Origin of the sequence: Nocardiopsis coralli, assembly GCF_014892575.1 — a bacterium.
GTDB classification, from domain to species: Bacteria; Actinomycetota; Actinomycetes; order Streptosporangiales; family Streptosporangiaceae; genus Nocardiopsis; species Nocardiopsis coralli.
This window is the reverse complement of the sequence record NZ_JADBGI010000007.1, coordinates 1-57671: the sequence shown is the minus strand read 5'-3', so window position 1 is coordinate 57671 and position 57671 is coordinate 1. Positions and strand designations below refer to the sequence as shown.

45 protein-coding genes and 2 riboswitches (1 of these 47 running past the window's edge) are annotated in these 57671 nt (G+C 71.8%); of the genes, 19 read left to right on the top strand and 26 right to left on the bottom strand.

Translation table 11 applies throughout. The features are described 5' to 3' along the window. A protein-coding gene (locus tag IDM40_RS09515; RefSeq protein ID WP_235997479.1) for an AMP-binding protein crosses the window boundary here: on the top strand, nucleotides 1–1060 show its 3' portion. 716 nt of this gene lie to the left of the window's left edge; the window shows 1060 of its 1776 coding nt (coding positions 717–1776); the start codon falls outside the window, past its left edge; it ends in the stop codon at nucleotides 1058–1060. Between the two features lie 1188 nt (nucleotides 1061–2248). Here IDM40_RS09515 and IDM40_RS09510 read toward each other — a convergent pair. Genes IDM40_RS09510 through IDM40_RS09490 form a run of 5 tightly spaced genes read right to left on the bottom strand, consistent with a single transcriptional unit; the run spans nucleotide 2249 to nucleotide 6581 of the window. Then, nucleotides 2249–3058, bottom strand: coding sequence for an ABC transporter permease (locus tag IDM40_RS09510; RefSeq protein WP_193121579.1), 810 nt, complete (start codon nucleotides 3056–3058; stop codon nucleotides 2249–2251). Continuing rightward, nucleotides 3055–4218: an ABC transporter substrate-binding protein gene (locus tag IDM40_RS09505; protein ID WP_328806980.1), complete on the bottom strand. Its 1164-nt coding sequence runs from the start codon at nucleotides 4216–4218 to the stop codon at nucleotides 3055–3057. Before IDM40_RS09505 ends, IDM40_RS09510 begins: the two co-directional genes overlap by 4 nt. A 2-nt stretch (nucleotides 4219–4220) precedes the next feature. Beyond that, nucleotides 4221–4964 (bottom strand): ABC transporter ATP-binding protein, encoded by a 744-nt coding sequence (locus IDM40_RS09500; RefSeq protein ID WP_193121577.1) that lies wholly within the window; start codon nucleotides 4962–4964, stop codon nucleotides 4221–4223. After that, the gene (locus IDM40_RS09495) at nucleotides 4946–6022 is read right to left on the bottom strand and encodes an acyl-CoA dehydrogenase family protein (RefSeq protein ID WP_193121576.1); all 1077 of its coding nucleotides are present in this window, start codon (nucleotides 6020–6022) and stop codon (nucleotides 4946–4948) included. The genes IDM40_RS09500 and IDM40_RS09495 overlap by 19 nt, the downstream gene beginning before the upstream one ends. A 31-nt stretch (nucleotides 6023–6053) precedes the next feature. Continuing rightward, nucleotides 6054–6581 carry a DUF4242 domain-containing protein gene (locus IDM40_RS09490; protein ID WP_193121575.1) on the bottom strand — a complete coding sequence of 176 codons (528 nt, stop codon included), beginning with the start codon at nucleotides 6579–6581 and terminating at the stop codon, nucleotides 6054–6056. 110 nt (nucleotides 6582–6691) lie between these two features. On the opposite strand from IDM40_RS09490, the gene IDM40_RS09485 reads away from it, so the two are divergent. Next, nucleotides 6692–7057, top strand: a complete 366-nt coding sequence (locus tag IDM40_RS09485; protein WP_193121574.1) for an ArsR/SmtB family transcription factor — start codon at nucleotides 6692–6694, stop codon at nucleotides 7055–7057. Nucleotides 7058–7230: 173 nt separating this feature from the next. Next, the gene (locus IDM40_RS09480) at nucleotides 7231–7419 is read left to right on the top strand and encodes a hypothetical protein (protein WP_193121573.1); all 189 of its coding nucleotides are present in this window, start codon (nucleotides 7231–7233) and stop codon (nucleotides 7417–7419) included. A gap of 144 nt (nucleotides 7420–7563) precedes the next feature. Here the strand turns inward: IDM40_RS09480 and IDM40_RS28615 are convergent, their stop codons facing one another. From IDM40_RS28615 to IDM40_RS09460, 4 genes are read right to left on the bottom strand one after another with little or no spacing between them, the layout of a single operon-like run. Then, nucleotides 7564–8376, bottom strand: coding sequence for a (2Fe-2S)-binding protein (locus IDM40_RS28615; RefSeq protein ID WP_193121572.1), 813 nt, complete (start codon nucleotides 8374–8376; stop codon nucleotides 7564–7566). 33 nt (nucleotides 8377–8409) lie between these two features. Further along, nucleotides 8410–9312 carry an ABC transporter ATP-binding protein gene (locus IDM40_RS09470; protein ID WP_328806979.1) on the bottom strand — a complete coding sequence of 301 codons (903 nt, stop codon included), beginning with the start codon at nucleotides 9310–9312 and terminating at the stop codon, nucleotides 8410–8412. After that, nucleotides 9309–10598 (bottom strand): iron ABC transporter permease, encoded by a 1290-nt coding sequence (locus IDM40_RS09465; protein WP_328806978.1) that lies wholly within the window; start codon nucleotides 10596–10598, stop codon nucleotides 9309–9311. Before IDM40_RS09465 ends, IDM40_RS09470 begins: the two co-directional genes overlap by 4 nt. Continuing rightward, nucleotides 10595–11842 (bottom strand): ABC transporter substrate-binding protein, encoded by a 1248-nt coding sequence (locus IDM40_RS09460; RefSeq protein ID WP_235997464.1) that lies wholly within the window; start codon nucleotides 11840–11842, stop codon nucleotides 10595–10597. The genes IDM40_RS09465 and IDM40_RS09460 overlap by 4 nt, the downstream gene beginning before the upstream one ends. 223 nt (nucleotides 11843–12065) lie before the next feature. Next, nucleotides 12066–12242: riboswitch (cobalamin riboswitch) on the bottom strand. 2015 nt (nucleotides 12243–14257) lie between these two features. Between IDM40_RS09460 and IDM40_RS09455 the strand changes: the two genes are divergently transcribed. Then, nucleotides 14258–14815: a dihydrofolate reductase family protein gene (locus IDM40_RS09455; protein ID WP_193121571.1), complete on the top strand. Its 558-nt coding sequence runs from the start codon at nucleotides 14258–14260 to the stop codon at nucleotides 14813–14815. Here IDM40_RS09455 and IDM40_RS09450 read toward each other — a convergent pair. The 6 genes from IDM40_RS09450 to IDM40_RS28065 form a co-directional block, all read right to left on the bottom strand. Beyond that, nucleotides 14812–17133 (bottom strand): NHL domain-containing protein, encoded by a 2322-nt coding sequence (locus IDM40_RS09450; RefSeq protein ID WP_193121570.1) that lies wholly within the window; start codon nucleotides 17131–17133, stop codon nucleotides 14812–14814. The two genes, IDM40_RS09455 and IDM40_RS09450, sit on opposite strands and share 4 nt — an antisense overlap. 236 nt (nucleotides 17134–17369) lie before the next feature. Continuing rightward, nucleotides 17370–21863, bottom strand: a complete 4494-nt coding sequence (locus IDM40_RS09445; protein ID WP_193121569.1) for a molybdopterin cofactor-binding domain-containing protein — start codon at nucleotides 21861–21863, stop codon at nucleotides 17370–17372. A gap of 59 nt (nucleotides 21864–21922) precedes the next feature. Next, nucleotides 21923–23311 (bottom strand): guanine deaminase, encoded by a 1389-nt coding sequence (gene guaD / locus IDM40_RS09440; RefSeq protein WP_193121568.1) that lies wholly within the window; start codon nucleotides 23309–23311, stop codon nucleotides 21923–21925. A 266-nt stretch (nucleotides 23312–23577) separates the two neighbouring features. Beyond that, entirely contained in the window at nucleotides 23578–25113 is a 1536-nt protein-coding gene (locus IDM40_RS09435) for a fatty acyl-CoA synthetase (protein ID WP_216630555.1), read from the bottom strand. Between the two features lie 583 nt (nucleotides 25114–25696). Continuing rightward, nucleotides 25697–26191 carry an Hsp20/alpha crystallin family protein gene (locus IDM40_RS09430; RefSeq protein WP_193121566.1) on the bottom strand — a complete coding sequence of 165 codons (495 nt, stop codon included), beginning with the start codon at nucleotides 26189–26191 and terminating at the stop codon, nucleotides 25697–25699. A gap of 282 nt (nucleotides 26192–26473) precedes the next feature. Next, nucleotides 26474–27112 carry an SLC13 family permease gene (locus tag IDM40_RS28065; RefSeq protein WP_328806977.1) on the bottom strand — a complete coding sequence of 213 codons (639 nt, stop codon included), beginning with the start codon at nucleotides 27110–27112 and terminating at the stop codon, nucleotides 26474–26476. 92 nt (nucleotides 27113–27204) lie between these two features. On the opposite strand from IDM40_RS28065, the gene IDM40_RS09420 reads away from it, so the two are divergent. Together IDM40_RS09420 and tenA are read left to right on the top strand one after the other, a co-directional pair. Beyond that, nucleotides 27205–27702, top strand: a complete 498-nt coding sequence (locus IDM40_RS09420) for an isocitrate/isopropylmalate family dehydrogenase (RefSeq protein ID WP_407939950.1) — start codon at nucleotides 27205–27207, stop codon at nucleotides 27700–27702. Nucleotides 27703–27772: 70 nt separating this feature from the next. Next, nucleotides 27773–27872: riboswitch (TPP riboswitch) on the top strand. Continuing rightward, nucleotides 27862–28515 (top strand): thiaminase II, encoded by a 654-nt coding sequence (gene tenA / locus IDM40_RS09415; RefSeq protein ID WP_216630554.1) that lies wholly within the window; start codon nucleotides 27862–27864, stop codon nucleotides 28513–28515. It overlaps the preceding riboswitch by 11 nt. A gap of 43 nt (nucleotides 28516–28558) precedes the next feature. Here tenA and IDM40_RS09410 read toward each other — a convergent pair whose 3' ends face one another. The 3 genes from IDM40_RS09410 to IDM40_RS09400 are packed head-to-tail and all read right to left on the bottom strand — an operon-like array spanning nucleotide 28559 to nucleotide 31636. After that, nucleotides 28559–29383: a carbohydrate ABC transporter permease gene (locus tag IDM40_RS09410; RefSeq protein ID WP_193121565.1), complete on the bottom strand. Its 825-nt coding sequence runs from the start codon at nucleotides 29381–29383 to the stop codon at nucleotides 28559–28561. Continuing rightward, complete coding sequence (locus IDM40_RS09405) at nucleotides 29380–30312, bottom strand: carbohydrate ABC transporter permease (protein ID WP_193121564.1); 933 nt, start codon at nucleotides 30310–30312, stop codon at nucleotides 29380–29382. Before IDM40_RS09405 ends, IDM40_RS09410 begins: the two co-directional genes overlap by 4 nt. Beyond that, the gene (locus IDM40_RS09400; protein ID WP_193121563.1) at nucleotides 30305–31636 is read right to left on the bottom strand and encodes an ABC transporter substrate-binding protein; all 1332 of its coding nucleotides are present in this window, start codon (nucleotides 31634–31636) and stop codon (nucleotides 30305–30307) included. The genes IDM40_RS09405 and IDM40_RS09400 overlap by 8 nt, the downstream gene beginning before the upstream one ends. Before the next feature lie 194 nt (nucleotides 31637–31830). Here IDM40_RS09400 and IDM40_RS09395 point away from each other — a divergent pair, with 194 nt between their 5' ends. From IDM40_RS09395 to IDM40_RS09380, 4 genes are all read left to right on the top strand, one after another. Beyond that, complete coding sequence (locus IDM40_RS09395) at nucleotides 31831–33972, top strand: alpha-N-acetylglucosaminidase (RefSeq protein ID WP_193121562.1); 2142 nt, start codon at nucleotides 31831–31833, stop codon at nucleotides 33970–33972. After that, the gene (locus IDM40_RS09390; RefSeq protein ID WP_193121561.1) at nucleotides 33969–34931 is read left to right on the top strand and encodes an N-acetylglucosamine kinase; all 963 of its coding nucleotides are present in this window, start codon (nucleotides 33969–33971) and stop codon (nucleotides 34929–34931) included. Before IDM40_RS09395 ends, IDM40_RS09390 begins: the two co-directional genes overlap by 4 nt. An 84-nt stretch (nucleotides 34932–35015) precedes the next feature. After that, nucleotides 35016–36167 carry an epoxide hydrolase family protein gene (locus IDM40_RS09385; RefSeq protein ID WP_193121560.1) on the top strand — a complete coding sequence of 384 codons (1152 nt, stop codon included), beginning with the start codon at nucleotides 35016–35018 and terminating at the stop codon, nucleotides 36165–36167. A gap of 447 nt (nucleotides 36168–36614) precedes the next feature. After that, the gene (locus tag IDM40_RS09380) at nucleotides 36615–37556 is read left to right on the top strand and encodes an SGNH/GDSL hydrolase family protein (protein WP_193121559.1); all 942 of its coding nucleotides are present in this window, start codon (nucleotides 36615–36617) and stop codon (nucleotides 37554–37556) included. A gap of 21 nt (nucleotides 37557–37577) precedes the next feature. Here the strand turns inward: IDM40_RS09380 and IDM40_RS09375 are convergent, their stop codons facing one another. Beyond that, on the bottom strand, nucleotides 37578–38279 hold the full coding sequence (locus IDM40_RS09375) for a GNAT family N-acetyltransferase (protein WP_193121558.1): 702 nt from the start codon (nucleotides 38277–38279) through the stop codon (nucleotides 37578–37580). A gap of 122 nt (nucleotides 38280–38401) precedes the next feature. After that, on the bottom strand, nucleotides 38402–38998 hold the full coding sequence (locus IDM40_RS09370) for a TetR/AcrR family transcriptional regulator (RefSeq protein ID WP_193121754.1): 597 nt from the start codon (nucleotides 38996–38998) through the stop codon (nucleotides 38402–38404). A 137-nt stretch (nucleotides 38999–39135) separates the two neighbouring features. Here IDM40_RS09370 and IDM40_RS09365 point away from each other — a divergent pair, with 137 nt between their 5' ends. Further along, the gene (locus IDM40_RS09365) at nucleotides 39136–40119 is read left to right on the top strand and encodes a DMT family transporter (protein ID WP_193121557.1); all 984 of its coding nucleotides are present in this window, start codon (nucleotides 39136–39138) and stop codon (nucleotides 40117–40119) included. Here the strand turns inward: IDM40_RS09365 and IDM40_RS09360 are convergent. After that, nucleotides 40022–40516: a nucleoside deaminase gene (locus IDM40_RS09360; RefSeq protein ID WP_193121556.1), complete on the bottom strand. Its 495-nt coding sequence runs from the start codon at nucleotides 40514–40516 to the stop codon at nucleotides 40022–40024. The two genes, IDM40_RS09365 and IDM40_RS09360, sit on opposite strands and share 98 nt — an antisense overlap. Before the next feature lie 1589 nt (nucleotides 40517–42105). Between IDM40_RS09360 and IDM40_RS09355 the strand changes: the two genes are divergently transcribed. From IDM40_RS09355 to IDM40_RS09340, 4 genes are all read left to right on the top strand, one after another. Then, a complete protein-coding gene (locus IDM40_RS09355) occupies nucleotides 42106–42747 on the top strand; it encodes a cytochrome P450 (RefSeq protein ID WP_407939956.1) in 642 nt (213 codons plus the stop codon). Between the two features lie 96 nt (nucleotides 42748–42843). Beyond that, complete coding sequence (locus IDM40_RS09350; protein ID WP_235997462.1) at nucleotides 42844–43887, top strand: hypothetical protein; 1044 nt, start codon at nucleotides 42844–42846, stop codon at nucleotides 43885–43887. 70 nt (nucleotides 43888–43957) lie between these two features. Then, a complete protein-coding gene (locus IDM40_RS09345) occupies nucleotides 43958–44614 on the top strand; it encodes a TetR/AcrR family transcriptional regulator (RefSeq protein ID WP_193121555.1) in 657 nt (218 codons plus the stop codon). A gap of 46 nt (nucleotides 44615–44660) precedes the next feature. Further along, nucleotides 44661–47174, top strand: a complete 2514-nt coding sequence (locus tag IDM40_RS09340) for an MMPL family transporter (protein WP_235997461.1) — start codon at nucleotides 44661–44663, stop codon at nucleotides 47172–47174. 116 nt (nucleotides 47175–47290) lie between these two features. Here the strand turns inward: IDM40_RS09340 and IDM40_RS09335 are convergent, their stop codons facing one another. Then, nucleotides 47291–48511: a flavin monoamine oxidase family protein gene (locus IDM40_RS09335; RefSeq protein WP_193121554.1), complete on the bottom strand. Its 1221-nt coding sequence runs from the start codon at nucleotides 48509–48511 to the stop codon at nucleotides 47291–47293. Nucleotides 48512–48787: 276 nt separating this feature from the next. On the opposite strand from IDM40_RS09335, the gene IDM40_RS09330 reads away from it, so the two are divergent. Genes IDM40_RS09330 through IDM40_RS09320 form a run of 3 tightly spaced genes read left to right on the top strand, consistent with a single transcriptional unit; the run spans nucleotide 48788 to nucleotide 53288 of the window. Then, on the top strand, nucleotides 48788–49816 hold the full coding sequence (locus tag IDM40_RS09330; protein ID WP_193121553.1) for a LacI family DNA-binding transcriptional regulator: 1029 nt from the start codon (nucleotides 48788–48790) through the stop codon (nucleotides 49814–49816). Continuing rightward, nucleotides 49809–51338 carry a sugar ABC transporter ATP-binding protein gene (locus IDM40_RS09325; protein ID WP_193121552.1) on the top strand — a complete coding sequence of 510 codons (1530 nt, stop codon included), beginning with the start codon at nucleotides 49809–49811 and terminating at the stop codon, nucleotides 51336–51338. Before IDM40_RS09330 ends, IDM40_RS09325 begins: the two co-directional genes overlap by 8 nt. Continuing rightward, a complete protein-coding gene (locus IDM40_RS09320) occupies nucleotides 51339–53288 on the top strand; it encodes an ABC transporter permease/substrate-binding protein (protein WP_193121551.1) in 1950 nt (649 codons plus the stop codon). A 60-nt stretch (nucleotides 53289–53348) separates the two neighbouring features. On the opposite strand, the gene IDM40_RS09315 is transcribed toward IDM40_RS09320, so the two are convergent. Further along, nucleotides 53349–54206, bottom strand: coding sequence for a GTP-binding protein LepA (locus IDM40_RS09315; protein ID WP_193121550.1), 858 nt, complete (start codon nucleotides 54204–54206; stop codon nucleotides 53349–53351). A gap of 71 nt (nucleotides 54207–54277) precedes the next feature. Beyond that, entirely contained in the window at nucleotides 54278–54805 is a 528-nt protein-coding gene (locus IDM40_RS09310) for an ArsR/SmtB family transcription factor (protein ID WP_193121549.1), read from the bottom strand. 229 nt (nucleotides 54806–55034) lie between these two features. On the opposite strand from IDM40_RS09310, the gene IDM40_RS09305 reads away from it, so the two are divergent. After that, on the top strand, nucleotides 55035–55538 hold the full coding sequence (locus tag IDM40_RS09305) for a DUF7144 family membrane protein (protein WP_193121548.1): 504 nt from the start codon (nucleotides 55035–55037) through the stop codon (nucleotides 55536–55538). Here the strand turns inward: IDM40_RS09305 and IDM40_RS09300 are convergent. Then, nucleotides 55509–56399, bottom strand: a complete 891-nt coding sequence (locus IDM40_RS09300) for an oxygenase MpaB family protein (protein WP_193121547.1) — start codon at nucleotides 56397–56399, stop codon at nucleotides 55509–55511. The two genes, IDM40_RS09305 and IDM40_RS09300, sit on opposite strands and share 30 nt — an antisense overlap. A gap of 80 nt (nucleotides 56400–56479) precedes the next feature. Beyond that, nucleotides 56480–57671 (bottom strand): AMP-dependent synthetase/ligase (locus IDM40_RS09295; RefSeq protein WP_193121546.1); only part of this gene is annotated, 1192 nt, incomplete at its 5' end.

The window sequence follows — 57671 nt, the reverse complement described above, 5'->3', positions numbered from 1 at the left end:
CGGGCGCACCGGCGGCGCGGTGGTGCTCTGTTACGTGCCGATCTTCTGGATCGCCGGCGAGGACCTGGGGATCCTCCTGCCCCTGGTGACCGGAGGAACCGTCGTGCTGCTCCCCCGGTGGGACGCGGGCCGGGCACTGGCGGCGATCGACCGGCACCGGGTCAGCGTCATGGTCGGCACCGTCGAGAACTACCTCGAGCTGCTCGACCACCCGGATCTGGGCTCCCACGACCTGTCGTCGCTGACGGATCCCTCCGCGATGTCGTTCGTGCGCAAGCTCGACCCGCAGATCCGGGCCCGGTGGAGCGCCGAGGTCGGTTCCGGGTCGGTGCTGCGGGAGGCGGCCTACGGGCTCACCGAGTCGCACACCTTCGACGCCACCCCCTACGGCCTGGCCGACGGCGACCGCGACCTGCGCTCGGAGCCGGTCTTCTGCGGTCTGCCCGTGCCCGGGACCGACGTCGCGGTGGTCTCCTTCGAGACCGGCGAGCCCCTCCCCATCGGGACGGAGGGCGAGATCGTGCTGCGCAGCCCCTCCGTCATGACCGGGTACTGGAACCGGCCCGACGCGACCGCGCGGCAACTGCGCGACGGGTGGCTGCACACCGGCGACAACGGGCGCATGGACGAGGACGGCTGCCTGCACTACCTGGGCCGCGACAAGGACCTCATCAAGGTCAAGGGCATGAGTGTGTTCCCCGCCGAGGTGGAGGTCCTGCTGGGGCGCCACCCCGGCGTGGACTCGGTGGCGGTGGTCGCGGCACAGGACCCGGATTCCGGGCAGCGGCCCGTCGCCTTCGTGACCCCGGCGGTGAACCCGGCAGGGCCCCCGATTGGGACCCCGGCTGGGACCCCGGAGGCCGGAGCCGCACCCACCGCCGAAGAACTGACGGCGTGGGCGCGGGAGAACATGGCGCTGTACAAGGTCCCGATCGTGGAGGTCGTGGACGCGTTCCCGGTCACTGCGACGGGCAAGGTCCGCAAGGTCGACCTGACGGAGCGGGCCGAGGAGGCCGCCGCGCGGGATCGGGACCGGCGTCGGGGACGGGCCGGGTGGTAGGGCCGGGCTTGGGTGGGGCTGGATCCTGGGGTGGAGGTAGTGGCACCGCTCTACGGCGCTTGTGGGGACTCTCCTCTTGTGGTTGAGCGACCTGCGGGACAGGGGGGTGAGGGGAGCGTCTGCCAGGAACTCAGCTGCTCGAGGGGCGGAGCCCCTTGAGTGGCTGAGCAGGTCCGACCTGGCCCCAGGGGTTGCTCTGTTTTGCCCCGCTCTTCGTTGTCTGTGGGGAGGGGCCTTCCCCCGGTGCGGGTGTGCGTTCACGCCTACGGTGCTCGGATGGTTGAGGGGCTCCGTGCGTCCAGATAAGGCGTAAGGATGGTTGCGGGCCCAGCGCGCGGAACGCGCGGGAGGGGGCCTTCGGCGGGGACACGCGCACCGCGCGTGGACGGTGGCTGGGCGGCCTGGCCCCTGTGGGTGAGGGGAGCGTCTGCCAGGAACTCAAGGTGCTTGAGGGGCGGAGCCCCTCGTGTGGTTGAGCAGGCCTGACCCCAGGGGTTGCTCTGACGACCCCGCTCTACCCCGCCTGCGGGGGCTCTCCTCTTGTGGTTGAGCGGCCTGGCCCCTGTGGATGAGGGGAGCGCCTGCCAGGAACTCAAGGTGCTCAAGGGGTGAAGCCCCTCGTGGGGTTGAGCGGACATGACCTGGCCCCAATGGTTGAGCCCCTGGCCCCGCTCTTCGTTGTCTGTGGGGAGGGGCCTTCCCCCGGTGCGGGTGTGCGTTCACGCCTCTGCGGCTCGGATGGTTGAGGGGCTCCGGGCGTCCAAATAACGCGTAAGGGCGGTTACGGAGCCCACCGCGCGGAACGCGCGAGAGGGGGCCTTCGGCAGGGGGCGCGCACCGCGCGTGGACGGTGGCTGAGCGACCTGACCCCTGTGGATGAGGGGAGCGCCTGCCAGGAACTCAGGTGCTCAAGGGGCGAAGCCCATTGAGTAGCTGAGCAGACCTCACCCCAGGGGTTGCTCCCATGGCCCCGCTCTACCCCGCCTGCGGGGGCTCTCCTCTTGTGGTTGAGCGGCCTGGCCCCTGTGGATGGGGGAAGACCTGCCACGAACTCAAGGTGCTCAAGGGGTGAAGCCCCTCGTGGGGTTGAGCAGACCTCACCCCAGGGGTTGCTCCCATGGCCCCGCTCTTCGTGGTCTGTGGACGAAGCCCCTCGCGGGATTGGGCCGACCTTGGTCCTGGGGCGTCCTACTCAGCCCGCTCTACCGCACCTGTGGGACGCCGGGCCGTTACCGAGGCTCCGGCGAGGAGCCTGCGCAGCGCGGCGTCCATGAGGTAACCGAGGATGCCGATCCACAGGATCACCGCCATGAGCTGGTCGAAGGCCAGCTGGTCGCGGGCGTTGAGGATCGCGTACCCCAGGCCGGAGTCCACACCCAGCATCTCCGCCGGAACAATGACGATCCACGCGGTCCCGAGAGCCAGCCGGAGCCCGGTCAGCGTGGGCAGCCGCACCCCCGGCAGCACCACCGTGCGCAGGCGCTCCCAACGGGTCGCGCCCAGCGAACGCGCGACCTTCAGGTACCCGGGTTCGATCGCGAGCACCCCGGAGGACGTGCTCAGGATGACCGGCCACACCGCGGCGATCGCGACGAGGAAGTACACCGGCTGGTGGCCGATCCCGAACAGGGCGATGGCCACCGGCGCCCACGACAGCGGGGAGATCATCCGCAGGAAGTGGAACAGGGGCCGGGTTGCGCGTTCGACCACGGGCACCAGGCCCACGACCAACCCGATCGGGACGCCGACCGCGGCGGCGAGCGCGAGACCCGCGGTCAGCCGCCAGAGCGTGGCCGCGGTGTCGGCCGCCAGCGGGCCCTGCCACGCCATGTCCACGAGCGCGGGCACCGCGTTCTGGGGTGCGAACCCGGACAGCACCACGTGGTCGGAGGCCAGCACGCTCGTGAGGAACCACCACAGGGCCACGAGCGCGAGGATCGGGACAAGCACCACCGCGGCCCCGGCGGCCCCGGCGGTCCCGGTCGTCGTACGGCTCATGCGGTGTCCACTTCCTCTCGGCGGGTGAGCCCGGCGTCGAGACCGAACACGGAGGGTCCTCCCGCGTTCTCGATCGCGCGGCGGGCGAAGCTCTCGTCGAACAGCTCTCCGTGCACGCCGGCGGGGTCGATCCCGTCCAGGAACCGGGTGTCGACGTCCACGAGCGTGGTGTCCATGAACTCGACGAGCGTGCGCGTGTAATCGGCGAAGGGGTAGGGCGCGAAACCGATGCTCTGCCCCTGCCACTGCGGGCGCAGCACCGCGCCGCGGTCCTGGTAGGGGTCCTGTTCGTAGCCGAGCGCCCGCTCCACGGCGGGGAGTGGCTGGGGCAGGTACCCCGAGGTCAGGTCCTGGGCCGCCGATGCGCGGTCGGCCTCGATCTCCAGCTGCGCGGTGGTCAGGGCCTCGGTCAGGCGCTGGATGCGGTCCGGGGTCTCGTCGATGGTCGGCTGCAGGACGCTCACCACGCAGCAGGCGTGGTCGCGCCACAGGTCGCCCAGGAAGCGGTGGATCCTCCCGACGCCCTGGATCTCGGCCATGGCGTTGAACGGGTCGGCCACCACGTATCCGCCGATGACGCCGTTGGCCATCGCGGGCAGCATGTCGCTCGGGCTCATCACGACCAGGCGCACCTCGCCGTCGGCCGCCGAGGGCGAACGCCGCAGCACCGGGGTGAGCCCTGACTGCCGCATCAGGCGCTGGGCGAGGATGTTGTGGATCGACCACCAGTACGGGACGGCGAAGGTCCGGCCGGCCAGCCCGGTCAGGTCGTCCAGGCCGTCGGCGAGTGTCAGGGCCGAACCGTTGGTGTGGTTCCAGGCGATGGACCGCACCGGGGTGCCCTGCCCGTAGCGCAGCTGCACTGCGAACGGCGCCAGCAGGTGCACCACGTCGACCCGCCCGGTGACGAAGGCCTGCGCCAGCTCGGCCCAGCTGCGGAACCGGACCGGGGCCTCGACCTCGACGCCGAAGCGTTCGTAGAGGCCCTTGTGGTGGGCGACCAGCAGCGGGGAGGCGTCGGTGATGGGCAGGTATCCCACGCGCAGGGCACGGTCCGAGCCCTGCCCTGCGAGTCCGCGCACCCCGGCGGTGGCGGCACCACCGAGCCCGGCGGTCACGGCCGTGCCCAGCCCGGCGCCGATGAGTGTTCTGCGGTCCACCCTCACCCTCCGCCCCGTGTCGGCAGGATGCCCGAGTAGCGCTCGAGGAGCTGGGAACGCAGGGGGCCGGACTCGGCGGCACCGCGGTCCCCGGGCTGTCCCTCCCAGCGCTCGTGCAGGCGCCCGGAGTTGTCCAACAGCGTGATCTCGTCGCCCAGGTAGACGGCCTCGGACACGTCGTGCGTGACCAGGACCGCGCTCACCCCGGTGTCCCGGACCAGCGCGCGGGTGCGTTCCTGCAGCGACTCCCTGGTCACCGGGTCCAGGGCACTGAAGGGTTCGTCGAGCAGCAGCACGTCGGGGGCCGGGGCGAGGGCGCGGGCGATGGCGACCCGTTGGGCCTGCCCGCCCGAGAGGCGGTCGGCGGGCCCGTCGGCCAGCTCGGCCAGGCCCAACCAGCGCAGCAGGTCGTCCACCTGTGCCGCGGTGTCCTCGACCCGGCCCCGGTTGGCCCGGTACCGGAGCCCGAGCTCGGCGTTGGCCCGCACGGTGAACCACGGCATGAGCAGGGGGTCCTGGAAGACCACACCCGTGGTGGGCCACTGCCGGGGCCGCGGGTCGAGCCCGCCGGTGTCGAACTCCTCCAGCCCGGCCAGCAGCCGCAGGAGGGTGGACTTGCCGCTCCCGCTCGAGCCCAGGACCACCAGGACACGGCCGGGGCGAAGGTCCAGGTCGACGCCGTCGAGCACGGTCCGGTCGCCGTAGGACTTGGACCCGGCGCGCACGCTCAGCGTCGTAGGTCCCATCGCAGGTGTCCTTCCGTGGGTGACTGGATCGGCAGGAACAGGGACTCCCGCAGGCGGCGGGAGCTGTGGCCGGCCGCGGCGAAACTCGCGCCTCCGCGGACGGCCGACTCGAGCCGGGCCGCGGTGCCCGCGGTGAGGGCCGCGTCGAGCCGCAGCTGCGTGACCTGCGCGGGTTCCGGGGGCTCTTGGGCGAACTCGGCGAGCCGCGCGCGGACCGAGGCGACGTCGTCCCGCAACACCTGGAGGTCGTCGTCGAACACCGCGGTGGTCCCGTGGATCCTCGCGGCGGCCTGCTCGGTCGACTCCACGGCCAGCCCGGAGCAGAAGGCGCTCTGCACGAGCAGGAACGTGGTGCGGATCCCGGCGCAGAAGGCAGGGAGGTCGTCGCTGACCAGGGCTTCCTCGTTCGCCCAGGCGCCGTCGAGCTCCAGGGAGGAGGACGCGGTGCCGTTGAGGGCCATCAGGCGGGGCAGGTCGCGGACCCGGACCCCGTCGTCGCCGACACGGACCGCGACGAGGATACGGCGGTCCTCCCCCGCAGGCTCCTCCACCCGGGCGGGGAGGGCGACCACCGCGCCCGGGAAGAGGTTGGACACCCACGGCAGGGTGCCGGTGAGCCGGTGGCCTCCCCGTTCGGGGCGGGCCACGACAGGCACGGTGCCGAGGCCGGAGAGCTCCTTCATGGCCGGGGCCAGGGCACCGGCGCCGGCGCGTTCCCCCGTGGCCAGGAGGGCGAGCTGTTCGTCGACCCACGGGCTCCGGGGCGCGCGGGCCAGGTACTCCAGGCCCATGCGCTGGGCCCACAGGGAGAACGCCGAGCTCAGGCAACCGCGGGCCACGCTCTCGACCGTTCCCAGGAAGGGCAGGAGTCCTCCGCGGCCGTCGTCGGGCAGCCCGGTGTCGAGCAGGCCGAGCTCACCGAGCCTGCGGAGCCCGGGGCGCACGTCCTGCTCACCCGTGTCGACGCCCGGGGCCGACGCCAGGAAGTCCTCGGTGACCTCGGGCCGCTCGGGCAGGTGGGCCACCGTCGGGGTGGCGCTGTCGTTCAGTGTGTCCACGGTCGGTCCTCCTCGTCGCGCCCGGCGGTGCTCAGGTGCGCCGGTCCAGTTCGTGGAGGCGGTCGACGGGGGTGTCGACGGCCTCTCGCGCCCGCTCCACGGCGGCGGCGTCGGGGGCGTCGTAGAAGCAGAGGCACTTGCCCATGTCCTCGCGCACGTAGGTGCGCAGGAAGCGGGACTCGGGGACCTGGGCGTAGAGCGGGGCCTTCTCCGCCTTGCGGGCGAGGTAGCTGTCCATGCTCAGCCCCTCGGGCAGGTCCCACTCGACGAGGTAGCCGGTCTCGGCGGCCTGTCCGCGCACGGTGTCGAGGTCGGCGCCCACGAGGCGGACCTCGGCCAGGTCGTCGTGTTCGAGGTCGGATGCGGCCAGGGCGTCGGCGACCGCCCCGGGGTTCTCCTCGTGTGCGATGAGGAAGACCTGTCCGTGGCCGACCGGGACCTGGGCCTCGATCAGTTCGGCGCCGCCCGCACGGAGCGCCCCGGCCGCGCTGTCGATGATCTTGTCGGCGGAGGCGCGGTCGCGCCCGTCGACGGTGAACTCGACCAGTTGCAGAGCCATCGCAATACCCACTAATCAGATCGGCTTTTGAAGGTATGGTCGCCACCATACCCCAGACACCGAACCCAAAGGTATGATGAGCTTCATACCTTGAGAAGAACGGAACGACGATGCCCTCATCGCCCTCCGAACAGGAGGCCGCACCGGAGCTACTGCACCCCGCACGCGAGGACCTCGACCTCACCGAGGTGCTCTGCGCCATCGCCGAACCCAACCGGCTGCGTGTGGTGGCCCTGCTCCTGTCGCTCCCGCCGGGGAGCGCCAAGACCTACCCCTGGTTCGACCTGCCGGTGCGCAAGGCCGGCCGGACCCACCACTTCCGCGTACTGAGGGAGGCCGGGCTCATCGCGGTCGAGCAGCACGGCAACCGGGCGACCGCCCGCTTGCGCTCCGACGACATCGAGGAACGTTTCCCGGGCCTGCTCTCCGCGGTGCGCGCGGGGGCGCCGCCCCATCTCCGGCCGAACGAGCCGTGAGGGGCGCGGACGCGCGAACGCGCGGCGGAGCTGAGGGGTTCACCACCCCCAATTCCCCACCACTATAGTAGGAATCTTTGTACACTGGTGGACCGGGGCGCAGACCCCCGGCCACCGGACCGGAACGCCACACGGCTCGCACCGTGGGCGATGCACACGTGGGGAGAACGACGATGGCCACCGTCAAGCTCCGACTGCAAGGGCAGGAGGACGCAGTGGAACACCTGCTGGACACACTGCGTGCCGACGACGCCGTACACGTGGAGGACCGCGGCCCCCTCCCACAGGCCGGCGGTTACGTGGTGGTGCACGCCAACGCCACCGTCACCGAGACCCCCTTGCCCGGGAACGCCGAGGCCTGAGCGCCCGGACCGGAGACGGGGCGGCGGAGACCGGGTGCCCGAGCCGTGCGGACGCGGACCGGAGACAGGGTGCCGGAGCCGTGTGGACGCGGACCGGAGACGGGGAGCCGGAGCCGTGCGGACGCGGCCCCGGTCGGCCCGGTCCTAGGCGTCGACCCCGCGCAGCAGGACACAGTCGGCGCACATCCCTCCGCCCGGCAGCCGGTAGTAGAGACAGCAACTGTTGCGCACGAACTGGATCTCCCGGTGGCTTCCGCCCCGGGCGCCGGTGACGGTCCGGGGCGGACCGAACGTTCCCGAACCCTCCAGCGAGGGCGCGGCGACCAGCGCACCGGCGAGCGCATGTGCGTCGGCCCCGTGTTCGGGGCGCACCTCCGCGATACGGCGGGCCGCACCGGCGACCGACGACGCGAGGTTGCCGGTCAGGACCTTCGGGGAGACCTTCACCCGCGCACGGAAGGCCGCGGCGGCCGGTTCCAGCAGACCCTGCACGACCACCCGTTCGACCACCTCGGCGGCCGCGGCGGGGCCGTGCTCACGCGGACGGGGCGCGGGCACCGCGCGGTCCTCGGCCAGCAACAGGGGCAGGGGCCCGGTGGAGATCGTGCGCCAGCGCAGGGCACCGGGTTCGGGCACGACCCCGTGCACGACCGCAGCGGCCATGGCGGGCGAGACCAGGCGTGCGGCCATGCCCTGGTAGAGCACCGAGGCGGCCACACGCGGTTCGACCTCCTCCGGCGTGATGTCCATGCGTTCGGCGAACAGGCGGCGGGTGCGCTCGATGCGCGAACCCAGGACGTCCGGCCCCCACACCTCGGCCAGCGGACGCCAGGGCCCCTCCCCCGGCGCCGAGTCCGCGAGGTCGGGGTGGGAGGTCACGTCGAAGAAACCGCCGATGCGGGCGATGTCGGCGACGGCCTCCCGGGCCGTGGGGGTGGTTCCTCGGGAACGCGGCATCGTCGTCCTCTCCTCGTCGGTTGGTACGGGTTCTCACACGGGTCCGGCATCGCGCAGGCGGAACACACCCTCGTCCGGCACGAACTCCAGGTCCGCACCGTCGAAGGCCCGACCGATCGCCCCGTTCCGGGCGAGCTCGGCGGGGGAACCCTCGTGCAGGGCGCCCCCGTCCAGCAGCCACACGGCATCGGCGGTGCGCAACGCCAGCTCCAGGTCGTGCACGCACATGACCACCGCCAACCCGCGATCTCGCGCCAACCGCCGCAGCAGCCCGGTCAGCGCGACCTTCCCGGGCACGTCCAGGAAGGCGGTCGGTTCGTCCAGCAACAGCACCGCGGGTTCCTGCGCCAACGCGCGGGCGGTCAGCACCCGTTGGCGTTCCCCGTCCGAGAGCTCGGCGACCCGGCGGCCGGCCAGTTCGGCGACGCCGACCGCGTCCAGGGCCCACTCCACGACGGCGTGGTCGCCGCGGCCCAGGCGTCCGGAGATCCCGGTGTGCGGGTGCCGCCCCAGGGACACCAGGTCTCGGGCGCTCAGCAGCGGGGGCACGTCGCGCTCGGTGAGCACGGTGGCCAGGACCCGGGCGCGCCGCACCGGGTCGAGGCCCGTCACCGAGGCACCGTCGACCCGGCACTCCCCCGCCAGCGGACGCGCCGTTCCGCACAGGGCCCGCAGGAGCGTCGACTTCCCGGAGCCGTTCGCGCCGAGCAGGACGGTCAGCTCCCCGCGGCGCGCCCGTGCGTGCACGCCGCGAAGCACGGTCCGGCGCCTGCGGCGGGAACCCCCGTAGCCCACGGTGAGGTCGTCGACGACCAGCCCGGGTTCGGCGGGTTCCGGATCCGGACCTGGCTCGGCAGCTTCCCGATCCGGCCAGGGTTCGGCAAGTCCCGGGTCCGGTCCGAGTTCGGCGGGTTCCGGCGGTTCGGAGGCGGTCACGGGTTCACCCCTTTCGCGGCGCGGCCGTTGAGCAGCACCCCGATGACGATGGGTGCGCCGACCAGCGCGGTCACGGCGTTCAGCGGGAGCACGCCCCCGGTTCCGGGCAGGACCGCGACCGTTCCGCAAGCGACGGCGACACCACCGCCCATGAGCACCACGCCGGGGACCAGCACCCGGTGGTCGGCGGTGCGCAGGGCGATACGGGCGAGGTGGGGCACGGCCAGCCCGAGGAACGCGACCGGCCCGCAGAAGGCGGTGACGGTTCCGGCGAGCAGCGCGCCGACCGCGATCACGGTCCACCGCACGGCCGAGGTGCGCACGCCCATGGTGCGGGCGTAGGCCTCGCCGAGCAGCAGCGCGTTCAACGGTTTGACCAGGAACGCCGACAGCAGCATCGCCGCAACCAGGACCGGCGCGAACCAGGCGAGGTCGCTCCAGCCCGTCGCGGAGAAACTGCCCAGGCCCCAGAGCACGAAGCGCTGCACGTCCTCGGCGCGGGCGTAGCTGATCAGGATGCTGACCACGGACGAGACGACCGACCCCACCATGACCCCGATGACGAGCAGGGTCACCACCGACGACGTCCACCGCGCCAGGAGCAGGATCAGCGCCATGACCGCGCCCGCCCCGAACGCGGCGGCCAGTACGAGCCCGGGGCGTCCGAGGCCGACGAGCCCGGCGGTGAAGGTGCCGCCGCCGGCCCCCGCTGCCAGTACCACCAGGGCCACACCCAGGCTCGCGCCGGAGCTCACGCCCAGTACGTAGGGCTCGGCGAGGGGGTTGCGCAGGAGTGTCTGCATCTGGAGCCCGGCCAGGCCCAGCGCGGCGCCTGCGAGCAGCCCGGTGAGCGCCCTCGGCAGGCGCACCTCCCAGACGATGGCGGCTGCCCTGGGGTCGGGGTCACCGGTCCCGAAGAGGACCGCGGCCACCTCGGCCGGCGGGAGCGGCGTCGAGCCCAGGCTGAGCGCGCAGGTCAGGGCAGCGACCACACCCGCGCCCAGCAGAGGCAGCACGGCGCGCGTGCGGCGGTCGGGGACGGGGGTGTTCGCGTGGTCGGAGGCGGTGTCGCTCAGCCGGTTCGGGGCGGGGGTGCTCGCGTGGCCACGGACGGGTGTGCTCGCGTGGCTGGGAAAGGGGTCACGCGCACGGTCGGTGGCGCCTACGTGGTCGGGGGCCTCGTCCCGCACCCGGTCGGGAGCGGGGGCGCGCCCACGGTCGGTGGCGGCGTTGCTCACCCGGTCGGTGGCGGCGTTGCTCACCCGGTCGGGAACGGTGCCGCTCACGCCTCGTCCAACTGTCGGTAGTACCGGGTCTCGTGGTCGGGGAGCAGGTCGGGGTGGACCACGTGCACGAGATCGCCGAGCACCAGGTCGGGGCGGAGCACGCCCTCGTCCCAGTACTGGTTGCCGCCGGTGGGACCGGTGGCCTTGTTGTTGGTCCACACCCGGCCGTCGTCGAAGGCGTCGAACTCGGCGTGGCGTTCGTCGTCGGCCTCGGCGTCGGCGAGGGTGTCCCAGTCGGCGGAGGCGATCCAGACCTCGGCCCCGCGCGCTTCGGCGAGCACCTCCTCGAGGTCGAGTTCGACGCTCTCGGTGCCTTCGGAGTCGTCCCAGGGGTGGGTGGCACCGGCATCTGCGAGCAGGCGTCCGACGTAGGAGCCGCCGGCCGGCACGAACCAGGATCCGTCGCCGAACTGGCCGGGCAGGACCTCGACCGGGTCGGCCCCCTCCGCGACCTCGGCGACCTCCTCGTAGTCGGCCTCGATCTGCGCGAACAGTTCCTCCGCCTGCGCCTCCTGACCGGTGAGCACCCCGGCCAGGAGCAGCCATTCGGCGCGGCCGAGCGGGGTGGCCTCCAACCATTCGGCGTTGGCGACCACCGGGACCCCGGCCTCGCGCAGGCTCTCGTGGTCGGGGTCCTCGGTCCCGCCGGTCATGAGCAGGTCGGGGTCCTCGGCGATGACGAGTTCCTGGTCGATGGCGCCGCCGCCCGCGTATTCGAGCGTGTCGCCGTCCTCGACCTGGTCGGCGATCTCCTCGGTGGACACGAACGAGGCGTCGGAGACACCGGTGACGGTCTCGCCCCGGTCGAGCTCGGTGAACAGCGGCAGGTGGGTGGTGGATCCGGAGAAGACGCTCTGGGCCGGAACCTCGATCGCAGGCACCCGGTCGAGGTCGACGCCGGCGAGTTCGGTCCCCTGCAGGTCGTCGGCGTTCGGTTCGGGGGTGCCGCACCGGTGCAGGAGGTAGCTCTCGGGGTCGGCGCCGGGGGCGGGCTGGTCGACGGTGACGACGACGTAGTGGTCGCCGTACTCGAAGGAGATGTTCTCGGCGTGCCCGGGTTCGGCCTTGTCGGGGAAGTGGTCGGTTCCGGGTTCGAAGTCCTCGACGCAGCCGTCCGCGGCGGTGTCGGTGTCGGACCCGCCGTCATCACCGATGGGCGCTCCGCAGGCGGCGAGGAGTGCGACGAGCGGCAGTGCGGCCGCGGACCTGGTCATGGGCGACCTGGTCATGGCGGACCTGGTCATGGGGGATGTGTGCACGGGGGCCGTCCTTCCGTGGTCGACACCGGCCGGACTCGGGGTTCGGGGCCGGTGGCACGGGACGGTTCGGTCGTGCGGAGGCGAGGGCTGCCGGCGGGCGAGTGGGTGTCGCGGGCCGGAGGAGGGCAGGGGAAGGGCACGCACGGCGGGTGCGCGCACAGGGGTGCCTCATGTGCGTCTCGTTCCTCTCGCGGGGAGATCCGCCCCGGTGGTGAGGACGACGGCGGTGAGTCTCCTGGCTCGCGGGTCACTGCCTCGTGGTCCCGGCCTTCCCGTCCCCGGTGGGGACAGTGGCCGTGCGGGACCGGCTACCCGTGCTCACAGTGGCGGGACCGCGCCGGATTCGCACCGGCTTCCTCGTTCCGCCGTCGTTGGTCGCACACATGATCGCACAAGGGGTTCCAACACACAGCGGTCGCACAAGGGCTACCCCGGTAGGCCTCGGCCCCTTGGGGCCTCGTCCAGGTTCTGGGTTTCGGGCCCTGGGCTCCGGAACGGGGCACCTCTTGGTTCCGTTGGGTGGGGGTCGTGGCGCCGCTCTTCGCGGTCTGCGGGGGTTCTCCTCTTGTGGTTGAGCGACCTGTCCCCTGTGGGTGAGGGGAGAACCTGCCAGGAACTCGGGGGCTCGAGGGGTGAAACCCTTCGTGGGGTTGAGCGGACATGACCTGGCCCCAATGGTTGAGCCCCTGGCCCCGCTCTTCGCTGTCTGTGGGGAGGGGCCTTCCCCTGGTGCGGGTGTGCGTTCACGCCTCTGCGGCTCGGATGGTTGAGGGGCTCCGGGCGTCCATATAACGCGTAAGGGCGGTTACGGAGACCACCGCGCGGAACGCGCGAGAGGGGGCCTCCGGCCGGGGGCGCGCGCACCGCGCGTGGACGGTCGCAGAGCGACCTGTCCCCTGTGGGTGAGGGGAGAACCTGCCAGGAACTCGGGGGCTCGAGGGGTGACACCCTTCGTGGGGTTGAGCGGACATGACCTGGCCCCAATGGTCGAGCCCCTGGCCCCGCTCTTCGCTGTCTGTGGGGAGGGGCCTTCCCCTGGTGCGGGGGTGCGTTCACGCCTCTGCGGCTCGGATGGTTGAGGGGCTCCGGGCGTCCATATAACGCGTAAGGGCGGTTACGGAGACCACCGCGCGGAACGCGCGAGAGGGGGCCTCCGGCAGGGGGCGCGCGCACCGCGCGTGGACGGTCGCTGAGCGACCTGTCCCCTGTGGGTGAGGGGAGAGCCTGCCAGGACCTCAGGGGCTCGAGGGGTGAAACCCTTCGTGGGGTTGAGCGGACATGACCTGACCCCAGGGGTTGAGCCCCTGGCCCCGCTCTTCGCTGTCTGTGGGGAGGGGCCTTCCCCTGGTGCGGGTGTGCGTTCACGCCTCTGCGGCTCGGATGGTGGAGGGGCTCCGGGCGTCCATATAACGCGTAAGGGCGGTTACGGAGACCTCCGCGCGGAACGCGCGAGAGGGGGCCTCCGGCAGGGGGCGCGCGCACCGCGCGTGGACGGTCGCTGAGCGACCTGTCCCCTGTGGGTGAGGGGAGAGCCTGCCAGGAACTCAGGGGCTCGAGGGGTGAAACCCTTCGTGGGGTTGAGCGGACATGACCTGACCCCAGGGGTTGAGCCCCTGGCCCCGCTCTTCGCTGTCTCTGGGGAGGGGCCCTCCCCCGGTGCGGGTGTGCGTTCACGCCTCTGCGGCTCGGATGGTTGAGGGGCTCCGGGCGTCCATATAACGCGTAAGGGCGGTTACGGAGACCACCGCGCGGAACGCGCGAGAGGGGGCCTCCGGCAGGGGGCGCGCGCACCGCGCGTGGACGGTGGCTGAGCAACCTGGCCCCTGTGGGTGAGGGGAGAGCCTGCCAGGACCTCAGGGGCTCGAGGGGTGAAACCCTTCGTGGGGTTGAGCGGACATGACCTGACCCCAGGGGTTGAGCCCCTGGCCCCGCTCTTCGCTGTCTCTGGGGAGGGGCCCTCCCCCGGTGCGGGTGTGCGTTCACGCCTCTGCGGCTCGGATGGTTGAGGGGCTCCGTGCGTCCAGATAACGCGTAAGGATGGTTGCGGGGCCCACCGCGCGGAACGCGCGAGAGGGGGCCTCCGGCAGGGGGCGCGCACCGCGCGTGGACGGTGGCTGAGCAACCTGGCCCCTGTGGGTAAGGGGAGAACCTGCCAGGAACTCGGGTATTTGGGGGCGGAGCCCTTTGAGCGGCTGAGTGGCCTGGCTCCTGGGGCTTGGGGTGGTGGCACCGCTCTTCGCTGTTGATGGGCGAAGCCCTCGTGGATGGCACGAGTTCCGGCTCGGCGCATGCGGGCGACCGGTCCGCGTCACGAGCTCGTGTCGGACCACCCCCTCCAGGGTTCCTCTCCCCCACGACCGGGCATGGAGCACCACATCCGCCACACAGCCGGAGGTCCCGATGGGCACGCTGGTCTACTCCATGTTCGTCTCACTCGACGGTTACATCGAGGGAAGGGACGGTTCGCTCGACCACCTGGTCCCCGACGACCAGCTCCACGGCTTCGTCAACGAGCAGTCCCGTGCGGTCGCCGCCTCCATGTACGGGCGGCGGCTGTACGAGGCCATGGCCGGATCCTGGCCCGACGTGAAGGAGTCCCCCGACACACCGCAGGTCGACTCAGACTTCGCGGAGGCCTGGAGGGCCACACCCAAGTACGTCTTCTCCACGACGCTCGAACGCGCCGAGTGGGCCGACCGGCTCATCAGCGAGGACGCGGCTGCCGAGGCCGCCCGCATCAAGGAGCAGGTGGACGGGGAGATCGAGGTGGGCGGCGCCGACCTGGCGTCCTTCCTCATCGGGGAGGGCCTGATCGACGAGTACCGGCTGTTCGTGTTCCCCATCATCCTGGGCGGACGGAAGCCGTTCTTTCCGGATTCGGCCGCGCCGGTCGGCCTGCGCCTGGCCGAGACCCGCACCTTCGACTCCGGCGTGGTGTACCTGCGGTACCTGGTCTAGCCCGTGGCCGGTTTCGCACGGTTCAGGCGCCCGAATGCGTCCAGCACACCCGCCACGAGCAGCACCACCACCGTGACGGCGGCGACGGGCCAGCGCCGGGGGTTGCGCACCAGGGTTCCGAGCTCGTCCCGCAGCAGGAAAGCACCGGCCGCGACGAACAGCGCCAGCGCACCGAGCGCGCCCCACCCGGCGACGGCCGCCCACGGGACGTGCACGACCTCCCCCGGGCGCACCACGACCTTGATCTGGTTCGTGGACAGGTCGGTGAAGTACAGGTTCCCGTGCGGGTCCGTCTCGATGGTCGTGAAGATGTAGTAGCTCGTCTCGTCCTCACCCTGTGCGCTGTTCAGGACGGTCCGCATGGTGCCGTCCTCCTCCACGACCCGGATCCCGTGTGCGCTCGAGACGTACACACGCCCGTCGGGGTCGACGGCGATGCTGGTCGGCTGCTGGACGACGGTCTCGGTCGCGGGGCGCCCGTCCTCGAGCTCCTTGTCCGTGTAGCCGTCGGCGTCGAGGCCGGCCACGTGGACCTCGGTCCCGTCCGGTTCGACGGCGCTGATGCGGTCGTCCATCGTCTCGGTGTAGTACACGGTCCCGTCGGGCGCCACAGCCATCTCCTCGGCCGCGGAGACCGGGCCGGCGTCGCCCACGGACGTGAGTGAACCGTCCGCCTCCAGGCGCGCGAGACCGGTCATGTCGGACAGCAAGAGTTCCCCGTCGGGGCCGGCGGCAAAGGTCCTCACCTGCAGGTCGGCGATACCCTCCTCCCGTTCACCGCCGACGTCCTCCTCGCTGAGCATCGGTTCGGCGGCCTCTCCTGACGGGGCGCGGTGGGGGCCGTTCGCCCCGAGCACGTACAGGGTGCCGTCGGGCGCCGCCTCGACCTCCTGCGGTTGCTGCGGACCGCCCAGGCCCCTGTCGTTCGAGCTCGCGTGCAGGGTGGTCAATGCGCCGCTGCGCACATCCACGGCGCGCACCGGCCACCCGCCGGCTTCCTGCACGTAGACGGTCCCGTCCGAGGTCGGGGCCAGGTCGTAGGGCAGTTCCAGTTCGGTCTCGGAGGCATCTCCTTCCAGTTCCCAGTGCTCGACCCCTGCGATGTCGGCGATGGAGGCGAGGGTGCTGACCGTGCCGTCCGTGTCGATGCTGTGGAGTCCGTCGGCGTCGCTGACGAGGAGTTCGCCGTCGGGTCCCGTTTCGACGGCGTAGGGGATGGTGAGGCGCGCCTCGAGCGCCGGCCCTCCGTCCCCCAGCTCCCCGGGCTCGCCGGTGCCCGCGACCGTCTCGATGGTGCCGTCCGCGTCGACCGTGCGCACGCGGTGGTTGAGGGAATCCGCGATGTGGAGGACGCCGTCGTCGTCCACAGCCATCCCCTGGGGGTTGTGCAGCTCTGCGTCCTCTGCGGGTCCGCCGTCACCGGAGAACCCGCCGCGCTCGTCCGCGTCGGACAACCCGTCCGCGTCGGGGAACTCGTCCGCGCCGACCGGCTCCTCGGGCTCCCCGGCGAACGTGTGCAGGGTGCCGTCGGTGTCGATGCGGCGCACGCTGTCGCTCCGAATATCGGAGACGTAGACGTTGCCCTCGCCGTCGACCGCGACACCGACGGCCGCTTTCAGCTCCGCCTCGGAGGCCGGTTGCCCGTCGGCCTCGGCGCCCTCCAGGCGACCCTCGCCGACGATCGTGGTGACCCCACCGTCCGGGTCGACGGCGCCGAGCTCGTAGCCGTGCTCATCGACGTAGTACAGGGTGCCGTCCGACCCCATGGCCAGGTCGACGGCGTTGATCGGCCTGTCGTCGGAGTCCGTGCCCGCGTAGGTGGTGATGGTGCCGTCGGTCTCCACCCGCCGGATCCGTGTGTTACCCGTGTCCGCGATGTACAGGCGGTCCTCGGAATCCACGGCCAGACCCTGCGGGCGGCTCAGCCCGGCCTCCTCCGCGGGGCCGCCGTCGCCGGAGCTCTCTCCATCCGCGCTCCCACCCGCCGCCACACGGGTGCTGCCGTCGGGGTCGACGGCGACCACCCGGTTGCGTTCGGGGTCGGAGACGTAGACGGTCCCGGCGCTGTCGGAGACCAGGAACTCGGGCCCCTCCAGCTCCATGGGGGGCGGTGCCTGCGGGATCTCCTCCCCGCGCTCGGTCTCGTGCACCGCCCCGGCGACGGTGTGCACGGTGCCCGCGCGCTCGTCGGCGAAAGGGTCGGAACTGTCCCCGGAACCCGGTGCTTCCTGCCCGGCGGCGGGCGGGGCACACGCGCAGAGCAGGGCGAGGCAGACGGCGGAGGCGAAGGTGCGGCGCAGGGGGCGCGGGGTGTGCACTGCGGTTCCGATTCCGGCGCAGGGGCCTGAGCGGGAGGGGTGGGTCATCCCCGTGTGACGCACCGGCCGCGCGTACGGTTCGGGGGCTCCCCCAGTCCAGGCGGTCCCGGACACTCTTTCGGCTTCCGACCCTCCGTTCGCAAGGCACAGGTCCCCTCACGCGCGAACGGGCGACGCATACCGGGCACTGTACAGAGCCCCGCGTGCGCCGCCCCTCCCGGCTCCCACCGCGGACCTCACTCGCGGCAGGCCCTGCGGACCTCCTGCACCGTGGCCGGAGCATCGAGGCGGAACAGCCCGTGGAGGCCGTTCTCCTCGCGGGCCGCCCGCACGGCCTCCTTCACCGCGAAGAACACCGTCGAGGCCAGGACCAGGGGCGGCTCCCCCACCTCCTTGGACGACATGAGGTCGTTGGGGTTCTCCGGCACGGCGCCGGCCTTGTCGCGCGGGAACAGGTGCACGTCCATCCGCTGCGGGACGGTGGAGACCGCCGGCGGCTTGTACGTCCACGTGTTGGTGCTGTTGAGCCGCCCCTTCTCCTCCCCCTCGGTCTCGTACGCCAGGTGTTCGGTGAGCAGGTACCCGATGCCCTGGACGAAGGCGCCCTCGACCTGCCCGACGTCCACGGCCGGGTTGATGCTCCGACCCATGTCGTAGACGATGTCGGCCCCCACCACGGTGACCTCGCCGGTCAGGACGTCGACCTCCACCTCGGAGCAGGCGGCGGAGTAGGTGAAGCCGGTGAAGGAATCGACGCCGCCTCCCGCGACGGCGTCCGGGTCGACCTCGATACCCGGGACGGAGGGCTGCTGTTCCCGGGGCTTGTAGGTCAACGCGGGAAGGGGGTCCTCACCCCCCGTCATGGGCGCGGTGAAGGCGGCGACCAGGTCGACCCTGTGGGAGTAGGCGAGCTGCACGAGGTTCTGCCAGACGAGCTTCCCGGTACGGGTGCTCGCGGCCCAGCCCTGCTCGGGGTGGTTCCAGTGGTCGATGCCCTGCTGCTTGCACCAGGCGTCCCCCTTCTCGCGGCGGAGTCCCGTCGCGAAGTCGGTCAGGCGCTGCCGCAGCTTCTCGCACACCTGCTTGACCGCTTCGCCGTTGTACGCGGTTCCGGTGGAGGCGCCGGTGCTGGTGGGGTTGGGGATGACGTCGGTGCGCGGCCCGGTCACCCGCAGCAGGCTCATCGGCACACCCAGGACGTGGGAGGCGATCTGCTCGACCTTGGTCACCACGCCCTGCCCCATCTCCACGCCGCCCTGGTGGACGACGACGCTGCCGTCGCCGGCGTGCACCACGACGTGCGCGGCGGCCTGCTCGAGCATCGCGAGGTTGTACCCGGAGCCGTACTTGACGGGGATCATCGCCATCCCGCGCTTGCGCCACCGGTTCTCGGCGTTGAACTTCGCGACCCTGGCGCGCATCGCCTCGTGGCCGCAGACCTGCTTGAGGTGCTCCCAGACCTCCCTGATGTAGCAGTAGGTGAGCGCCTGCCCGTAGGGGGTGACGTCGCCCCGCTCGTACAGGTTCTTCTCCCGCACGTCCTCGGGGGCCATCCCGATGGCGTGGGCAGCGTCGTCGACGGCGTTCTCGGTGATGAGCTTGCCCTGGATGTCGCCGAACGCGCGGAAGGCCGTGTTGGGCGCGGTGTTGGTACGGCAGACGTCGATGGTGTTCTCGAAGTTGGCGACGCGGTAGGCGTTGTCGGCACGCAACTGGATGCAGTTGGAGACGATGAAGGAGCAGTCGTAGAACGCTCCCCCGTCGCCCCACATCTGCGTGCGCACCCCGCGCATGACGCCCTTGTCGGCCGGGTTCTTCTCGCCGGTGTCCAGGGCGATCTGGTACTGGCCGTAGTAGGGGTGCCTCTTGCCGATGAGTCGGCTGTCCTGTTCGCGTTCCAGGGCCAGGCGCACGGGGCGGCGCAGGGCGTGGGCGGCCACGGCGGTGGGACCGGTGACGAACCGGGCGGCCTCCGTCTTGCCCCCGTATCCCCCGCCGAGCTGGTTGACCTCCACCTGGACCCGGTGGTGTTCGACGCCCAGGGCCATGGCGACCGTCTGGTGCATCTCCATGGGGCTCTGGCTGGCCGGGCGGACCAGCCAGCGGTCACCGTCGAGGGGTTCGACCAGGCAGGTGTGTGTCTCCATGTAGAAATGGGCCTGCCCGCCGGCGCTCTGTGCGTGTTCCACGACCGTGCAGGGGCGCCCGTCGACCTCGGCCGCGCGCACGGCGGGTGCGCGGTCCCCGGGCCTCTTGTCCTCGGTCCAGTCGAAGCGGCTCCCGGGGCGGGTGACCTTCCAGATGTGGGAGACGAAGGACGCGCTGCGGGGGCAGTCGGGGAACACACTGCGCCGGTCGATCGCCTCGCCCAGGGTCAGGATCGGCTTTTTCCAGCCCTCGGGCCAGTCGACCACCCCGTAACTCACGCAGTGCTCGGAGACGTGGTCGGCGATCTTCCGGGCGTCGTGCTCGGTCCGCGCGGCCACCAGAGCCAGGCACTGGCCGACGTAGCCGACCCGGTCGACCGCGAACAGCGGTTGGTCCGATCCCATGCCGTGGGCGTTGATGCCGGTGGCGGGCACGTCGTCGTGGGCCACCAGCCCGAGGAACGAGTCCGGGAACGCCTCGGCCAGGTGCTTGCGCAGGGCGTCGGGGCCGGTCGCACCGGCGGTGTCGGGGTCGGTGAAGGCGAACGAGGCCAGGGCCCGGCGGCTGACCGCGAGCGCCGCGTGCGCGGTGGTGGGGTCGACCGGAACGTCCTGGGTGTAGTGCAGCTGCCCCGAGGCCTGGTACATCGACAGACGCTTGACGTGGGGCTCGGCGACGGGCTGGCGCCAACTCTGCGACGTCCACTTCTGTACCCCGTCGCTGACCGGGCGGTTGCCCCATGTGGTCTCCCCCGCCGAACGCTCGCGCGGGGGCACCTCCACGCCCCGGTTGTGGAGCGCCGTGATGAGCGACTTGCGCAGGAACCCGGTGGCCAGGTCGGCGAGGTAGTCGTCGGTGATGCCTTCGTCAGGGGCTGCACGGCGGCGTTCGGCCGACATCGCGAGGACGGCCTCGACCTCCACACGCAGATCCGTGACCAGGGGATCGATGCCGTTGACGGTCAGGGCCGACCCGGTGAGGCCGACCACGACGCCTTCCGCCCTCCACGGTCCGGTGTCCACCCCGCCGAGGACGACGTCGCAGCTGGTGATCCACAGCGACCCGTTCTCCCCCGGCGTGCTCTGTTCGGGGTCGACCTCCAGCCGGACCGCGGCGTTGACGAGCGCGTGCGCGTTGACCTCGCGCAATGCCGTCTTGTGGGCGACCGCCTCGGTGTCCGGCGTGCCCAGGGGCACGGTGTAGTGCAGCAGGACCAGGTCGTCCAGGTCGGTGGTCCCCTCCCCCACGAGGGCGACCAGATCACCGGCATCCACCGTCGTGCGCTGCTGTGTCGAGGCCCTCCAGTAGGTGATCCGGGCACCGAGCGCGACCAGGGCCGTGAACAGGTCGGAGGGGAAGACCGCGCCGGTGAGGATGTGCCGGAGCACCATCATGGTGTTGCCGCCCACGGTGGCGGTGTTGCGCAGCACCGTGCCGGCCGTGCGACGTGCCATGTGACGCAGGGTCTCGAGCACGGCGGTGCCGCCGTTGCCCCGGCGGTCGAGGGCCGAGTCCAGCGCGGTGATGAGGTCGGTGTAGGTGGTGGCGGCCCCGACCTGCAAATCCCCGCCGGAGACCGAGACACCGTGGAGCTCCGGGATCCTGCGGATGTCGACGAGGTCGAGCGCGTCAGCGACCTCCTGGGGGTAGACGCCGTAGGAGGTGTTGGCGCAGACCAGGCGGCGCTCCGAGGGCTTGGTGATGTCCATGACGGCCTTGAGGCCCGCCAGGCCGGTGACCGTGTGCCACCTCCGGCCCCCGGACTCGACGGTGAGCGGTCGCGGCTCCCTCCGGACCCCTTCGGGCAAGGCCAGGTAGGGGCCGACCCCGGGCGCCGGAGGGTTGCCGACCGGCTCCGGGATGCATCGCATGCGTTTGGCTTCGTCCGCGTCCGACCAGTCCTCGGCGAAGGTCTTCATCCCGGTGAGGATCGACCGGTACCCCGTGCAGCGGCACAGGTTGCCGTCGAGGGCGTGCTCGATGTCGGCCTTGGTCGCCCTGGGGTGGTTGACCAGGTACTCGGTCATGTTCATGACGAAGCCCGGGGTGCAGAACCCGCACTGGGTTCCGTTGTTGGCGGCCAGCCGGTGGGCCACGGGGTTCATGGTGCATCCGGCGCCGCAACCATCGTCGGTCGCGTCCTCGCCCTCCTCTCCGGCCCCGCCCTCGGGGTCCTGGTCCTGCGCGATCCGCGCGGCCGCCTCCGCCGCTTCGGCCACGGCCGGAAGGGTGTAGTCCGGCGGTGCGCCCGACCGGGAGTTCAAGGTCTGGTGGCTGAGGCTCTCGGGGACCGGCCGGCGCACGCTCCCCGTGCCTTCGATGGTGGTGACGGCCATGCCGTCGAGGGAGCAGACCGGGCGCAGGCAGGAGTTGGCGGCCCGGTGTTCGGGTTCCCCGGTCCGGGCGTCCCGCTGGGAGAGCACCACGGTGCAGGCCCCGCAACCGCCCTGTGCGCAGCTCTTCTTCGTCCCGGTGAGCCCGACCCCTGCGGAGCGGAGGTGGTCGACGAGCAGCAGGCCCGGGGAGGGGGCGTCGAGTTCGATCTTTTCGCCGTTGAGGTGGAAGACCACACGGTCGGCCATGGAGGTGTCCTTCGTCGTTCCGGGTGAGAGGCCCGGGTGGGTTCGGCTTGCGCGGCGGGTCACCGGTCGCGCTGGGCGCGCTCGGGTTTGGGGTCCGGGCAAGGGCTGCGTTCGTGGGCGAGGCGTCCTTCGACGTAGGTGGCGGCCACCGCCCGGTCGTCGCCCAACAGGGCGAGGGCGAAGAGCACGTCGTCCACGCTCTCGCTCTCGGCGGTGCGGGCGGAGAGCAACCGGGTGGCGGTCGGGTCCAGCACCACGAAGTCGGCCTCGTGCCCCGGGGCGAGCGATCCGACCCGGCCGTCCAGGCCCATGGCCTCGGCCCCGCCCAGGGTCGCCAGGTGGAACAGCTTGGTTCCGTCCATCGGGTGGCCGCCGAGCTGGCCGACCTTGTAGGCCTCGTTCATGGTCTGCGGGAGGGACAGACCGGTGCCCGCGCCCACGTCGGTGCCCAGTCCCGTGCGGACGGGGCGCCGGTGCCGTTTGGCCTCCCGCACGGAGAACAGGCCGCTGCCGAGGAAGAGGTTCGAGGTGGGGCAGTGGGCGACACCGCTGCCGGTGGCCGCCAGGCGCCGCCACTGGCGTTCGTCCAGGTGGACGGCGTGCGCGAAGACCGCCCCGCGTCCGAGCAACCCGTGGTGTTCGTAGACGTCGACGTAGTCCTCGCGGTCGGGGAAGAGCCGGCGGACCTCCTCGATCTCGTCGGTGTTCTCGGCCAGGTGGGTCTGGACGAGCGTTCCGGGGCTCTCCGCCCAGAGCTTGCCGGCCAGGCGCAGCATCTCGTCGGTGCAGGCCACGGCGAACCTGGGGGTGATGGCGTAGAGGCTGCGTCCCACGCCGTGCCAGCGGCGGATGAGGGCGGCGGACTCCTCGTAGGCCTGTTGCGGGTCGGGGTCGAGGAGGTCTTGGCGTGCGTTGCGGTCCATGAGGACCTTGCCGGCGGCCACGCGCATTCCGCGGCGCGTGGTCTCCTCGAAGAGCGCGTCGACGGAGTCGGGGAAGGTCGCGCAGTTGACGAGGGCGGTGGTGGTGCCGTTGCGCAGGATCTGGTCGCAGAACAGGCTCGCGTGGCGTCGCGCGTAGGCGGGGTCCGCGAAGCGCACCTCCTCGGGGTAGACGTGGTTCTGCAGCCAATCGAGCAGCTGGTTTCCGTAGGCGCCGATGATGCGGGTCTGCACGTAGTGCACGTGCGGGTCCACGAACCCGGGAAGCACGAGTTTGTCGCGGTGGTGCACGACGGTGGTCCCGGTCGCGAGGGAGTCGGCGAGCTCGGTGTAGGGGCCGATCGCGTGGATGCGGCCGTCCCGGACGATGAGCAGTCCGTCCTCGATGTACTCCAGTGCGTGCTCGCTGGAGGTGAGGAACGGGTCGTCGGAGAACCAGACCAGGGTTCCGCGTACCGCGGTCTCGGTGGGACAACCGGCGCCCGGCCCCGCGGGGAGGTCGCTCATGTGCCGTTCCCCCGCGCGCGTGCGGCGGGTGCGGGGTGGCCGTGGTCTCTTCTGGTGCGGTGCACTGTGCGCCGCCTTCCGTGCCGGGTGTGCGGTCCGTGACCGCGTGTACCCGTACGGTTCGCGGAGGGAAACCCCTTCTCCGCGGATCGGCGCAGGCCGGAGGTGTTATGCGCCGATGGCCCCGTTTGCCGTGCGGCATCCCGGAGAATCGGGTCGACCGAAGTGTGTGCTCCGCCCGGCCAGGAACCGTTGTTCCTGGGGCCTCAGTCCTGGCCGTCTCTCAGGGTGCGCTTGAGGATCTTGCCGGAGGCGTTGCGCGGGAGCTCCTCGACCAGGTGCACGGCCTTGGGCACCTTGAACGGCGCGAGGTGCTCCTTGACGTGGTCGGTGAGCACCCCGGGCAGGGTGTCGGGGTCGGCGCCCGGGGCGGGCACGACGTAGGCGGTGACGGCCTCGATCCACCGGGTGTCCGGGGCGCCGACGACCGCGGCCTCGGCGACGTGGGGGTGTGCGAAGAGCACGTCCTCGATCTCGCGGGAGGCCACGAGCACTCCCCCGGTGTTGATGACGTCCTTGATGCGGTCGACGACCTCGATGTATCCCTCGGCGTCGGCGCGTACGAGGTCGCCGGAGTGGAACCAGCCGCCGCGGAAGGCCTCGTCGGTCTCCTCGGGTTTGTCCCAGTAGCCCTGGCACAGCTGCGGCGACCGGTAGACGACCTCGCCGAGCTCACCGGGTGCGACGTCGTTGCCGTCGCTGTCGACGACACGGAGTTCGACGAAGAGGGCGGCACGGCCCGCGGAGGCCGGCCGGTCGGTGTGTTCCTCGGGGCGCAGCACGGTGGCCAGGGGGCCGATCTCGCTCTGCCCGAAGCAGTTGTAGAAGCCCAGGTCGGGCAGGGCTTCCTGGAGGGTCGCGAGGACGGGGCCGGGCATGATGGAGGCGCCGTAGTAGGCCTTGCGCATGCTGGTGAGGTCGCGGTCGCCGAACTCGGCGTGGTTGGCCAGCGCGACCCACAACGTGGGGGCGGCGAAGAACGCGCCGTGGCGGTCGTTCTCGATGCGGCGGAGCAGGTCGGCGGGGTCCGGGGCCTCCACGAGGGTGTTGGTGGCGCCCACCGCCAGCCAGGGCATGAGGAAGACGTGCATCTGGGCGCTGTGGTACAGCGGCATGGCGTGCAGGGGCCGGTCGCCGGGGTCGAGGTCCAGGCCCACGAGGCAGGAGACGTACTCGTGCACGAGCGCGCGGTGGGTCATCATGGCGCCCTTGGGCCGGGAGGTGGTCCCGGACGTGTAGAGCAGCTGGACGAGGTCGGTCTCGGCCACCTGCACGTCGAGTTCGGGAACGGGTCCGTCGGTGGCGCCTTCCAGCAGGGATCCCTCGGCGTCGCGCAGGTCCAGGACGAGGCGCACCCCGGTGCCGCCGACGACCTCCTCGACGGCGGGCCTCAGTGCGGGGTCGGTGAGCACGAGGGTACTGCCGGACTGCTCGAGGAGGTAGGTGAGTTCCTCGCCGCCGAGCGCGTAGTTGACCGGGACGTGGACCAGCCCAGCGCGTGCGCAGGCGAGGAAGGCGATCAGGTACGCGTCGGAGTTGCGGCCGAAGGCTGCGACCCGGTCGCCGTGGGCGGCGCCCTCGCCGAGGAGGCGGGCGGCGGTACGGGTGACGGCGGAGTCGAGCTCGGCATAGGTCCAGGTGCGGTCGGCGAAGACCAGGGCGGTGCGCTGCGGTGTGCGTGCGGCGCTGCGGCGCAGGAGGTCGTCGACCCGGCTCGAGGTTATGGCAGCCGTCGAGCTCATCGATGCGGACATGGCACCTGCCCTTCCCGTCGGCACGGCCCGGAGGGTCGGGGCCGCTGCAGTGGATCCATCCTGTGGTCCCGTCCGGGCCTTCGCAAGGGTCCGGTGCGAACCTGTGGACAACCGTGGGGGCCGGTTCCCGGGGTCGCCGTCGTGGCCCCGCCTTCGCGGTCTGTGGGGAGGGACCTTCCCCCGGTGCAGGCGTGCGGTTGCGCCTCTGGTGCTTGGGTGGCGGAAGGGCTCCGGGCGTCCAGATAAGGCGTAGGGGCGGTTGCGGGGGTCACCGCGCGGAGCGCGAGAGGGGCCTCCGGCGGAGACACGCGCACCGCGCGTGGACGGTGGCTGGGCGGCCTGAACCCTGTGGATGCGGGGAGAGCCTCCAGGAACTCAGCTGCTCAAGGGGTGAAACCCCTTGAGCAGCTGAGCGGACCTGGCTCCTGGGGTTGCTCCGGTGGTGCCGTTCTACGGCGCCTGTGGGGAGGGGCCTTCCCCCGGTCGATGGTGTGCGTGAACACGTCGAACGCCCTCCGGCTGTGCCGGAGGGCGCTCGGTGTCGTGGGGCGGGTCGCGGGGGCCCGGCGGTTCAGGCCTCCTGGGGAACGCCCGAGGTGACGGTGGTGCTCACCGGTTCCCTCGGGGCGGGGACGTGCGCGAGGCCGTTGACGGGGATGCCCACGTCGACGGCGGGCAGCGCGGCGCCCTCGAGCATGATCTCGAGGGTCTCCCCGTCGAGGTCGGCGCTGATCTGCTCGGGACCCACACCCGCGGGCAGGGAGAACTCCCGTCGGAAGGACCCGCCTCCGGCGTTGCACCGTCCGGAGACCGTGAGGCCGCCTTCGGAGCGCCGCACCTGGACCTCGGTGGCGCGCACGCCGGTGAGGTCGCACCGGACGACCATGTCCGTTCCCTGTTCGAAGATCTCCGTCTCGGGGCGGTGGGGCCGTGCGGCGGAGCGGACGCAGTCCATCCCGTTCGGTCCGGTCGCGTCGGCGATCCGGTTCATCTCTTTGACGAAGCCCCACACCGCGCGCAGCGGATTGCCGATAGTGGGGCGCTGAAAGTCTCTCGTGGTGTCCATACGTGACTCCCTCTCGCCACGAAGGCACGGCCCGGGGTCGGATACCTCTGTGGGCTCGTGCACCTGAAGTCAGGATCGTGTCCTGACGTGGACTCTGTGAAGCGGCAACGTCCCGGGGCGGCGCCGGCCGGGGTGTACCGCTTGTTTGATGTATCGGCGCTCGGCCCCGACGAGAGATCGGGTGGAGTTCCTGCCCATATTCTGACGTTCGTAACGACCCGAACACAACGTTTTGATGCAACTTTCGCATGAAACAGGTCACATCGACTGGACAGTCACAGGTCAGCCGATACCGGTGAGGGTCGTGAGGGGCGTGATGAGCCCGATCAGGGTGAGGGTTCCGGCGATGTTGAGGCCGATGCCGGTCTTGACCATGGTCAACAGGGGCACGGTGCCCGACCCGTAGACGATGGCGTTCTGCGGGGTCGAGACCGGGAGCATGAACCCGAAGGACGCGCCCAGGGTCGCCGCCATCGCCGGCACCACGGGGTCGACACCCGCGGCCACGGCCAGGGGGACGACGATCGGCACCACGACGGAGGCGGTCGCCGTATTGCTCGTGGTCTCGGAGATGACCATCGCGAGGAGGGCCGAGAAGGCGACGAGGGCGAAGGAGGTTCCGATCCCGAGCACACCGTACACACCGGTGCCGAGCGTCTCGGCCAGCCCCGTCCCCGTCAGCAGGGAACCGAAGATCATGCCGGTCCCGAAGAGCAGGATGGTGCCCCAGTCGATGGCCTGGGCGTCCTTCCACCTCATGGTCATCGCGCCGCTCCTCCTCCCGAGCGGCAGCAGGAACAGCAGGCAGGCCCCCAGGACCGCGACGATGCCTTCGTCGAGGGTGTCGTCGACCCGGGCGTAGAGATCGGAGCCGGTCCCGGCGACCAGACCCACGACGGCGGGGGCGAGCCAGAGGGCCACGGTGACGCAGAACCGGTGCCACCCCCAGCAGGACGACGGCGCTGACCCCCATGAGGCCGGCGACGGGGATGGGCACGGGTTCGCACACCCACATGACGATCACGCCGAGCAGGACGGCGCCGAGGTACTGCTGCGAGGGCTCCAGGTCCAGCGGCAGCAGGGCGAAGCCGACCGCGACCACGGGCGCCAGCACCCGGCCGACCGTGTGGCGGATCCGTTCGAACCGCCTGTCCGTGGTCGTGGCCTCCAACCTCAACGCCGACATCCTCTCCGACCTGGGCAGCGCCCTGGCCGGGAGCCTCGGGCTCGCCGCCAGCGCCAACCTCAACCCCGAACGGCGTTTCCCGAGCATGTTCGAGCCGGTCCACGGTTCGGCACCCGACATCGCGGGCCAGGGGCTGTGCAACCCGGTCGGCGCGGTCGGCAGCGCGGCCCTGATGCTCGACCACCTCGGGTTGCCCGAGGAGGCGGCACGGATCGGCAGGGCGATCGAGGCGACGGCCCGAGAGGGCGTTCTCACCCGCGACGTGGGCGGGACCGCCAAGACCGAGGAGGTCACCCGGGCCCTGATCGACAACCTCGGATCCTGACGCCTCCACGCCCGTCCACAGCCCAGGGCCCCGGGGGTGCCGCGGATCCGGGGCCGCCTGTAGGGTCTGCCGCACAGGCACGGGGTGCGCCCGCCGAAGGGGCGCTGAGATGAGACCCGTCGAACCTGATCTGGCTAGAACTAGCGAAGGGATCGCCTGATGGCTGGATTCTGTGCTGATGTGTGGGCGGCGACCGCGAGGACGCGCGACGCGATCGACGCGCTCCCGTTCGTACGCGGGCTCGGGGACGGTTCCCTGGACCGCGACCGGTTCGCTTACTACATGACCCAGGACGCCCTCTACCTGCGCGGTTTCGCGCGCGCCCTGGCGTCGGCGGCGGCCAAGGCCCCCAACGGCGAGGAGATCGCGTTCTTCGCCAAGGCCGCACACGACGCGATCGTGGTCGAGGGGGCGCTCCACGAGGACCAGGTGGGCCGGGTGGCCGACGAGGCCGAGCCGTCGCCGACCTGCAACGCCTACACCTCGTACGTGCTGTCGGTCGCGCACACGCAGGGATACCCGGAACTGGTGGCCGCGGTGCTGCCGTGTTTCTGGGTCTACGCCGACGTGGGCGAACGCCTCATGGCCAAGGCCGGTGAGCTCGCCGATCACGCCTACGGCGAGTGGATCGCGACCTACGCCGACGAGGAGTTCGCCCAGGCCACCGAGCAGGCCAAGGCGATCGCCGACCGGCAGGCCGCGGCGGCGGACCCCGGGACGGTCGCGCGCATGCGCGAGGCGTTCCACCGGGCCACGACCTACGAATGGATGTTCTGGGACGCGGCCTGGCGCCGGGAGGCGTGGGCGCACTGAACCGCGCCGCCCGGGGCCGTGTCCGCGGCCCCGGGCGGGCCCCTCAGCCCTTGACCGCGCCCCGGGTGATCCCGTTGACGAAGCTGCGCTGGAAGACCAGGTACACCACGACGATCGGCGCGATGACGATGAGGCTCGCGGCGGCCAGCAGCGGGATGTCGGTGCCGTACTGGCCGACGAACAACCCCAGCCCGGTGGGGGCGGTACGCATCGACGGGTCCTGCATCATCACGAGGACGAGCAGGAACTGGTTCCACGACCACATGAACACGAGCACGGTCAGGGTGGTCACGGCGGGCCAGGAGATCGGCATGAGCACCCGCCACAGGACGGTGCGGTTGCGGGCGCCGTCCATCCGGGCGGCCTCGACGAGTTCGCGCGGCACCCCGGAGAAGTGCGACTGCATCCAGTAGACGCCGAAGGGCAGGAACAGGGCGACCTCGGCCAGCACCACCCCGAGGTAGGCGTCGGTGAGGCCGACCTCGCGCAGGTTGTAGTAGAGCGCGATGACCAGCAGTTCCACCGGCACGGTCAGCCCGAGCACGAACCCGAGGGAGAGGTAGCGCCCGCCCCACACCTGCAGGATCGACAGCGCGAACCCGGCCATCGTCGCGAACAGCACGGTCAGTGGCACCACGGCCCCGCTGATGATGAGGCTGGAGCGCATGAGGTCGTCGAAACCGCCGGCCTCCCACGCGAGGCGGAAGTTCTCCCAGGACCACTGTTCGGGCAGGCCCACCCCGGCGACCTGGCTCCCGGACGGGTGCAGCGCGGCCAGCACGATCCCGACGAAGGGCAGGAGCACGAGCAGGGCCATGAGGCTCAGGAGCCCGTAGCGCAGGGCCGTGCCCAGGGTGCCGTGTCTCATGAGTCCTCCCTGGCCAGGTAGCGGATCGCGCCGACGAGCACGACGACGAGCACGGTCAGGACCACCGCGAGCGCGCTGGCGGCGCCGATGTCGCCCTCGTTGAAGGCCAGCCGGTACACGAGCAGGGCCGGAACGTTGGTGGCGCCGGCCGGCCCGCCGTTGGTGGTGACGAAGACCAGGTCGAAGCTGGCCAGGGCGGCGATGGTGGTGATGACGCCGGCGATGCTGATCTCCTTGCGCAGCCCGGGGAGGGTGACGCTGAGGAACTGCCGTACCGGTCCGGCGCCGTCGATGGCGGCGGCCTCGTGCAGGGAGGCGTCGACCTTCTGCGCGCCGCTCATGAAGAGCATCATGCACAGCCCGCTCATGACCCAGGTCCCGATGAGGCCCAGGGCGACGAGGGCGAACTGTTCGTCGCCGAGCCAGGCGCGGGTGAGGTGGCCCAGGCCGATCAGTTCCAGGAACTGGTTGACCATGCCGTCCTCGCTGTAGACCCAGCGCCAGGTGGTGCCCACCGCGACCAGGGGCAGCACCTGCGGCAGGAAGAACACGACCCTGAAGAAGGTGGTTCCGTGTCTGACCCGCCCGACGAGCAGCGCGGTCATGAGCAGGCCCACGGCGATGGGGATCACCGTGAAGAAGACGATGAGCAGGAGCCCGTTGCCGATCGCCCGGGCCAGGAGCGGGTCGGTGAGGGCCAGCACGAAGTTGTCGATCCCGGCCCACGCGGGCGGTGCGATCCCGTCCCAGTCCAGGAACGAGAACTGCAGGGTACTGACGGCCGGGTAGATCAGGAACCCGACGTAGACCACGACCGCCGGCAGCAGGTACAGCCAGGCGCCGCGCCCGCCCTGGTTGAGCGCTCCCCTTTTCTTGCGCCGGGGTTCCCGGGGTTCGGCGCCGCGTGCGGTGGTTGCTCCCTCATTCATGGTGCTCGTCCCATTCCTCCTGGAGCGTGCGGAGGAACTCCTCCTCGCTCGTGGTTCCGGACACCAGTCCCTGGATCCCGGGGGTGAGCTGGTCGACCATGCCGGGGGTGGCGAAGTCGGGGAAGGGCAGGAGCGACTCCTCCTCGACGACCCCGCCGAACCCGGCGTTGACCTCGCCCATCACCCCGTCGCCCTCGGTGGGCGCTTCGGGGTTCACGGGCATGAACCCGTTCTCGAGCTGGATCCGCGCGGCTTCGGGCGATCCGAGGTAGTCGAGGAAGGCAGCGGCGGTGTCGGCGTTCTCGCTCTGGGAGGAGACCGCGTAGGCCACGCTCGACCCCGAGGCGACCGGGGGCTCCTCCCCCGTCGGCCCCGGCATGAGGAAGAACCCGACGTCGTCGCCCATCTCCTCGGCGAGTTCGGCGGCGGCCCAGTTTCCGGTGACCAGGAACGCGCTCTCCCCGGCGGCGAAGTCGGCCTGGGCGTCGATGTCGGTGGTGGCGTTGGTGCCCTCGGGCAGGTACCCGGCCTCGGCCCAGCGGGTGAGGGTGTCGGTGGCCTCGTCCGCGGCGGGGGTCTCGATGGAGGCGCCCGGCGCCCCGTAGACCCAGTCGCGGTAGTCGTCCTCGTCGCCGAGCACGTTGAGCAGGGCGTTCCAGAGCTGGAAACCCCCGACCTCGAGGGAGCCGTTGCCCAGGGGTGTGGTGCCCGAGGCGTGCACCTGCTCCAGGGACCGGTCGAACTCGTCCAGGGTCTGCGGCGGGCCGTCGACGCCTGCTTCCTCCAGCAGGGACTTGTTGTAGAAGACCCCGAGGATCGACAGGGCCCCGGGCGCGGCGTAGAGGCTGCCGCTGCCGTACTCGGCGGCGTCGGGGTCGGTGCGCAGGGACTCCAGCGGGGAGGACGGGAAGGTCTCGCCCCACCCGTAGGCCTCCGCGTGCTGGTCCAGGTCGAGGATGAGCCCGGCCGGGACCAGCGACTCCATCGCGCCGGGGTTGTACTGGGCCAGGTCGGGCGGGTCCTCGGACGACATCGAGAGCTTCACCGTCTTGATGTAGTCGGTGAACTGGGTCTGCTGCAGTTCGACCTCCACGTTCGGGTGCTGCTCGGTGAAGCCGTCCACCAGGGCCTGGGTGGGCGGGTCGTCGGTGAAGGCGAGCCGGAGGGTGACAGGGCCGTCGGGCACGGTCGTGGAGACGGACGCGGGTGTGTCGTCCTCGCGCACGCTCGTCGACAGCACCGCGCACGAGCTGAGCACGAGCGCGGCGGCCGTTCCCGCGGCGGCCGCCGCAGCAGCGCGGCCTCTCCCCGGTGTGGTGGGCAATGCTCTCTCCCTGCAGTGGGGACCGGCCGGTGGTGGCGGGGGTCCTCCCCGGCCGCGGCGGCGCCGCGCGTGTGTCCGGGTCGGAGGGCGCCGGGCGGCCCGGTGTCCCCGTTCCCGCTGCTCTTGCCGCTGTTCGAGTCGGATGAGTACTGTACGGAACTCGGTGTGAGGCGGGCAACACCCCAGGGGGAGCGATGGCGGCGGACGCAGTACGGCCGGACTGGGCGCGGGCCGCGTCCGGGTTGGCCGACCGGGTGCTCGGCGAGGGGCGGCCCCCGATCGAGTGGGAGGGCCTGGAGGCCGCGCGGCGCTCCTTCGCGTACCGGTGCGAGGGCGGCCCCCTGACCGTGCGGGCCACCGACGGGGTGGCGGCCGCGGTCGGGCTCCACACCTACCTGCGCCGGGTCTGCTCGCGCTCGGTCGGCTGGGACACCCCGCTGCCCCTGGACACCACACGTTTCCCCGATGCCCCTCTCACCCGTGGGGACGCCTCGATCGAGCAGACCTACTACCTGAACTTCTGCACCTACGGCTACACGAGCACGTTCTGGGGCTGGGCCGACTGGGAACGCGAGATCGACTGGATGGCGCTCCACGGCGTCACCGCACCGCTGTCGCTGGTCGGCCACGAAGCGGTGCTGCGCGAGGCCTACACCCGGCTGGGGCTGGACGACGAGACGGTGCGCGCCTTCCTCGGCGGGCCCTCCTACCTGCCCTGGCAGTACATGGGCAACCTGGACGGGTTCGCGGGGCCCCTGCCCTCGGACTGGATCGACACCCACCTCGAACTGGGCCGGAGGATCCTGGAACGCCAGCGTGCCTTCGGTATGCGCCCGGTGCTGCCGTCCTTCACCGGTCACGTGCCCCCGCAGCTGGCGCCGGAACGCACGACCCCGCGCACCTGGCACGGCTTCGTCACCGAGGTGCTCTCCCCCTCCGACCCGCTGTACGCACGGTTGGCCGAGCAGGTCACCCGTTGCCAGATCGACCTGCTCGGAACCGACCACCGCTACGCCGCCGACCCCTTCATCGAGATGCCTCCGGTGGAGACCGACCCCGCCTACCCGGGGACGGTGGCCGGGGCGACGCTGGCGGGCCTGACGGCGGCCGATCCCGAGGCGGTGTGGGTGTTGCAGGCCTGGCCGTTCTCGTACCAGCGCGACTTCTGGAGCGACGAGCGCGTGCGCGCGTTCCTCGACTCGATCCCGGACGAACGCCTGCTCGTGCTCGATCTGTGGGCCGAGGCCGATCCGCAGTGGGAACGCTTCGACGCCTTCTCCGGCAAACCCTGGATGTGGTGCTCGCTGCTGAACTTCGGCGGCCGCACCGACCCCATCGGCGACCTGCAGGGCGCGGTGGACGGGCTGAACCGGGCGCGGCGGGCCCCCACCCCGCCCGTCGGTGTGGGGCTGGCGATGGAGGCCACGCACAACAACACGGCCTTCTTCGAGCTGGTCGCCGACCAGGCGTGGAACCCGGTCGAGGACGTGGCGCGGGACTGGCTGCCCGGTTTCGTGGAACAGCGTTACGGGCCCGACCGGGATCCGGCGCTGCTGCGGGCCTGGCAGGGACTGAACGCGACCGTCTACGGGGCGCGCGGGGTGCGCATCTTCCCGGAGCAGTTCAACGGGGTGCTGGCCCTGTCCCCCGGCTACGGGGACCTGGCCGAACCGGAACGGCTGCGCGCCGACGTCGAGGGGCTGGTCTGGTACGACCCTGCGGTGCTGCACCGGGCCTGGGCGGACCTCGTGGAGGCGGCCGAGCGCGACCCGGACCTGGCGCGAGGGCCGCTGGGGCACGACCTGGTGGAGGTGGCCACGGCGGTCCTGGCACGGGTGGCCGACCGCCTGCACCTGGACCTGGTGGAGGACGCGCTGCGCGAGGGGGCGGCGGGCCCGGAGCGGGTGGAACGGTTCCTGGGGCTGTTCACCGACCTGGAGGCGCTGCTGGCCACCCGCCCGGAGTTCACCTTCCGTGAGTGGGAGGAGAAGGCCGCTTCGTGGGGCGGGGACGCCGACGAATGTGCGGTGATGGTGGACAACGCACGCCGGCTGCTGACCGTGTGGGACACCCCCGAGAGCCCGTTCCTGGACGACTACGCCGGGCGCCTGTGGTCCGGGCTGGTCGGCGGTTACTACCGCGACCGGTGGCGGATGTGGGCCGAGGGGCTCGACGCGGCGCTCTCCGACCGCGAGGGCGCGGAGGCGCGGCTGGAGGAGCGCCTGCAGAAGCGCGCCGCCCGGTTCCTGGACGAGGGACCGGAGGACGAGGCCGGCCCGGGTGGCGTGGTGGAACGCTCCCGTGCCCTGCTCGACCGGTACGGGGACCCGCGGTGAGCGCGGGCCCGGGAACCGCCCTGGCCGGGGTCGACGTCGGCGGTGGCGGGGTGCGGGTCGCGGCGCGCTGCGGCGGGTCCGAGGTACGCGCGGAGGACACGGCCGCCGTGCCCCGGGTGCGGGGCGGGATCGACGTGCCGCGGCTGGTGCCCCGGATCCTCGACCTGCTGCGGGAGGCAACGCACCGCTCGGGCACCGAGCGTTTCGACCGGGTCGCGGTGGGGCTCACCGGGCTCCCCGACCTGGTGGAGGACCCCGAAGAGCTGGTGCGGTTGCTGCGGTCGGGTTTCCCGGTCGGGGACGTGCTCCTGGCGGCCGACGCGCTGACCACCCACGCGGGTGCGTTGGGCGGGCGTCCCGGGGTGGTGGTCGCCGCCGGGACCGGATCGGTGGCGCTCGGCACGGACCTGCACCGGTTGTGGCGCCGCACCGACGGGTGGGGGTACCTGCTGGGCGACCGGGGCAGCGGCGCCTGGATCGGGCAGGAGGGGCTGCGCCGGGCGTTGCTGGCGCTGGACGGGCTGCCCGGCGGTTCCGCGGCCCTGCTCGCCCGAGCGGAACGCAGCTTCGGCGGGGTGCGTGAGCTGGAGGTGCGCGTGTACCGGGGCGAGGACGCGACCTCGTCCCTGTTGGCGTCGTTCTCGCCGGAGGTGGCCGAGGCGGCGCGCGAGGGCGACGCGGTGGCCCGGCGGATCTGGCGGGAGGCCGGAACACACCTGGGTGAGACGGCGGCCGCGGCGGCCTCGCCCGGGTTGGAGCGCACGTTCTCGTGGGGCGGACGGCTCTTCGACGCGGGCGCGCTGGTCTCCGACCCGTTCCGGGCCGCTGTGCTGCGCCGGGTGCCCGACGCCCGCCTGGTGGACCCGGCCGGGGACGCGCTCGATGGTGCCCTGGCGTTGGCGGCGGCGGAGGGCCCGCTCGCGCACCGGCCGCCGTACCTGTTCCGCCACGACGCCTGAGGAGGGTCCCGTGGTGGGGCCGGGGCCGGTCGTTCCAGGGCATTGCGGCCGGGATCTGTCCTCATCATGGGACAGGATCGGGGCATGAGTGAGGACACCGCGATCCACCCGTTCCGTATCGACATCGCCGCCGAGGAGGTCGAGGACCTGCACGAGCGCCTGGCCCGTACCCGGTGGCCCGATTCCCTGCCCGGGGTGGGGTGGTCCTACGGGGTGCCCGGCGACCACCTGCGCGAGCTGGCCGAGTACTGGCGCACGGGATACGACTGGCGGGCCGCGGAGGCGCGGCTCAACGCGTTCCCGCAGTTCACGACCGAGATCGACGGGCAGCGCATCCACTTCCTGCACGTGCGTTCGCCCGAACCGGAGGCGGTACCGCTGATCCTCACGCACGGCTGGCCGGCCACGGTCGCCGAGTTCTGGGACGTGATCGGTCCGCTCTCGGACCCGCGCGGGCACGGCGCCCCGGACGAGCCGGCGTTCCACGTGGTGGTCCCCTCGGCCCCGGGGTTCGCCTTCTCCGGGCCCACCACCGAACCGGGGTGGAGCATCACCCGCACCGCACGCGCCTGGAACACGCTCATGGAACGCCTGGGATACGAGCGCTACCTCGCGCAGGGCGGCGACTTCGGTTCGCTGGTCTCACCGGAGATGGGACGCCTGGCGCCCGACCGGGTGATGGGCGTGCACGTCAACGGCCTGGTGTCGGCGTCCATGCTCGACTGGACCGCCGAGGACCCCATGGCCGGGCTCACCGAGGAGGAGCAGGCCGCTGCTTACACGGGTGAGTCCGACTGGGAGGAGCGGCAGGGGTACGCGGCGGTCAACTCCACCCGCCCGCAGACCATCGCCTACGCGCTCACCGATTCCCCCGCCGGGCTGCTGGCGTGGAACCTGGAGTGGTTCGTCGACTACGACCCGGCACGCGGGGTCCAACCGCCGGTGGACCGGGACGTGGTGCTCACGCACGTCTCGCTGTTCTGGTTCACGCGTACCTCGGGGTCGGCGGCGCGCATCTACAAGGACGGCGGGGACGCGTTCTTCGGCGGCGCGGACTCGGGGGTGCCCACGGCGGTGGCGCTCTTCCCCGGGGACGCTCCGTACCGGACGCTGGCGGAGCGTTCCAACACGATCGTGCACTGGACGAGGTACGAGCGGGGCGGGCACTTCGCCGCGTCGCAGGCGCCGGACCTGCTCACCGCCGACGTGCGGGCGTTCGCCGCCGACTACCGGTAGGGGTCCCGGGCGCTCCGGACCGCTTTGCCTCGGGATCCCCCAGAACGTTCCCCGGGACATCCCGGGGACATCCCCTCCGGCGCCCCGAGGACGTTCCGCCTCGGGCACCCCAAGGACGTTCCGCCCGGGGCGCGAGCGTCGGCGAGTGCCCCAGACGGAACGGATACGCACTCACCCCGGACTCAGGAAACCTGCACCTTGATTCGGGGCAGGACCTGTATCCGCCCCGTGTCACACACTCGCCGGCGCTCGCGTGTGAAACGGGGCGTGGGTGGGGCACGCGCACCGCGCAGCGGGGACCGTTCCGTAGGTGAGGGGGCGTCGGCAGGACCCGGGGCGGAACGCCCGGAGGGCCCATGTCCTACGGTGTCCCCGATGGGTCCCTCCCTCCCCCGGCACCACGGGGGATGCCCCAAGACACATCACGTGCACCGTTGGGAGCATCCCGTGAGAACCATCCCCACCGCGGCCCTGACCGCGGTCCTCGCCCTGGCCGCGGCCTCCTGCTCCGTCCCCGGTTCCGAGGAGGACGAGGGCACCGGCGCCGACCGGTACCTGTCGGTGGGCGACTCCCTGACCGTGGGGGTCCAGCCCGACGGCGAGGGGCTGCCCGAGCAGACCGACGAGGCCTACACCGACTTCCTCACCGCATCGCTGGCCGAGGAGGGCCACGAGCTCGAACACCAGCGGGCCGGCTGCCGCGGCGAGACGACCTCGAGCTTCCTCGAGGGCGGCAACCCGGCCTGCGGTGACCGCTACGACGGCGGTTCGCAGGTGGAGACGGCCGAGGACTTCCTGGAGGAGAACGAGGGCGATGTCGAGCTCATCACCCTGAGCCTGGGCATCAACAACCTCGCCGGCTGCTTCGAGCAGGTCGACCTGAGCGACCCCGCCGACGCCTCCAACCTGGACACCGACTGCGTCGAGGAAGGGCTCGAACAGGTCGAGGACGAACTGCCCGAGGTCACCGAACGGCTGCGCGAGGCGGCGGGCCCGGACACCCAGATCGTCGGGATGACCTACTACAACCCGTTCCTCGCACCCTGGGCGGTCGAGCACGTCGACGACCCCGACCCGGGCACACCCGGCGGCGAGCTCCCCGACGGGCGCGGGGTGGTCGACTACGCCGTCGGGGTGTTGGAACAGCTCAACGACACCCTGCGGTCGGCCTACGCCGAACAGGACATCGACGTGGCCGACGTGGAGGCCCGCTTCGACTCCGGGGAGTTCGACGTGCCCCAGGAGAGCACCACCGGGCTCCCGCTCAACGTGCAGCGGGTCTGCGACTGGACCTGGATGTGCGACACCGACGTCGGCCCCGACATCCACACCAACGCCGAGGGCGCGCGGGAGATCGCCCGGGTGCACGAGGAGCAGGTCGAGCACTAGGCCGGCCCGCCCGCCTTCCGGTCAGCCCCGTTCCGGCTCGCGCAGCATCGCGTACAGCTCGGGGCCGTCGGCCATCCGGACCGTCCCGGTCACACGGAACCCGAACTTCTCGTAGATCGGGATGTTCTCGGCCTTGCTGGACTCCAGGTGGACCGGCAGGCCGTCGGCGTCGGCACGCCCGAGGCCGGACCGCAGGAGCGCCCCGCCGGCGCCGGTGCCCCGTGCCTCAGGGGTGGTTCCCAGGTCGGCGAGGTACCAGTGCGGGCGGTCGGGCACGTGACGCGCGCAGTCCCGCACGAAGGCGCCCAAGGACACCATCCGCCGCAGGCCCAGCGTCTCGACCAGGTGCGGCGCCGAGCGCAGGCTGCTGAGGGTGCGGGTGATGCGCGGGGTCCCGGGGGTCGCCCACAGGGCGGCGCCCACGATGCGGTCCCCGCTGTCGACGACCTCGACCAGACCGTTCGGCAGGTACTCGAAGGCGGTCTGGACGGCGAACAGGCGGCGGGCCCGGCGCGGGCGTTCGTCGGGGTCCGGGAAGAGCGCGTCGATGAAGGGGTCGCCGATGAAGGCGCGGCGGAGCACCTCGGCGACGTCACCGACCTCGCTGTGCAGGGCGAGCCTGGCCTGCGGGCGCGCGGGCCGCTCGGCGGTACCCGGCTCGGGTCGCTGTCGTTCGTGCACGTCCGCGGCGGCTGCGTCGGCGGAGCTCGGGGTCACGGGCATCACGCTCCAGGTCGGTGCTGTCGGTACGTCCGGTTGCTTGAACCGTCCAGACGGTACAGTACCGCCGATGCGGCGTTCCCGGCCCGTGAGAAGGCACACCCCGGGCCACTGCCCGGCGCGGATCAGAGCCCGTAGAGGCGCGCCGCCGTGTCACGGGCCAGGCGCGCGGCCTCCTCGACCCCGGCGCTGCTGAAGGCGGTCGTCGCGCCCTCCCCGAGGATCAGCAGGGTGCCGCCGGCCGCGTCGGGCTCGTCCAGGCCGGCCTCCCGGGCCATGTCGGCGTAGAGCTCGCGCATCCACTGCTTCTGGGAGCGCACGACCGCACGTCCGGGGTGGTCCGGGTCGGTGATCTCGACGGTGGCGTTGACCATCGCGCACCCGCGGGGGTTCTCGTGGTGCAGCCATTCGTCGAGGGCGTCGTAGGTGGCCAGGATGCGCTCGCCCGCGGGGGCGTCGGGGTCGAGGCGGCCGGTGAGCCACTCGCGCCAGTACCGGTCGCGCCGGTAGAGGTAGGCCGCCACGAGGATCTCCTTGGATCCGAAGCGGTCGTAGATGGTCTTCTTGGTGACCCCGGCCTCCTCCGCGAGCAGGTCCATGCCGACGCTGTTGATGCCCCGGTCGTAGAACAGGCGGGATGCGGCGTCCAGCACGCGTCGACCGGCGGGCGTGGTCGGCGTGTACTGGGGAAGCGCGGCGGGTTCGGACCCGGCCAGGGCCATCGGCGTCTCCTCGGTGCGTGAGGTCATGTCGGGCTACGGCTCAAGTATACCGACCGGTGTGGTTACCATGCAGGGGCACAGGTATACCGACCGGTGTGGTTAATCCACCCGGCCCCGACCGCCGAAGGAGGAGCGCCATGACCGAGCCACGCCCCCGGAGGCCCGGGTTGCCGCTGCTGAGCGCGGGGCTCGTGGTGCTGTGGAGCTCGGGGTTCATCGGGGCGGAGATCGGCACCTCCCGGGACCTGGCCGGTGCGTCCGCCACGGCGCTGCTGGCATGGCGTTTCCTGTTGGTCGCCGCGCTCCTCGGGGCCCTCGTGCTCGTCCTGCGGCGGCGCATGGCACGCCGGGACGTGTTCTGGCACGGGGTCATCGGCCTCCTCACCCAGGCCGGATACCTGTGGGGTGTGGGCGCCGCCGCCGAACAGGGGGTCGCCGCCGGGACCAGCGCGCTCATCGCCGCGCTGCAACCGATCGTCGGCGCCTCCCTCGCCTCCCTGCTGCTGGGCGAGCGCGTCGCGCGCACACAGGCGCTGGGGCTCGGTGTCGGCGTGGTCGGGGTCGCGCTCGTGGTCGGCGGGGACCTCCGATCAGCCGACGGAGCCTCCGCCTGGGCCCACCTGCTCCCCTTCGCGGCCATGCTGGCCCTGGTGGCGGGCACCCTGCTGGAACGCCGGGCACGCCCCTGCGCCGACCTGCTGCCCGCGCTGGCCGTGCAGACCGGGGTCTCGGCGGTCCTGTTCACCGTGGTCGCGGGGGCCACCGGAACCTTCACACCGCCGACCGAACCGCTGTTCTGGGGTGCGGTCGTGTGGCTGGCGCTGCTCTCCAACCTGGGGGCGTACGCGCTCTACTGGATGGTGCTGGCCCGTTCGGACGTGGCCCGGGTCTCCGGGCTGCTGTACCTGACCCCGCCCACGACCATGCTGTGGGCCTGGGCGATGTTCGGGACCGCCCCGACCGCGACGGGGCTGGCCGGCCTTGTGGTGTGCGCGGGCGCCGTGGCCCTCATCGGCTCGGGCCTCAGGCCGCGCCGGCGCTGCGGGCCTGAAGGAGGCGGATCTCCTCGGCCAGCTCCGGCGCCGGCCCGCGCACCGGAACACCGGGGGCCACGGCGTTGACCGGCAGCGGCGCGACCGGGCCGGGTTCCACGCCCCACTCGGCGTGCCAGGCGGTGAGCTGCTCGGTACTGGAGGCGTAGACGATCGGCCCCAGGCCCGCCCAGGCGTGGGCGGCGCTGCACATGGCGCAGTGCTCGCCCGAGGTGTAGGCGACCGAGGCGGCGCGTTCCTCGGGGGTGAGGTTCTCGGCGGCCCACCGGGCGATCGCGAACTCCGGGTGCCGGGTGTGGTCACCGCCGGAGACGCGGTTGCGGTCCTCGAAGCGCACGGTTCCGGTGCCGTCGACGAGGAGGGACCCGAAGGGCTGGTCGCCCGCTTCCAGGGCCTCCCGGGCCAGGTGGACGCAGCGGCGCAGGTGGACCAGGTCCCCGTCGGTGATCTCGTGTGTGCTCCCCATGGGGCGAACCTAACACCGCCCCGCAGGAGGCAGGCCCGCCCAACCACACGAGGGGATCCACCCACCAACAACGAAGAGCGGGGCCACCACCCAAGCCCCTGGGGTCAGGCCTGCTGAGCTACTCGAGGGGCTTCGCCCCGTGAGCACCCGAGTTCGTGGCAGACGCTCCCCTCACCCACAAGAGGCAGGTCGCCCGACCACAGGAGGGGCCTTCCCACAGGGGTCGTAGAGCGGCGCCATGAGAGAAACCCCAAGAGTCAGGCCCGCTCAACCACACAAGGGGCTCCACCCCATGAGCACCTGAGTTCTTGGCAGGCGCTCCCCTCATCCACAGGGGCCAGGTCGCCCAGCCACCGTCCACGCGCGGTGCGCGTGTCCCCGCCGAAGGCCCCCTCCCGCGCGTTCCGCGCGCTGGGCCCCGCAACCATCCCTACCCCTTATCTGGACGCACGGAGCCCCTCAACCATCCGAGCACCGTAGGCGTGAACGCACACCCGCACCGGGGGAAGGCCCCTCCCCACAGGGAACGAAGAACGGGGCTACCCGAGCAACCCCTGGGGTCACGCCCGCTCAACCACACAAGGGACTCCACCCCATGAGCACCTTGAGTTCCTGGCAGACGCTCCCCTCACCCACAGGCGCCAGGTCGCCCAGCCACCGTCCACGCGCGGTGCGCGTGTCCCCGCCGAAGGCCCCCTCCCGCGCGTTCCGCGCGCTGGGCCCCGCAACCATCCCTACCCCTTATCTGGACGCACGGAGCCCCTCAACCATCCGAGCACCGTAGGCGTGAACGCACACCCGCACCGGGGGAAGGCCCCTCCCCACAGGGAACGAAGAACGGGGCTACCCGAGCAACCCCTGGGGTCACGCCCGCTCAACCACACAAGGGACTCCACCCCATGAGCACCTTGAGTTCCTGGCAGACGCTCCCCTCACCCACAGGCGCCAGGTCGCCCAGCCACCGTCCACGCGCGGTGCGCGTGTCCCCGCCGAAGGCCCCCTCCCGCGCGTTCCGCGCGCTGGGCCCCGCAACCATCCCTACCCCTTATCTGGACGCACGGAGCCCCTCAACCATCCGAGCACCGTAGGCGTGAACGCACACCCGCACCGGGGGAAGGCCCCTCCCCACAGGGAACGAAGAACGGGGCTACCCGAGCAACCCCTGGGGTCACGCCCGCTCAACCACACAAGGGACTCCACCCCATGAGCACCTTGAGTTCCTGGCAGACGCTCCCCTCACCCACAGGCGCCAGGTCGCCCAGCCACCGTCCACGCGCGGTGCGCGTGTCCCCGCCGAAGGCCCCCTCCCGCGCGTTCCGCGCGCTGGGCCCCGCAACCATCCCTACCCCTTATCTGGACGCACGGAGCCCCTCAACCATCCGAGCACCGTAGGCGTGAACGCACACCCGCACCGGGGGAAGGCCCCTCCCCACAGGGAACGAAGAACGGGGCTACCCGAGCAACCCCTGGGGTCACGCCCGCTCAACCACACAAGGGACTCCACCCCTCGAGCAGCTTGAGTTCCTGGCAAACGCTCCCCTCACCCACAGGCGCCAGACCGCCCAGCCACCGTCCAGGTCCACGCCGACCTGCAGTCGACGCTCGGCGCACTGGCGGAGGGCAAGGCCGAGGACCCGGGCGACGACCTCACCACCGCGCTACTGCAGACCCGGGCCGAGGGGGACGCGCGGCTCTCCCACAGCGAACTCGTCTGGACTCTGATCCTCATGATCGGTGCGGGCTACGAGACGACCATGAACCTCATCGGCAACGCGGTGCACGCCCTGCTCACCCACCCCGACCAGCTGGACCTCGTCCTGACCGGCAGGGCCTCCTGGGACGACGTCGTGGAGGAGACACTGCGCTGGGACGCGAGCATCCAGTTCATGCCCCTGCGCTACACCGTCGAGGACGTGACCCTGGCCGGGGTGCGCGTCCCGGCCGGTGAACCCCTGCTCATGGGTTACGGGGCGGCCGGGCGCGACCCCGCCCGCCACGGGCACGACGCGCACCTCTTCGATCTCGCCCGCGAGCAGCAGGGTCACATGGCCTTCTCGCACGGCCCGCACTACTGCCTGGGCGCGGGCCTGGCACGTATGGAGGGCGAGATCGCGCTGAGGATGCTCTTCGACCGGTTCCCCGCGCTGCACCTGGACTCGGACTCGGCCCCGGAGCGGGAACCCTCGATCGTGGCCAACGTGTGGGAGAGCCTCCCGGTCCGGCTGCGCTGACGCGAGACACCGGGAAACGGCCGGAACCCGGAACCGAACGGGGGTCCGCGGGACTCAGAGGGAACGGACGCACCCCCCGATCCCCGAGAGGACCCCATGTCCCACAACCGTTCCGAGCCGGAGCCGAACGCGTCGGACACGGCCCCGCCCGACGAGCGCACCGCGACCCCGGAACGGCCCCCCGGGTGGGTCACCGCTCTGTGGATGGGCCACGGCCTCCTCCGTGCGGGGTTGTTCGTCTACCTCCTGGTCTACGGCTGGTCGAAGCTGTTCCTGATGCAGATGGGGCAGGCCGATTTTGCCGGTGCCCTGGTCACCATGGGCGAGAAGAGCCCGATGGGGCTGCTGTGGGAGTTCATCGCCTACGCACCCGCGGTGCAGTTCCTCTCGGGGCTGGTGGAGGTCACCGCAGCGGTCCTGCTCATCTGGCGTCGCACCGCGTGGCTGGGCGGTCTGCTCGGCGCGGCGGCGCTCGGTGTGGTCTACCTGCTCAACCTCGCCTACCACGTGCCGGTCAAGGGCCTCGCCCTGGCTCTGACGCTCGGCTGCGTGCTCGTCGCGCTCCCGGAACTGCGCCGGCTCGGTGCGTTCCTGGCCGGCCGGGCCGTGGGCGCGTTCACCCCGCCGCGGCCGGTGCCGTGGCCGCGTGTGCACGCCGTGACCAGGTGGGTGTTCGCATCGCTCGGTGTGCTGATCGCCGTGTCCCCGGTGGCGGCGGCCCCCATGTTCTGGGCCGAGGAGGTCGACTCGGAACTGCCGGGCGTCTACCGGGTCGTCGAGGACACGGCCGCACCCGCCGACCAGCTGGCCGACGACGAGCGCTGGCAGGCGATCGCGTTCGGCCGGTACGGCGACCGGGAGCGCGGCCAGGGCCGGTACGTGATCAGGACGGCGGACGGCGGCCTCATCGAGGGCAGGTACTCCGACAAGGGCGACGACCGGCTCCTGCTCAGGGTCTCGGAGGATCCCCCGGTGAGCGAGAGCTCCCAGGAGACCGTGGAGCTGGCCTGGTCCCTCGACGACGGACGCCTGACTCTGGAGGGTGACGGCCACGACCTGGTCGCCGAGACCGATCCGGACCTGCGTTACCTGTACGACCAGGGGTTCTCCTGGTTCTCCGGCGAGCCCGACAACCGCTGACCTGCACTGTGATCGGGTGCATCTAGTGCGTCGTTGCACTCAGTGCATTCACGGACATAGCGTGAACGGTGTGAACGAACAGCGCACACCGCCCGCGCGTGACCGGCGCGAGGCACTGAAGTCCCGTCACCGCCGCGCTCTCATCGACGCGGCCGCCGCGCTCATGACCGAGCTCGAGGGCACGGGCTTCACCGTCGACCAGCTCGCCGAGCGGGCCGACGTCTCCCGCAGGACGGTGTTCAACCACTTCGGCTCCCTCGACGACCTCGTGCTCGAGGTCTTCGGCGAGATGCTCGAGACGATCACCGACAGCATCGAGAGCAACCTGCGCACGCAGGCCGGCGACCGACCGGGCGACATGTTCGAAGAGGTCGCCCGGGCCCTGCGCGAGACCGACCTGGTCACCCCGATCACGCGCCTCAAGCGCATGGTCGCGCAGGAGGGCCGCGAGCCCACCCCGAGCCAGGCGGCACTGTTCGAGCGGGCCATCAACGACGTCACCGCCCGCCTCGCCGCGATCGTCCTGCACCGCCATCCCGAGGCCGACCCGCTCGTGGTCGACCTCATGTGCGGCGGCCTCGTCAGCGGCGGCGTGATCGTCGTCCGTTACTGGGAGCAGGCCACCGGCGGGGTCGACAACGACGAGTCCCGCCGTATCTGGACCGAGCTCGTGAACCGCGTGATCTCCGTCAACCGCGACGGCTACGGCTCGGCCGCGGCCTCCTGAGCGCACGCCGCGCTCACCTCACCCACCTCCGTTTGGCGAAAGACCCATGGCTGAATTTCTCTACAGACTCGGACGCGCGTGCGCGAGCCGGGCGAAGACCGTCATCACGGTCTGGTTGGCCCTGTTGCTGGCCTCCGGTACCGCGTTCTTCCTCTTCTCGGGCGATCTGGAGGACAGTTTCTCCATCCCCGGGACCCCGACCGACGAGGTCAACCAGCAGCTGTCGTCGGAGTTCGAAGGGATGGGCGGCGGTGCCGGAACCGTCGTGTACCAGACCGAGGACGGCACGCCCTTCACCGAGGAACAACAGGAGCAGATCGCCGACCGCACCGAGGAGGCCGCCGAGGTCGACGGTGTCGAGGACGTGATCGACCCGTTCGCCACCGATGAGGAGGTCGCCGACCAGCGCCAGGAGCTGGAGGACGGCCGCGAGGAGCTCGACGACGGGCTCGCCGAACTCGACGCCGGCCAGGAAGAGCTCGACGAGGGCCGGGCCCAGGCCGAGATGGCCGGGATGCTCGACCAGGTCGAGGACGACCTCGACTTCCAGCAGTCGCAGATCGACGACAACCGCGAGGTCATCGAGGAGCAGGAGGAGGAGCTCGAGCGGGGCGAGGCCATGCTCGAGATGTCCTCCGAGATCAGCACGGTCTCCGACGACGGTGCGACCGTCCTGGTCAACATCGCCTTCACCGACGCGCAGGAGGAGGTCTCCCAGGAGACCCGCGACGCCGTCATGGCGGTCTTCGAGAGCGACCCGGTGCCCGGCACCGAGGTCGAGTTCGGCAACGACATCGCGATGAGCATGCCCAGCCTGGTCAGCACCGCCGAGGTCATCGGTGTGATCGTGGCCGGCGTGGTCCTGGTGGTCATGCTGGGCACCCTGATCGGCGCCGGACTGCCGATCCTGACGGCGCTGGTCGGCGTCGGTATCGCCACCCTGATCGCGATGTCGCTGTCGGGTGTGCTGGAGATGGCGTCGGTGACGCCGATCCTGGGACTGATGCTCGGCCTGGCCGTGGGCATCGACTACGCGCTGTTCATCGTCAACCGGCACCGGCGCCAGCTCAAGGAGGGCGCCGAGCTGACCGAGTCCATCGGGCTGGCCAACGGCACGGCCGGCAACGCGGTGGTCTTCGCGGGCACGACGGTGCTCGTGGCGCTGCTGGGCCTGAACCTGACCGGGATCGGGTTCCTCGGCCTGATGGGCAGCGTGGGTGCCATCGCGATCACCATCGCCGTGCTCATCGCGGTGACCCTGGTTCCCGCGCTGCTGTCGCTGGTGGGCATGCGCATCCTGTCCCGCAAGGAGCGCGCACGCCTGGACGGTGCGGACGGTGCCGACGGCAAGCACCGCCACGGCGAGCAGGACGAGGTCCGGCCGATGTCGACCGGGCGGGCGCTGCTGCGCACCGGCGTCGCCGTGCTGGCCCTGGGCATCATCGCCCTGCCCGCGCTCGACCTGCGGCTGGGCATGCCCGACGGCGCCGCCGAGCCGACCGACTCGACCCAGTACGCCGCCTACACCGCGGTGGAGGAGAACTTCGGCGAAGGCATGAACGGCCCGTTGCTGGTCGCGGCCGACCTCACCGGCGGTCCCACGAAGGAGGCCGCCGAGGAGCAGGCCGAGGAGGAGCAGTTCCAGGTCGCCGAGGAGCTCTACTCCCGCGACGACGTCACGGCCGTGGCCCCGATCGGGATCTCCGACGACCACACCATGGCCATCTTCCAGGTCGTGCCCGAGGGCGGGCCCTCCAGCGAGTCCACCGAGGACCTGGTCGACACCTTCCGCGACCTGGAGCCCATCGAGGGCGCCGGACCGCTCGGCGTGGCCGGCATGGCCAGCGGCAACATCGACATCTCCGACACCCTGAGCGACGCGCTGCCGACCTACCTGTCGGTGGTCATGGGGCTGTCGGTGGTGATCCTGCTGCTGGTGTTCCGGTCGATCTTCGTGCCGGTGGTGGCCACGCTCGGGTTCATTCTCTCCTACTTCGCCGCGCTCGGCGGTGTGGTGGCCGTCTACCAGTGGGGCTGGCTCGGCGCGATCTTCGGGGTGGAGAACCCGGGGCCGGTGCTGAACTTCCTGCCGACACTGCTGGTGGGCATCCTGTTCGGCCTGGCGATGGACTACATGCTGTTCATCGGCACCGGCATGCGCGAGGCCTACGTGCGGGGCGCGCCCGCGCGGTTGGCCGTGCAGCAGGGTTTCCGGGCCGGGCGTGCGGTGGTCACCGCCGCGGCGATCATCATGGGTTCGGTCTTCGGCGGGTTCATCTTCTCCGAGACGATGATGATCAGCTCGATCGGGTTCGCGCTGGCCTTCGGTGTGCTCATCGACGCGTTCGTGGTGCGCATGCTGCTGATCCCGGCGCTGATGCACCTGGCCGGCGACGGCGCCTGGTGGCTGCCGAAGTGGTTGGACCGGCTCCTGCCCGACATCGACGTGGAGGGTTCGGCGCTGGAGGAGCGCCACACCCACGCCGAGGGCACCGGTGAGCCGGGTACGGCCGAGGTGCCGGAAGGCTCCGCCGACGAGGTGGCACCGAGCCGGAGCTGACCGGCCGCGAAGAGGGACCCGGGGGACATCGCGTCCCCCGGGTCCTTCGTGTGCGGGCGTGCTGCGTGTGTGCGGGCGTGCAGAGCCCCGTCGTGTGCGCGAGCGGCCGGCCCTGCTCAGGCGCCGGTGATGCGGTCGGCCACCCGGCGCCCGCTGCGCAGGGCGCTCTCGAGGTAGCCACAGATGATCTCGGTGTGCTCCCCCGCCAGGTACAGGGGCCCGAAGGGTTCGCGCAGGCGCCGCAGGGCGTCGAGGTCGCCCGGGCCGAGAGCGGAGTAGGTGCAGCCGGACTCCGGTTCCTCGCTCCACCAGGCGGCCACCGGTGTGCCGTCGGGGGCGCCCAGTTCGGGGTAGAGCTCGCCGAGGGCCCCCACGACCTCGTCCTCGGTCAGCGGCCGGTAGGTGTAGGCGGTGAGGATGCCGGGGGTCCCGGGCTGGTCGTCGGGGGCGTTGTCGTACACGTGCTGGAACCCGGTGCCCTCGGCGTGCCGGTCCCCGCTGGCGGCGTCGGGCCGCTGGCCGTAGGGCACCAGGAGCTTGCCGCCCCGGCCCTGGTGCACGGAGGGCACGGGAACCGCCGGGTCCAGGGTGATGCGCTCCAGGGCGGGCAGGGGCACGGCGATCACCGCACGTTCCGCGGCGACGGTGCGGGTGTCGGTGCGGACCACGACGCCGTCCTGCCCGTGTTCGATCCTGCGCACCGGATCACCGCGGCGGATGCGCTCCTCCCCCAGCTCGCGGGCCATGGCGTCGGTGAGTTCGGCGGTGCCGCCGGCGATGCGGTACGCGGTGTCGCCGGAGTCGAGGTCGGCGGCCAGGGCCAGGGCGAGCTCGGACAGTTCCCGGGGTTCGACCATGTACTCGGCGTGGATGAAGGCGGTGGTCCAGGCACGCTGGCCCTCGGAGAGCCCCGCGTCGTGCATCCAGTCGTCGGCGCTGCGGCGGTCCATCTCGCGCGCGACCGGATCGTCCCAGGGGCGTTCGTGGTCGGTCAGGCGCCCCGCGAGGCCTTCGAGCGCCCCCTCGGCACGTTCGGCGTCCGCGGGTTCGTCGACCAGCGCCCACCCCTCGACGACGAGCGCCTCGAACCCGCCGCCCGAGCGGAGCCCGAGCCCGTAGCGGTCGACGAGGCCCAGCACCTCGTGGTGTTCGGGGTTGACCCATTCGGCCCCCGCGTTGGCGAAGCGCCCGTCGGGGAAACGCACGGTGTGCGCTCTCCCGCCCACACGCTCGCGGGCCTCGATCACCTCCACGTCGTACCCGGCGGCGGTGAGTTCGAGCGCGGCCATGAGCCCGGCGGCGCCCGCTCCGATCACTACGGCGTCCCTGCGTTCCATGGCCCCCATTGTGCGGCCCCGTCCGGCGCTCCGAAAAATGTGACCGGGTCGATACGGCGGTGCGACCGTGCACCGCAGCGGGCCCGGAAGCCCGGCGGCGCCGCACACCCCGAACGCCCGGAACGCCCCACCCCGGCACCTGGTGCCCTGTTCTGTGAACTTCTGTGTTGCTGAGACATGGTGTAATCGTTTCCGATCATGTAATCGTTTCCAGCGTGCCGGTCCGGACCCCTCCAGGCCCCGCACACACGACGGTGTTCGAGGAGGTGAACGCAGGTGGTGGGTATCAAGGACGTCGCCCGGGCGGCCGGTCTGTCGGTGGCGACGGTCTCGCGCGCCCTCAACGGGCAGTCGGCGGTCAGCGACGGCGCCCGGGCCAAGGTCCTCTCCGCCGCAGAGGCGCTCGGCTACCGGCCCAACGTCGTCGCGCGTTCCCTGCGCACCGACCGCACACGCACGATCGGGCTGGTCATCAGCGACGTGCTCAACCCCTACTTCACCGAGCTCGCCCGGTCCGTGGAGGAGGAGGCCCGCGCACTGGGTTACAGCGTCATCATCGGCAACGCCGACGAACGCGCCGAACTCGAGGACCACCACGTACGCTCCCTCATGGAACGGCGTATCGACGGGCTGCTCGTCTCCCCCGCGGACGGCCGCTCCCCCACGACACTCGACGCCGCCTCCGGCACCACCCCCGTGGTCTTCGTCGACCGCTGGATCCCCGGCTCCGACGCCCCCGTGGTCCGCTCGGACGGCCGCGGCGCGATCCGGGACCTGGTCGCCCACCTGTACGGGCTCGGCCACCGCCGCCTCGCGATCATCACCGGCCCCGCCGCCACGACCACCGGCCGCGAGCGTGTGGAGGCCTTCCGTGCGGCGCTGTCGGAGTTCGGGCTCTCGCTGCCCGACTCTCACGTGGGCACCGGCGACTTCCAGGCCGAGAGCGGGCGCCTGGCCACCGAGGCCTTCCTGGACCTGCCCGAACGCCCCGACGCGGTCTTCGCCACCGACAACCTCATGGCCCTGGGTGCGCTCGACGCGATCCGCGACCGGGGCCTGCGCGTGCCCGGCGACATCGCCCTGGCCGCGTTCGACGACATCCCCTGGTTCCCGCACACCGCGCCGCCCATCACCGCGATCGCCCAACCGACCGCGGAGCTGGGCCGGGTGGCCGTGCGGGCGTTGGCCGGTCTCATCGCGGGCGAACCGGCCACGTCGACCGTCCTGCCCGCCCACCTGGTCGTCCGCCGTTCCTGCGGCGAGCCCGAACCGTCTGCCCCGACCGGAGGAGCCACACGTGAGTAGTCCGGAAGAACTGCTACGCATCGAGGGCGTACGCAAGGCCTTCCCGGGCGTGGTCGCGCTCGACGACGTCGACTTCGACCTGCGCCGGGGCGAGGTGCACGTCCTGCTCGGCGAGAACGGAGCCGGGAAGAGCACCCTCATCAAGGTGCTGTCCGGCGCCCACCGTCCCGACGAGGGCAGGATCCTCGTCGAAGGGCGCGAGGTCGTCATCCGCGACGCCCAGGACGCCGCCGGCCTGGGCATCGCCACGATCTACCAGGAGTTCAACCTCGTCCCCGACGTGACGGTGGCCGAGAACATCTTCCTGGGCCGCCAGCCGCGCCGGTTCGGCTTCGTCGACACCAAGCGCATGGAGGCCGAGGCAGCCGAGCTCCTGGAGCGGGTCGGGGTCGACGTGGCCCCGGGCGCGAAGGTGCGCGGCCTGGGCATCGCCCAGCTCCAGATGGTGGAGATCGCCAAGGCGCTGAGCCTGGACGCGAAGGTCCTCATCATGGACGAGCCCACCGCGGTGCTCACCACCGAGGAGGTCGAGCGGCTCTTCACCATCGCCCGGCGGCTGCGCGGCGAGGGGGTCGGGCTGGTCTTCATCACCCACCATCTCGAGGAGATCGCGGACCTGGGCGACCGGGTCACGGTGCTGCGCGACGGGCGATCGGTCGCCCACGTGGCGGCCTCCGAGCCCGAGGACGAGCTGGTGCGCCTCATGGTGGGCCGCAGCATCGACGAGCAGTACCCCCGTGAGCGCCCGGAACCCGGCGAGACCCTCCTGAAGGTGCGCGGACTGACCCGCAGCGGCGTCTTCGAGGACATCGACCTGGACGTGCGCGCCGGCGAGGTCGTCGGCCTGGCCGGGCTCGTGGGTGCCGGCCGTACCGAGGTCGCCCGCGCGGTCTTCGGCGCCGACCCCTACGACAGCGGTTCCGTCGAGGTCATCGGCGACCGGCTGCCGGGCGGCGACGTCGGCGCGGCCCTGGGTGCGGGCCTGGGCCTGGTCCCGGAGGACCGCAAGGGCCAGGGCCTGGTCCTGGACGCGTCCGTGGAGGAGAACCTGGGCCTGGTCACGCTGGGCCCCTCCAGCCGGGGCGGGTTCGTGGACCTGTCGGGCCAGCGCTCGTCCGCGACGCGCATCGCCGGCGAGCTCGCGATCCGCATGGCCCACATCGGACAGCACGTGCGCACGCTCTCGGGCGGCAACCAGCAGAAGGTCGTCATCGGCAAGTGGCTGCTGGCCGAGTCGCGGGTGCTCGTGCTGGACGAACCGACCCGCGGCGTCGACGCCGGCGCCAAGGTCGAGATCTACCGGCTCGTCAACGAACTGACCGCCTCCGGTCACGCGGTCCTGATGATCTCCAGCGACCTGCCCGAGGTGCTGGGGATGAGCGACCGGATCCTCGTCATGGCGCAGGGCCGCGTCACCGGTGAGCTCTCCGCCGAGGAGGCCACCCAGGACTCCGTGATGTCGCTCGCGGTCGCCGCCAACCCCGGAACCAGCACCGAAGAGAACGAAGTGGAGGGCCGGTAAGTGCCCACTGACACAGCAAAGAGCGGCGGCACCTGGCCCGTCGTGCGCCGATTCCTGTTGGACAACGGAGCGCTGACCGCACTGGCCGTGCTGGTCGTGTTCATGTCGCTGCTGTCCGACGACTTCCTGACGGCGCAGAACCTCCTCAACGTCGGTGTCCAGGCCGCGGTCATCGCGGTCCTGGCCTTCGGTGTCACCTTCGTCATCATCTCCGGCGGCATCGACCTGTCGGTCGGTTCGGTCGCGGCGCTGTCGGCGACGATGCTGGCCTGGTTGGCGACGGTGGAAGGGGTCCCCGTCTATCTGGCGGTGCCCCTGGCCGCCGCCACGGGTACCGCGGCCGGTCTGGTCAACGGTGCCCTGGTCGCCTACGGGAAACTCCCGCCGTTCATCGCGACGCTGGCGATGCTCTCGATCGGGCGCGGACTCTCGCTGGTGATCTCCGAGGGGAGCCCGATCGCGCTGCCGGACTCGGTCGCGCGCCTGGGCGACTCCCTGGGCGGCTGGCTGCCCGTTCCCGTGCTGATCATGGTCGTCATGGGCCTGATCACCGCGGTGATCCTGCGCAGGACCTTCGCCGGACGTGCGATGTACGCGATCGGCGGCAACGAGGAGGCCGCGCGCCTGTCGGGGATCCGCGTCAAGCGCCACAAGCTGGGTGTGTACGCGCTCTCCGGTCTGTTCGCGGCGGTGGCCGGTGTCATCCTCGCTTCGCGTCTGGCCTCCGCGCAGCCGCAGGCCGCGCAGGGGTACGAGCTGGACGCGATCGCCGCCGTGGTCATCGGTGGTGCGAGCCTGGCCGGCGGCGTCGGTACCGCCTCGGGCACACTCATCGGTGCGCTCATCCTCGCGGTGCTGCGCAACGGCCTGAACCTGCTCTCGGTCTCGGCGTTCTGGCAGCAGGTCGTCATCGGTGTGGTCATCGCGCTGGCGGTGCTGTTCGACACCGTGCGCCGCCGTTCCGGTTCGGGCGGTGCGGGCACCGGCGGGGGCGCGGGCGCTGCCGGCGGTTCCGGCGGGCGCGGTAGGCGTCTGGCGGTGCTCGGCGGTGCGGCCGCGGTGACGGCGCTCATCGTGGGTGCGCTGTCGTTCCTGACCCCGGACTCCTCCTCCGAGGGGCCCCGGGTGGGCATGTCGGTCTCCACGCTGAACAACCCGTTCTTCCTGCAGATGCGGGACGGTGCCGAGGAGGAGGCCGCCGACGCGGGTGTGGACCTGGTGGTCACCGACGCCCAGGACGACCCCTCGCAGCAGGCCGACCAGATCGAGAACTTCGTGAGCACCGGTGTGGACACGATGGTGCTCAACCCGGTGGACTCCGACGCGGTGGGCCCGCCGGTGCGCGGCGCCAACAACGCCGACATCCCGGTGATCGCCGCCGACCGCGGGGTCAACGACGCCGAGACGGAGGCGCTGGTGACCTCGGACAACGTCGAGGGCGGGCGCCTGGCCGCCCAGGTCCTGGCCGAGGAGATCGGCGAGGAGGGACGGATCGCGGTGCTGCAGGGCACCCCGGGCGCCTCCGCGAGCCGTGAGCGCGGCGAGGGCTTCAGCGAGGGCATCGCCGAGTACGGGGACATCGAGGTCGTCGCCGAACAGCCGGCCGACTTCGACCGCACCCGCGGCCTGGACGTGATGACCAACATGCTTCAGGCCAACGGCGACATCGACGCCGTCTTCGCCGAGAACGACGAGATGGCGCTGGGTGCGTCCGCGGCTCTGAGCGACGCCGGCGAGGAGGCCGTGGTGGTCGGCTTCGACGGCACCCCGGAGGGCTTCGAGGCGGTCGAGCAGGGCACCCTGTTCGCGACCATCGCGCAGCAGCCCGCCGAGCTCGGGCGTGTGGCGGTGCGCAACGCGATCGACGCCGCGCGCGGCGAGAGCGTCGAGGAGGACGTGCGGGTCCCGGTGGAGATCGTCACCGAGGACAACGTGGACGACTTCTCCTGATCGGGCTCGTCCCTGTGCCCGGTCGCTGCCCCGCGGGGGCGGCGGCCGGGCACTCGTGTGTCAGGGGCGTTCCCGGTACAGGCGCAGGCTCTCGCGCAGGGCTTCCAGGACGTAGGGCGGGACCGCCATCCCTTCCTTGTGCGCCCACAGGAGCTGGGACTCGACCCGCCCGACCTCGGCCGCGTAGGCCTCGGCCTCGTCCGCCAGGCCCAGTGCGGTGACCACCCCGCCGTAGTCGCCCATCTGCTCGGTGGTGTTGGCGCCGACCGGGGAGAAGCTGTGCTTGCGCAGGAGGCGTGTCAGGAAGAGCTGCCAGGGCCGCAGAACGCCGTGCTGGACCAGCGAGGTGGCCGACATGCGGTAGAAGGCGAAGTGGCCGGGTTCCTGGCGTTTGATGGGCGTGACGATCGTGTGGGCGACGGCGTCCTCGCCCATCTCGAGCAGCCCGCGGTTGAGGATGTTGTAGGCCAGGACGGCCTGGCGTTCGGTGGCGGCCCCGGTCAGGTAGTAGAGCATGCGCACCACGTCCTGGACGGGGCTCAGGTGCGCCAGGGCGCCGAGGACGCGCATGGCGGGCGAGACCCGGAGGTGGGGCCGGGCGGGTTCCATGCCCAGGTCCTGCTGGAGGCGGTCGAGGATGTGGCCGTGGCGCAGCTCCTGCGGGTGCCACACGTCGGCGTAGAAGAGCCGGTCGTTCTCGGTGACGTCGGGCATGAGCACGAGCAGTTCGAGGACGTTGCGTTCGACCTCGAGCTCGACACGGGAGAGGTACTCGAAGACCTCCCCGTAGCGGGCCCGCAGGGCCCGGGGGTCCTCGACGGTGAAGTCCACCGATTCGAAGGGGACCGGCGGGTGTTCCTCACCGAGCCGGTGGACGTGCTCGTTGATCTTGCGAGGGGTGACGATCGCTCTTGGCACATGTTCAGGCTAGGAACGCTCCGTCCCCGGCACAATGTGCTCAGGAGCCTGCGCGGCGCACGATCGGCCCGTCAGGGTGTGTCGCCGGCGGCGGCCAGGATCACCAGCAGCGGCACGATGCGCTCGGCCGGGATGGAGTAGTGGCCGCGCCGTGTGGGTGCCAGCCATCCGGCGGAGGTGAGCTGGTTGACGTGGTGGTAGATCTGCCCGGTGGTCCCGAAGCCGGGGAGTTCGGCCAGCTCGGCGACGGTCCCGGCCCCGTTCCAGATCTCGTGCAGCAGTTTGAGGCGGACCGGGTTGCCCAGGGCGTCCAGGCGGGGCGCCAGGCGTGACCAGTCGGAGCCCTCCAGGCGTTCGACGGGGTGTCCGTACTGCCACTCCAGCGGCTCGTGGTCCTCTGAGGCGCGCACGGTTCCGGCGTAGAGGACCCCTCCCCGGCCCCCGACACGGCGGCGCAGCTCGTTGACGGCGAAGAAGGTGTCCTCGGCGGAGGCGGGAGCGGTCCCGCCGCGGGACGGGGCGGGCGGGTCGGCCGATTCCAGGGCGGCGACACGGGCCTCGAGGTCGGCCAGGCGCTGTTCGGTCTTGTCGTCTGCCACGCCTCCACCCTAAGGGCGACGCGGTTACGTAATCCCCGGGAAGTGCGGCGGGGCGGCCCTTGCGCGGCCTTCCCGCGCCGCGCCCGGCTTTACCGGATCGTGGACGGACCTGTGGGCGGCCATGACGTTCCCTCCGTGATCATGAGAGGGCGGCGCGCGAACCGGCGCACCCGACCGTGACACCCCAAGGGCGCCCTCCGGCCGGACGGGGCCCGGTGAGGAGCACGACATGCGCTTCGATGCCGCCAACGGCTGGCAGTTCTTCGTCGCGACGCTGCTGACCGTCATCGGATGCATCAACATCATCCAGGGCCTGGTCGCACTGTTCGTCCCCGAGTTCTACTTCGCCACCGACACCGAGATGCTCATGCTCGAGTACGCCTCCTGGGGTGTCCTGCTGGGGCTGTGGGGTGTGGTCCTGGTCGTGGCCGGGATGTCGGTGCTCTCCGGCAGCCCGTGGGCGCGGGTCTTCGCGATCGTGCTGGCCTCGCTCAACGCCCTGGCCCAGCTCGCGTTCGTGGTGGCGATGCCGCTGTGGTCGATGGTGGCGATCGCGATCGACGTGCTGGTGATCTACGGGCTCACCGCCGGGTGGCCGCGCGCCGACGAGTCCGAGGACGAGGCGAGCGAGCGTGAGGCGGTCTACCGCACCGGGTACGAGGCCGCCCGGGCCGCTCCCCGTCCCACGCGTTCCCCGGAGGACTCAGGCGGCAGCGCCCGGCACGGCGGCTGACCCCGCGGCACGTTGCCTGTGCCGTTGGCCCCTGCGGCCGACGGCGGCCAGGACCCGGCTGTGGCCGCGGCGCACGGGTGGCGGTGTGAGCGCGGCGGCGGCACGCACGACGGCGGCCAGGCGGCGCAGGGAGCGTTCCTGCCGCGGACCCCAGTGCAGGCCGACGCGCTCGCGCAGGACCGGGGGCAAGGATCCGACCGTGACGAGCAGGACGGGCCGGGCGAGCAGCACCCCGACCGGTTCCCACAGCGCGTCCGGGATCCATGCGGCCGGACGGGCCGGGCGGGCCAGGGCCCACACGAGGTCGTCGACGGCACGGGTGTGCTCGAGCCGGTCGTGGACGGTCGCGTCGTAGTAGGCGGCGAACGTGTCCCGGTCCGTCGGCAGGTGGCGTTCGTGCAGCCCCCACACCCTTCCGACGTCGCGCATCCCTGCGTAGTAGGCATCCAGTTCGGCCCGGTCGAGGCCGGGGCCGAAGAGGCGGTGGGCGTCGACGGGCCCCTGGACCAGGGTGGCGTGCACCCAGTGGTAGGCCTCGGGGTCGAGCGCGTGGTAGCGGCGCCCGGCCGCGTCCACGCCCTTGACCGAGGTGTGTTCTCCGCGCAGCCTCCGGGCCTCGGCCACGGCGGCTTCCTGGCCCCCGTAGACCACGGTGCTCAGCGAGACCAGGGTGCGCCACAGCCGGCGCCAGGGGTGCTCCCGGAACGTGCTGTGCTCCAGCACGCCGGCGCCCACGACCGGGTGGGCGACCTGGAGCAGGAGGATCTGCGGACCCATGAGCAGGGACCGCACGTCACCGAACCTGCGCCAGACCGCGCCACCGGGCCGCGGCGCCCTCACGCGTGCGGGTGTGCCGGCCATCGTGCCCCCTCGTGCGCGGGTGTGCGGGTCCGGGCCCCATCATGGCGGGGCCCGGCACCCGGTGCGCGGGGGCACGCGGTTCAGTCGGTTCCGGAGGTGTAGAGGGCGTCGAGTTCGGCGGCGTAACGCTCCTCGACGACCGGCCTGCGGAGTTTGAGCGTGGGGGTCAGCTCGCCGGTCTCGGGGGCCCACTCGTCACCGAGCAACCGGTGGCGGCGCACCTGTTCGGGCCTGCTCAACCTGGCGTTGGCCTGCTCGACGGCCCGGTCGATCTCGGCCCTGACCTGCGGGTGTGCGGCCAGGTCCGACAGCTCGGGGCCCACGTCGAGCCCCTGGGCCCGGGCCCAGGCCGGTGCCGCTTCGGGGTCGAGCAGGACGAGCGCGACCACGTAGGGGCGGGCGTCGCCGTGCACATGGACCTGTCCGACGAGCGGGTGTTCCTTGAGGGCGCCCTCCACCGGGGCGGGGGCGACGTTCTTTCCTCCGGAGGTGACGATGATGTCCTTCTTGCGCCCGGTGATCCACAGGTAGCCGTCCTCGTCGAGGTGGCCGAGGTCGCCGGTGGGGAACCAGCCGTCTGCGTCGACGGCCGGGTCGAGGGTCCCGTCGGCGCGGGCGTAACCGGAGAAGAGGGTGGCACCGCGCAGGAGCACCTCGCCGTCGTCGGCGATGCGCACGGACAGGTCGTCGAGGGCGCGGCCGACCGAGCCGGTGCGGGTGCCCTCCGTGGGGCTGTTGCCGGTGGCGACCCCGACCGATTCGGTGAGGCCCCACACCTCGCGCACGACGAGCCCGAGCCCCGACCAGAACTGCAGCAGTTCCACGGGGACGGGGGCGGAGGCGCAGGTGGCCTGCTCGACGCGGTCGAGGCCGATCAGGGACAGGATCGGCCGGGTGACCTCCTCGTGCAGGTCCTCGTGGCGGGCGCGCAGTTCGTCGGGGACGGTGCCCTCCAGCTCGAGGCGGCGGGCGTACTCCTCCCCGACCTCGCGGGCGGCGTCGACGGCGGCGCGCTGTTCCTCCGGCAGTTGGCCCAGGCCCACCTGCACCCCGGAGGTCAGCTTCTCCCAGACGCGGGGGACGCCGAAGAACGTTCGTGGCCGCACGTGCTGGAGGGTCTCCACGAGCTGGTCGGGTGACGGGCACATCCACACCGAACCGGCGCGCAGGAGGGCTGCGTAGATGCTCAGGACCCGCTCGGCGATGTGGGCCAGGGGCAGGTAGCTGACGTGTTCGGGGTGGTCGAGGGGCTGGACGAGGCGGTCGAGGGAG

Bases quoted from the DNA above. Each gene is read 5' to 3' on its own strand.
- IDM40_RS09360 (WP_193121556.1), bottom strand. From the start codon at position 40,516: ATGGGGAGCACACACGAGATCACCGACGGGGACCTGGTCCACCTGCGC.
- IDM40_RS09435 (WP_216630555.1), bottom strand. From the start codon at position 25,113: ATGAGCTCGACGGCTGCCATAACCTCGAGCCGGGTCGACGACCTCCTG.
- IDM40_RS09350 (WP_235997462.1), top strand. From the start codon at position 42,844: ATGTCCCACAACCGTTCCGAGCCGGAGCCGAACGCGTCGGACACGGCC.
- IDM40_RS09365 (WP_193121557.1), top strand. From the start codon at position 39,136: ATGACCGAGCCACGCCCCCGGAGGCCCGGGTTGCCGCTGCTGAGCGCG.
- IDM40_RS09340 (WP_235997461.1), top strand. From the start codon at position 44,661: ATGGCTGAATTTCTCTACAGACTCGGACGCGCGTGCGCGAGCCGGGCG.
- IDM40_RS09335 (WP_193121554.1), bottom strand. From the start codon at position 48,511: ATGGAACGCAGGGACGCCGTAGTGATCGGAGCGGGCGCCGCCGGGCTC.
- IDM40_RS09460 (WP_235997464.1), bottom strand. From the start codon at position 11,842: ATGACCAGGTCCGCCATGACCAGGTCGCCCATGACCAGGTCCGCGGCC.
- IDM40_RS09430 (WP_193121566.1), bottom strand. From the start codon at position 26,191: ATGGACACCACGAGAGACTTTCAGCGCCCCACTATCGGCAATCCGCTG.
- IDM40_RS09395 (WP_193121562.1), top strand. From the start codon at position 31,831: ATGGCGGCGGACGCAGTACGGCCGGACTGGGCGCGGGCCGCGTCCGGG.
- IDM40_RS09385 (WP_193121560.1), top strand. From the start codon at position 35,016: ATGAGTGAGGACACCGCGATCCACCCGTTCCGTATCGACATCGCCGCC.
- IDM40_RS09410 (WP_193121565.1), bottom strand. From the start codon at position 29,383: ATGAGACACGGCACCCTGGGCACGGCCCTGCGCTACGGGCTCCTGAGC.
- IDM40_RS09500 (WP_193121577.1), bottom strand. From the start codon at position 4,964: ATGGGACCTACGACGCTGAGCGTGCGCGCCGGGTCCAAGTCCTACGGC.
- IDM40_RS28615 (WP_193121572.1), bottom strand. From the start codon at position 8,376: ATGCCGCGTTCCCGAGGAACCACCCCCACGGCCCGGGAGGCCGTCGCC.
- IDM40_RS09510 (WP_193121579.1), bottom strand. From the start codon at position 3,058: ATGAGCCGTACGACGACCGGGACCGCCGGGGCCGCCGGGGCCGCGGTG.
- IDM40_RS09445 (WP_193121569.1), bottom strand. From the start codon at position 21,863: ATGGCCGACCGTGTGGTCTTCCACCTCAACGGCGAAAAGATCGAACTC.
- IDM40_RS09485 (WP_193121574.1), top strand. From the start codon at position 6,692: ATGCCCTCATCGCCCTCCGAACAGGAGGCCGCACCGGAGCTACTGCAC.
- IDM40_RS09300 (WP_193121547.1), bottom strand. From the start codon at position 56,399: ATGGCCGGCACACCCGCACGCGTGAGGGCGCCGCGGCCCGGTGGCGCG.
- IDM40_RS09420 (WP_407939950.1), top strand. From the start codon at position 27,205: ATGACGATCACGCCGAGCAGGACGGCGCCGAGGTACTGCTGCGAGGGC.
- IDM40_RS09490 (WP_193121575.1), bottom strand. From the start codon at position 6,581: ATGGCTCTGCAACTGGTCGAGTTCACCGTCGACGGGCGCGACCGCGCC.
- IDM40_RS09305 (WP_193121548.1), top strand. From the start codon at position 55,035: ATGCGCTTCGATGCCGCCAACGGCTGGCAGTTCTTCGTCGCGACGCTG.
- guaD (WP_193121568.1), bottom strand. From the start codon at position 23,311: ATGAGCGACCTCCCCGCGGGGCCGGGCGCCGGTTGTCCCACCGAGACC.
- IDM40_RS09480 (WP_193121573.1), top strand. From the start codon at position 7,231: ATGGCCACCGTCAAGCTCCGACTGCAAGGGCAGGAGGACGCAGTGGAA.
- IDM40_RS09370 (WP_193121754.1), bottom strand. From the start codon at position 38,998: ATGGCCCTGGCCGGGTCCGAACCCGCCGCGCTTCCCCAGTACACGCCG.
- IDM40_RS09455 (WP_193121571.1), top strand. From the start codon at position 14,258: ATGGGCACGCTGGTCTACTCCATGTTCGTCTCACTCGACGGTTACATC.
- IDM40_RS09375 (WP_193121558.1), bottom strand. From the start codon at position 38,279: ATGCCCGTGACCCCGAGCTCCGCCGACGCAGCCGCCGCGGACGTGCAC.
- IDM40_RS09405 (WP_193121564.1), bottom strand. From the start codon at position 30,312: ATGAATGAGGGAGCAACCACCGCACGCGGCGCCGAACCCCGGGAACCC.
- tenA (WP_216630554.1), top strand. From the start codon at position 27,862: ATGGCTGGATTCTGTGCTGATGTGTGGGCGGCGACCGCGAGGACGCGC.